A 57,671-nucleotide genomic window follows, 5' to 3' on the forward strand; every position below is an offset into this window, starting at 1 on the left:
CGAATGTCGTCGCCTGGAGTTATAAAAGTTCTCGATGTAGCCACCGATATCTGCCGTGGCGGCTTCACGAGAAGGATAATCCATCTGATGAATCCGCTCCACTTTTAAAGTATTAAAAAAGCTCTCAGTCATGGCATTGTCATAACAATTTCCCTTGCGACACATGCTTTGCCGGATGCGCATGCTCTGAAGGAGGCGTCTGTAACGAAAACAAGCATATTGAATGTCTCGATCAGAATGATGAACGAGCTCTGCGGGCAGCTGGTTTCTGCCGGCTGCTTTGAGCAGCGCCGCTACCGCTACATCCGAATTTAAACTATTCGATGTTGCCCAGCCGACAATTTCTCTGGAAAAGAAATCCAATACCACCGCTAGATACAACCAACCTTCCTTCGTCGGAATGTAAGTAATATCGCTTCCCCACTTCTGGTTAGGCGCCGTTGCTGAGAAATCTTGATTGATAATATTCTCCGCCACCGGCTCTTGATGATCTGATTGAGTAGTAACCGGCTTGAACCGCCGTTTATACCGGTTCGAAACAATCCCAGCTTCCCGCATCAATCGAGCCACTCTGTTCTCTCCACAGCGGATTCCTTGCCCTATTAGCTCCTTGGCAACTCGAGGTGACCCGTAGGTCTTGAAACTATCGGCATGAATCACTTTGATCCTATTCGTTAGCGCTGCGTTCTCAACCGCCCTTGGCGAATCTCCCCGTGTCAGCCATTCATGATAGCCAGAACGGCTCACCGCAAACGCTTTACACATCGCCGTTAACGGATATTCCTTCTGATGGCTCATAATCCACTCGTATCGTCGCTCGACGACCTCGCAAAATACGCCGTCGCTTTTTTTAAAATGTCACGCTCCAGCCGAAGCTGCCGCACCTCCCGCCTTAATCGCTTCAGCTCCTCTGCTTCTGGCTGCTTCCCTTCGGCAACCGGATCACCCGCCGCGCTTGCCAACCAGTTATACAACGTGTTGTCATTAATCCCCAGGTCCCGCGCAGCCTGAGCTACGCTCAGGCTCTCCTCCCGCACCAATCGCACCGCCTCGGCCTTAAACTCCTTACTGTATCTCTTTCTCATACGTTCTCCTTATCACAGGTTTATACCTGTCCGGAAAACTGGGGGAGGTTCAGACATTTCCAATGTTGTAACCGACCTAATACTGCAATTCTTGTTACTGGAACTGATTCTCTCCGTCATGGTTTCGATATTCTTGTCAATGACATGTCCTATGATTGTTCCAATCATAGCCCCGTTTACCACACCTTCCGTAACAATAACTGGAGCAGCGATTCCGGACATGCCGCCGGTTACAGGTGCCAATATAAGTGAACCTACTGCAGAGATTGGCTTCTGGTACGGGGTTACTTTCTAATAACATCGACCAGCTCTGCTCTTGGTTTGGTGATTTTTCACAAGGCAAGGGTACTGATGGAGAGAAGTTAATGCAGGATTGCCCTGGCGACTGCAGCCCACAATATTATGTGGCACTTGAGGATCGGGCCAGTAGCCTTGAGGCAACTTGTCAGATTGTGTGTGGCCATGCGCGGGATAGAGATGACGGGATTTACAATCTTAAGTCTGCTGTAATCTGGAATTGCGAGGTTTGATTTTTTCAATTCCGAATTCTTGTAGCTACACATCCCCTTTAAAAGATGTCATGCCTCCCCCTCATCCTCGCCTTCCGATATACAAACGAGATCTACTGTTAGATCATAGGGCTTCCATCAAAAAAAGCCGCTCAAGCCGGAATCTGTCAAAAAGCCAATTATTCGAATTCTGTTAGTAACAAAATTGTCAATTTACAATAGCTGCCGATTTAGTGAACTTCATGCATGGGTAGATATCTCCACACGCTTTACTATTAGCAGCAAAGTGCTCGGCACAGCAGTAGTTATTTCCCGTGACCATTACTGGAAAGATTTGAGTGGCGAGTCGATAAAAGTTATCTAGTTCGCGTGCACGAGTAAAGTGCTAGATAATGTTTTTGAAGTAGGTTTTGCACAGACTGCTTCTTTTATTGGCTTAGCCGCTGGCATCGGTTATCTTTAAAATTATCTACTCATATACAAGAATACGCTGCCAACTAGATCCCAGGTTATCACCTTATAGCCCTTCAAACATTAGTGCTTTGTGGTCTGAGCCTATAACAGTTTCAGTTTTTAGACTTATTGTATGCCAATCCAGAGTGTATAGAATGTGATCTATTGGTATACCTAATAAAGGCGCATGAGCAGGCCAGGTAGGTAGCATGCCAAAACCATGTCTGGAGTTATATAATTTCGATGTATGGATAAACTGCCGATAAGCAGGTGACCACATACTTGAGTTTAAATCGCCTACTAGGATAGTTGATTCACCGAGCTGCGCGAGAGCATCGCTGAGTTTAGCATATGCAATATTTCTGCCCTCAAAATATTGTTCATTTACTGGAGGCAGAACATGGACTCCGAATAAATTGAATGTCTTATTTTTTATCGTAAATTTTGCAATAATAGCGTCGGTTACTCCAACCTTGGCGATTCTCACGCTTTCTGGCTTGTGCTGGCTATAAATTGCTATTCCAAAATTATCGTCTTGAGGCTTACTCAATGAATGCGGAAAAAGATCGCTGATTAGATTAAGATGTTTCTCCCATTCTCGATCAATCTCCAGAACTACCAAAATGTCCGGCGCCTGTTTTTTAAATAGGCTGATTACTTGATCGTAGTTTTGATTTCGAGTGTAGACATTTGCCACCATGATCTTAATTTTATTCTCGGATTGAAGAGCGTTTTCAGAATGATTTCGATTAACTGCTGTATAATAAGGTAAGATTTCATAGAAATTAACCATTGCAACAGAAAATGCAAAGATACTGAGACGTAGATTTTTAGTGAGTAATAAAAATAATGAGAGAAATAATGAGATGCAAAGATATTGAATACGGAAGTGAGATAAAAGATCTATAATAAGAAAGTTGTTATTTAGCCAGCTACTACAGGAAGAAATCAAAAGTGCAGAGATTCCAAATGTAAAAATGTAGTTGATTAACTTATTGCTCACAGCCTCAAATACCTATTTGACTAATGCCTTTTAACTTCTGATCTAAAGTGACTTTTGATGACTTGTCCACCGAAGCCACGTAGGTAGAGAAGAAATTCGCTAAGATAGATCTGACTTAATTAAATATTTCCTAGCGATATTTAATGATCTTAGCCGGGCTACCAGCGACAATTGCATTGTCAGGAACATTCTCTCGCACAAGAGAATGGGCACCGATAATTGCATTTTTACCAATTGCGACCCCATCGAGTATTGTCGAATGCGCACCAATCCAAGCGTGGTCACCAATCGTCACCCCCCCTTTAATCTCCATCTGCTGCTCAATTAAAGGTTTGTCGTCTGAATCAAAACTATGGTTACCAGGTCCGATATACGTATAAGCAGCGATCAGCACACTCTTGCCAATCGTAATCTGACTTTGGCTGGCAATTCGGCATTGTGAAGAAATATTAACACCATCTCCAAGACTAATCTTTGCATTCTTAGATGTGATAATCGTCTGACGCCCAATTAAAACTCCATCGCCAAGCTCAATTCCTGCCTCGACTGCAGCTGAATCCTTGCGAACATCAAGCACTGCATAATCATCGACGAGCACTCCCTTACCGAAATTGATGCGCTGTGGATGACGAATCGTAACACCGCGACCAAGCGTGGGTTGCTTCGATCGCGCTGAAAGAAAAAGACTCAAAAATGCCCCGCGTAGAACATATCCCAAACTTCCCGGGAGATTAATTAAAAATAAATTATAAAGCTCAAATCCTAGGAAAAATAAAAAACTAGCATCTTGGCCGACAAGTAGATCGCGATACAAACGAAACTTACTAACTCGGGCTTGAGCAAGTCGACGCTGCTGGGGAGTCATTGCAATTTGCGATTGAGAATGTTCTGTCATACTCCACTTCCTTGTGGATAATCTGAGTAAAACTCCTTGCCTAAACCAGTTTGAGCTTTAACTTGCCTTGCACTAGTTGCCGGACATTTGATTGATACATTCTGAAATTCATCTATCAAGTTAAATAATTTATCACTAACATTTTCGACTGCAGTAACTTTAGCGGCATAGGCATTAGGAATAGCATTAACTAAAAGTTCCGCCTGCGCGGTCTCAAAATGCGTTGCTCGTGGAAGTGTCACAATCAAGGCTGGACAGCGCACGCGATGCAACTCTGGGCGTGAATCAAATGCTTTAGATAATTTTCTCAACGGTAATCCCAGCGGCAAGTGCGACTCGATCCAGTCAATCATGCGCGTTCCAAGGCTTGGACAAATTCGGGTTGTGGCATTAATTAGAATTACGCGGCGAACTAATTTTGGATAACGAATCGCTAGATCTTGCACGAGTGTGCCGCCTGCCCCAATGCCAATCGCAGTCATTTTACGCGTCGAAAAACCCTCAAAGTAGCTGCCTAATTTAGCAGCAAATTGATCGACAGAATTTAAATCTGGGAGTGCGGATGCAAGCTGATAAAGCTTAAATTCTTCGCTAAGTTTATGCCTTAAATCTTTAAGACTCAGAAAATCACCTAAATTATAGTCCTGCTCCGCAAAAAGATAAACTTCAGATGTCGCCAGAGATTCACCACTTCGTGGTGCAATTACCTCAAACTTAATTTCAGGATCTAGTCTGCTCATGTTAATTTCAAAGCTTATATACTGCTTCCATTAAGGTTTTCCCGAAAAAACTGTGCTGGCAAGCAGTATATCCGTTTCGCCGAGAGGCAAAACAAAACAAAAATATACCCCTTCTTATCTTTGCACTTTCCAAGGGAATTCCATATTGGGAGGGGTATACATCTAATTGAGTTTTGCTTCAAATAGCTCAAGCTCGGCAATCGACCAGTCAAGAGTCGGGTGCATTCCAAGTTGAGTAATACGAATGATTTTTACTGCTTGATAGGTTGGTAGATTAATTTCGACTTCGGTCTGTGAGCCAAAATATGGATAGCCTTTCGGACTTAAGCGCAGTGGCCCATTCCAAGGTGATTGCTCGATGACTGTCGCTAAATGCGCTAAGTCTTGACCAACTTCAAGCTTAATACCTTGGGGAAAATCGCCCGGGGTTTTTGGTGCAGAGAGAACGACGCGCTTTAAATTGCGTGCTTGTTCAAGCGTAATGGTCATAAAATCTCCGGGCGTTTGAGGACGACCAGTATTCCAACGAGTATTTGGGTCGTGATCAAGAATATTTTTTGCATTGCTCTGATTAATATTAGTTACAACCTCTGCAGTAAAATCCTCGCCCGGAATTAATTTTCTTAATTGCGCTCCAACTTCAAAGCCCTCTGCGGGGTTAACTTGATAACTTGAGAGCACATAGGCTGAAGGTCCTTCCTCAAGTGGGACCGTAGAAAACCTAGTATCACGAGTTTTAAGTTGTAGCTGACCCAAACCTAAGATTCCCTGCACCCTTAATATCAACAAACAACTCAGGCAGAATAAGAGTTGCAAACCAGCTTTAAAAGATAATTGAGCAGACAAGTTTAATACGACAAACAGTAATAAAATTGGCAAAAGCATTAACGTTGGCGTGGCTGCAGACATTCCCGGGATGACATTTGACATAACTTCAAATGGTGAAATGGTATTTAAATAAGCTAGCTCAGACAAATGGACTTGCAAACAAAGGATCGTTAGTAGCCAAAAGATAAAACCATGCCTAACTCGTGTTTGGTCACGGCTTGGAGAATCTTTACGGTTTAAGACAAAAATTAAAAAATATATACTAAAAATTAGCGCGAAAATCCCCGTATAACTAAGCGACCAATTTTGCGATTGCTCAGCTAGCAAGGGATTTGGCGCCAAGCTATCTCCGATTAAAGGTGTGGACTTAAAACTAAGCTTACTGATCGGAGCAAGTCGTGCATTGGCCGGATAGTCGATCTCTGGATAAGCTGGGAAAAGTAAAAAACCTAGAGCAATGCTCGTCACAAGTATCAGTGCTAGCAACTTTGAATTAGAACGGCTTTCCTTGTTTGAATAAAATAGATAGGCAATCGCCAGCAAGGTTCCAAGAACCGCAATTGAACCGGCACTAACTGACCAGATCATAACTAAAATCAGCGCATCAGTCAGTGTCTTTAACCCTGGTCTTTCACGCAGTCGTAAGAGCGCTACAAGATACAGTGGAAACCAAGCAATGCGCAGTAGATAGGGATCTTTCCCTGCTAAGCAGAGCATTGCGACAACTATGCACAGTGCCTGAATTATCGCAGTCTGAAATTTTTTCTGCTGCAAGTAGAAAAATGCAAATGTAGCTCCTGTTAAAATCAGCAGCTGATAGTAGAACCAAATCTGACTGGTGATTTCAATTGCGCCAAGCCCGAGCACTGGACAGAGGTACTCTTGCGCAACAAAATTAATGTCGCGGTAAAAAATATGAATTTGAGCAAACATCAGTTATTTTTATAAACAAGTAAAAGTTTTAGCACCAGCTATAGTCTGGCCAACCAAACCATGCGCGTCGAAATTCATGGGCCTACAATTAGAACCGAGCGCGAATCCACTCAAAAGCTGCGCGAAAACTTAACAACCACGGAGAGAGTTCATCAGACTTGAAACGTTCCTGCGGATAATACCCCCAATTCCAAGGAAAAAGTGAGCGTTCAAGATGCGGCATAATCACTAGGTGTCTGCCATCTTTCGAGCAAACACCCGCAGCGTTATAGTCCGCTCCATTAGGATTAAGTGGATAACTACTGGAGAGGTAGCGCACAGGAATATCATAGTCAGATTCGTTACCTGGCAACACAAAGCGTCCCTCACCATGGGCAACCCAAATCCCAAGTTTCGTGCCAATTAAAGGTTTAAGCATAATGCTTGCCGTATCTCTGATTTCAACCCCGAGAAAAGCGCTTTCAAACTTCCTTGAAGCATTTTGTTGCATCGTCAATCCAGGGAAATAGCGATCTCTTACCAAATCAAGAGCAGCTACAAGCTGACAACCATTACAAACTCCGATTGAAAGGGTATTGTCTCGGGCATAAAAACGTTCCAGAGCTTCGCGAGCACGAGCATTAAACAAACATGCGCCAGCCCAGCCTTTACCCGCACCAAGCACATCGCTATTAGCAAATCCTCCTGGGAAGGCAATCATCGAGATGTCTTCAAGTGTTTCACGTCCAGAGATCAAATCACTCATCGTCACATCGCGAACATCAAAGCCAGCGGCAAAAAGTCCCATTGCCATTTCACGATCCCCGTTGGTCCCCTGCTCGCGAATCACAGCAGCCACAACCCCACTACTGCTTGCCCGCAGTGGGTCAATCTGGTGAGCACTCTTTTTGCCTGTAAAACTCTTGGGGAAGCTAAAATTTAGTGGCAGTTTGTCGAAATTCTCCAAGCGCTCTGCTGCTTTACCGGGAGCTGTCTGCATTTGATCAAAAAGTGCGGAAGGTTTAAACCAAGCTTTACGTAGTTCGCTGAGTTGTGGCTGCCACGTAAAGCTTGTCGTGGAAAGTGTAATTGCTTTGTCACTTGATACTCGCGCTAAAGTAAATGCTTCGATTTTAGTGGTTGTAAATTGGGCAATAATATCCTTACTGTCTGTTTCACGGACCTGGATAATTACTGCTGGCTTTTCGCATAAATAAAAGTCAGGACTAAGCTTTACTTCAGTAGAAAATCCAAGCTCTCCAGCAAAAGCCATTTCAAGAAGAGTAGCAATCACACCACCACTTGAAACATCGTGCCCAGAAAGAATTTTTTCATCAACAATTAACTGCTGAATGAGCTCCAACCCGGATTTAAATTTTTTCGCATCAGCTACGGTCGGGCAAATATCTCCGATTAATGACCGGGTTTGCGCATAAGCGCTCCCACCAAGAGGGTTAGTACTCAAGCCACTTAAATTGAGATATATCAGCACCGTTTGACTACCGGCCTTGAGATCCGGGGTAACGCAAGCTGTTACGCGCTTGGTTGGTGCAACTGCTGTCACAATCACAGTTCCTGGAGAACGCACCTCCAAAGTCTTTTGCTGTTGATTTAATTCCTCAGCACCGTAAAGCGTTGTCATCGAAAGCGAATCTTTTCCCGTCGGCACGGGAATCCCAAGTTCAATGCAAAATTCTGACAAGGCTTTAACTGCTCGATAGAGTCGTGCATTCTCTCCTGGTCGCTTAGCCGGCCACATCCAGTTAGCAGAAAGCGCAACTCGAGCGAGCCCACCTTCCAGTGGAGCCCAGATCAAATTGGTCAGCGCTTCGGCAACGCTTAAAATTGCACCAGCTTGCGCATCAATCAAACCAGCTATCGGTGCATGGCCGATTGCTGTCGCCACGCCAGATTCACCAGTAAAATCCAAAGTTGAAATGGAAACGTTACTGAGTGGTAACTGCAACGCTCCAACACATTGCTGCCGGGCGACCCTTCCACCGACGCAGCGGTCTACTTTATTCGTTAACCAATCCTTACAAGCAACTGACTCGAGCGATAAAAGATCCAACACCGTTGTTGTAAAACTCTCAGCCGTATTGATTTCAGCTTGAAGTGCTTGCACTTGATAGCTGAGTTCTTGATCCTCGAGTTTAAGCTTAGGAGAACTGCCAAATAAAACTGCAGTCGGGAGGTTAAATGGAGTAGATGAGTCTGCTTCTTCAAAAACAATTTTTCCATCGCCAGTTAGTTCGCCCACAACGTAGCATGGAGCATTCTCACGCAGGCACACGGCCTGAACCAAGGGTAAATCTTTGGCAGCGACAATTAAACCCATGCGTTCTTGCGATTCATTACAAAGAATCTCGCGGACCGACAAAGTCTCGTCACCAATTGGCAAAGCGCGGATTTTAATTTTACCACCAGTAGCTTCAAGCAATTCAGAGAAGCAGTTAATGTGCCCGCCTGCGCCATGATCGTGAATCAACTTAATTGGGTTTTCAGGAAGTTCTGCCAAAGCGCGAATCGCGTTAAAAACGCGCTTCTGCATCTCGGGATTAGCCCGTTGAATGGCTGTGAGTTCTAAATCTTTAGCGTAATTTCCAGCATCAACTGAGCTTACCGATCCACCAGCAAGTCCAATGCGGTAGTTATCACCGCCAAGCACCACAACTTTATCGCCGATTTGAGGTTTTAATTTATGCGCCTGGTTTAAATTGGCATAGCCCGTCCCACCAGCAAGCATGACAGTGCGATCGTAGCCGTAAAATGCAAGATTTGATTGACCTTCAAAGGTCAACAGCGAACCACAAAGCATTGGTTGACCAAATTTATTACCGAAATCTGAAGCGCCAAGAGAAGCTTTAATTAAAATTTGAGAAGGAGTTTGATACTTCCAGGGGCGTTCAGCAAATGCTTGCTCCCAATTCTTTGCTCGTGAGCCTTTAAGCCGCGGGTAAGCAGTCATATAGACAGAAATCCCAGCGAGTGGAATTCCTGCTTGTCCACCCGCCATGCGGTCGCGAATCTCTCCGCCAGATCCAGTTGAGGCGCCGTAAAAGGGTTCAACGGTAGTTGGGAAATTATGCGTTTCGGCTTTAAGAGACAAAACTACCTCTGTCGGCTGAAGCTGATATGTTCCGGGGCGGTCAACAGCATTTGGAACAAATTGCGTGGTAGCAGCACCTTGAATGAAAGCAACGTTATCGGAGTATGCAGAAACCACATGCGCTCCAGACTGTTTAGTTGTCTCTTTAATCCAAGCAAATAGAGATTTTTCCTGAACTTGATTGTTAATTACAAAGCTGCCGTTAAAGATTTTGTGACGGCAGTGCTCTGAGTTGATTTGTCCAAAAGCAAAAATCTCTACATCGGTAAGTTCACGCTCTAGACTTGTTGCAGCTGATTTTAAAAAATCAAGTTCCTCACGAGAAAGCGCTAACCCATGTTCAAGGTTAAAAGCTTCAATGTCTTTAACGCCAAAAGTTAGAGCTGGTTTAGTGCTATTCTGTAGGGTTACTTCACTGAGTTCATGATATTCAGCTTGAAGCATTGCGTCGAAATCAACCGCTGTCTGAGCTTTGATTTTTTGGAAGCTCTCAATCCGAGAAATTCCCTGGATTCCCATATTGCGCAGCACATCAGTTACGTTTGTCGACCAAGGCGAAAGCATTTCCTTCCTCGGGCCGATAAAGCGGCCCGAAATTTTACCCGTGGGCACAAGGTCTGCTTCAAGAATCCATTTAAGTTTTTCTATATCTTTGGTTGAGAGTGGGTCAGCAGATTGAATTAAAAATGAAAACTCTTGATGATCAAATAGAGTAGAAGACATGGTCAACGCTTAGTAAATATTTGCCACGAGATTCGCCTCTCGGGCTTGAGTTTAGAATCATTATCTGTAACTGCCTGCCATTCTGGCGCGGCTTTAAGTATTTGAGCTAAAGGCTCTATACTGAGGCTAAGTATGGCATTAGCTGAGGTTTTTTGGGAAATTTCATTCCAGTTTCGGCCAGTTTGGGTCAACTCCTTAAACGCTCGAGCCATTTGTGGATCATTTTGAATGGTGAAAAAATCGCTACTGATCTTGAGCTGCACATTACCCGACCTAGCCGCACTCAAAAGTAGCGGTCCGGCTAACTTTGGATTTAAGATTACAACCGTGGGATTCAAATCTAAGAGCTGCTTGACTGCAGCTTCAAAAACGCGGTCTTTGAATAGGGGCTTTTGCCAAAGCGCATTAACATGCACAATTGAAAAACATAATAACACCCAAATCAGGCCAAGTAATGAAAGTTTTTCTGTAAGTTGACTAAGCTTAAGAATTGCAATCTTCAGCGGATTATCCCCAGCAAGAATTGGCCAAATTCGTGCAAGTATTGCACCCAAGATCAGCATACCCACACCAACTAAGCGCGGCTCAATTAAAGCAAGCCCGAGGGCTAGACTGACCACTAGATATTCAGTCTGATGTAGCTTTACATTAAAGCGTACTCGGCAAAGACTTAAGAGACAAAGTTGGATCAAGAAAAAAGCAAAGCTAAACGAGAGTAATGGATTTTGCCAGTCAGCTGATAAAAATTGCTCCAAGCTCAGCTCGAAGTGTCGCAGCTGAGCTTGGATTAGATTCAAACTTAAAATCTGACCGTCAACAGCAAGCGTAAAACTTAAGCAGACAGCTACGAGTATTGCAAATTTTTGCCCCGCTTTGATCGTTAAACTTAAAATATAAATGCTGATTAATAAGCTTGCTGGTAAACTTACTGCACTTGAACGCGCAAGCATCCATACGGAAAATACTAGAGCAGTAAAAATTATTTTTTGAGGCCTCTGCTGATACAGTTGCAGCAAAGTCATAGAGCAAATTGTAAAAAAAAGTAGAAATAATTCAGGGTTAAGATCTGCTTCAATAAAAAGTCCAAGCCCAGTGACTAAAGTAAGTCCAAGGGAAAAAGCTTCTGCAGCACTTAATCGTAGAAATAATTTAAAAACTAAATAGAAACTCAGTGTAATCAAGGAAAACTTTAGTAGCAGAAAAACAATTGGAGATTGTTCTAAGAAGACCTGGTCAATCACGGCCAGGCAAATACTTGGAAGCCAAATTGAGTTAGTGGTTAGGCCCGATCCGAATTCAGCATGCATCCAATTTAGCGCAGAAAAAATTCCAACTCTAAGCTGCTCAGCCCCAGTCAAGCGTGAGAAATAAAATTCAGCCGAGCTAATTTGTTGTGTGATATAAAGTGCTGCAACGAAAAGAAGGATGAAAAATAGTTGTAGGTTTTTCTTTTCCGGAAAAGGCTTCTCTCCGCTGCTCGATGAAAAGTGCTGCACTTATGCCCGCTCCTTACGAGAGATGCGATGTAGGTTGCGAATATTCTCTAATGCGCTAGTGCTACCACGATAAGCGATACCCGCGTTAAAGCCAATTTGCTTAGCAATAATTAACTGCTTCTTTGCTACTCCTAAGTCTTTGGGGGTCTTAGCCAGTAGAATGCGCACTACTCCCAAATTATTGCGAATCGCAGCATGTAGCGCTGGCACTTCTTCACCGCGAAGCTTAAATAAGGCGCCATTAAGCTCACGCTCAGCACAGCGTAGTAAGGCAATTTGCGCAGTATCAGCCAAGTATTCTTTCAGGTAATAGTTGGCTAAAATTAACTTCGCAAGCGAGCGCGGAGCCGTCTGCCAGCCACTAATATTAGTATAGCGAAATTGCAGCAAGCGGCTAAACAAATCCGAGCTATCGGTCTCTAGCGATAAGACCTCTGCTAATTCTGTAAAATATTGATCGGCAAGCGCCTTCGGGTGAGTTGAGATCGTAAGTATCTCTGGAATTGTCACGATTGCAAAATCGACATTGCCTAAAGTAACTTGAAGATTGCGACCCTGCTTGCTGATGCCAGGTAAATTTTGAGAACTGAAGATTTTCAACTCAGCAGGGAAATAAATACTCAGTTCTTTAACATTGCCACCTACTAACATTGTAGCAAACGAACTTTTCTCGAAAAAATCTTTCGCTGCTTGCAAGTTCTGGATACGGTTTTCGATAATTCCAAAGCGTGATTTGAAATTATGGGCTTCGGCAAGACTTTGAAAATTTCTGCGCATCGTGAATGCATGAAAACCAAAACGGTCGTCAGTAAAACGAGTTAAATAAGGTCCTGGCCTGTAAAGCACTGAGGGTAAAAACCCGCGGATGTATAAAATGCCTGCAGCCCAGAGCACGAACCCAACAAGAATCAAAGCCCGTGGAATACAAAGACCAAGGGCATTTAAATATAAAACTAAGATCAGCGTGAGAATTGGGAAAAAAACCATCTGTAAGTCATCTAAAGGATAACCTGCAGTTTTCAAGACCAGTGTAATACCTAGCACTAAGACTAAGAGCAGGGCATAGATTTTGGGCAATCCGGCATGATCTGATTGTTTCATGGATCTTAGAGGCCAATGCATGCTATGACTCCGTACTCAGGTAATCGTTCTCAGCAAACGAAGACTTGAAATCGAGCAATCTCTTTGGAGCACAAATTTGTAGTAACATGACTGACGTAAAGGGAAATTTGCATACTGGGACAAGAATTGGAAGGTCTCCTTTTTTAAATACTGAGCAGGCATTAACTCAGGATTTAAATGCTAATACTTCGGAACTAATTCATTTTATTAGTCATGAAATTGATAACCCAGTCACGGCAATTGTCTCCTTAGCTTCGGTTTTGCCGCGCACAGCGAGCGACCAAGAACGTATCTCGCATTTCTCGGATTTAATTGCTCAAGAAGCCTGGAAAATCAGTCGCTTAACTGAAAAGTTGACCTATCTACTCTCAACCAGAGCAACGGCGAAAGTACCCTGTAGTCTTATGACTACAGTTGAGCGCGTCAAACAAAAATTGTCCGCTGAAAAATTATTCACAAATTGGCAGATCTCAATACAAATTACGAGCAAAGCTTCGGAGGTAATGTTTGAGTTCCATCAGCTTGCACTTTTGGTGCGTGAATCAATTTTTATTATGCGTAATATTGGAGAGCTCCTCCAAACCGAGCAAAAGCAAATTCAAATCACTGCCGAAAGTGACAATAATGAAGTAATATTTTCCACAAAGGTTTCTACAAAAAAACAATTCGAGAGTGATTTGAGTTTACTTTTTGACTGCGCAGCAGCAGAGAGCTCTCAAACAAAAGAACTAAGTTTGGCACTAGCTGTAACCAACGCCATTGCTCAGCGATTTGGCTGCGAATTTGAAATCGAAGAAGAAACCACCAGCACTGGCTTCGATTACCACCTCACAACCTACCTGAAAAAAGCAACCGCGAGTAAAACCTTGCCAAGCCTTGGAGCTGAAACTCTGGCATCAACTTCAAGCCTTAGTATTCTTATCGTTGATGATGAACCAGTAGTTGCTACTGGCCTAAAGAAAATTATCGAACTTTCCTTTCGTGGCGCAGAGGTGAAACTCTGTAGCCCTGAGGACGCACAAGAACATCTTAAATCTGGGGCCGCTTGTGCTTTAGTCTTATGCGATCTGCATCTACCAGGATATTCTGGAGTTAACTTACGAACTGAACTAATTGAGCTCCGACCTGATTTGTCTAAACGAATCTTGATGATGACTGGCGACAAATCCAGCACTGAAGTGCAAATGCTTGAACCACTGGTAATGTATAAGCCATTTGATGCAGAAACATTAATTTTAAAAATTCGAGAAACTCTTGGTCTCTAATGTCGACGTTAAAAATTCGCATTTATCCTGACCCCGTGCTCCGCGTAAAATGCACGCCAGTTCCAACTATTACCGCCGAAATTAAAACGCTGCTCGATGATATGGCAGAAACGATGTATCAAGCTTCGGGCATTGGTCTTGCCGCCTCACAAGTCGGATCAACTCATCGAGTAATTGTTGTCGATCTGCGCGAAGAAACAGCAGAACATGCTGATTTTAAAAATCAGGAAGATGCCTCGGACGGAGCCAGTTTGGGTTTACTGCAATTAGTTAATCCTGAAATTATTAGTGCTTCAGGTAAAACCTCAATTGAAGAAGGCTGCTTGAGTATCCCGGGTATTCGCGAAGAAGTTCCTCGGGCTAAATCTATCGCCCTTAAGGCGCTCACAAAAGATGGTCAACCGTTTGAGCTTAACGCCACAGGCTTACTGGCGATCTGCTTACAGCATGAAATTGATCACTTAAATGGGGTCTTATTTATCGATCGCCTAGGCGCCGTTAAAAAGCAGTTAATTAAAGCTAAGCTGAAGAAACTTGAGCAAGCGAAATAGCATAAACGCAAGTAATGGCAGACAAAGTCTATAACATTATTTTTTTCGGAAGCCCTGAATTTGCTGTGCCAAGCTTATCCGCGCTTAGCGCGGATCGACGCTTCAATCTTTTAGCTTGTATCACTCAAACTGATAAACCTGCTGGACGAGGACAAAAGTTAAGCCCTCCCGCTGTGAAAGTTTTAGCGCAAAAATTGGGCCTGCCAGTCTTTCAACCCAAATCGCTAAAAAATATCCTGCAGAGCGAAACTGATTTCGGTCGTTTTTTACAAACTCATCAGCAAATCGATGCAGCCATTCTTGTCGCCTACGGTAAAATTATACCACCAGAATTACTACAATACCCAGGCTTCGGAGTGATTAATATTCATCCATCCGATCTCCCACGCTGGCGTGGTCCAGCTCCGATGCAACATACGATTCGCGCCGGAGATAAATCGACTGCAATCTCAATCATGCAGCTTGATACTGGAGTTGATACTGGACCTGTCTTTGCAAAAAAACATTTTACCGTGTCGCCAAATGAAACTTTTGGAGAATTGCACGATAGACTTGCTGTAGCAGGTGCTAAATTCTTACTAGAAGTTTTACCTGAAATCTTAACTGCGCAGCTTAAAGCAGAAGAGCAGCTAGATTCAAATGTAACTTTTGCTGAAAAATTTCCTAAAGATTATTTTAAAATCGACTGGAATCAGGCACCAGAAGTTGTAACTCAACAAATCCATGCACTTTCGCCAAGCCCTGGGGCACGTACAAATTATCAAGGCCAATTAATTAAAATTTATCGCACACGGCTAACAAATCTAAAGCTTAATACTTATCAGCCAGACTGCTTTAAGGCTGGAACAATTGTTTCGATTTCACGTGGGGAGCTGCTTGTCGCTACAGGCCAAAACGGTATAGTAGCACTCGAAGAACTACAGTTTGCCGGCAAAAAGATTTTGCCGATTAAAGACATCATTAACAGTAAAGTTTTTTCTAGAGGGGATTATTTTGAGTAATTTAATTATTGCGCCATCAATTCTCTCAGCCAACTGGGGGAAGTTTGCTGAAGAAGTACTTGCAGTTGAGCATGCAGGTGCAGATTGGATTCATATCGATGTGATGGATGGTCAATTTGTCCCGCCAATTACTTTCGGGGCAGAACTTGTAAAAACCCTTAGACGACTTACCAAGCTTCCACTTGATGTCCACTTGATGGTCTTAACTCCAGAGCAGCAAATTGAGCAATTTGTTAAGGCTGGGGCTGATTCAATTACAATTCATTTTGAAGCAACCAACGATCCAACTAAAACACTTAAACAAATCCGTTCACTTGGCTGCAAGGCCGGCCTGGCCTTAAAGCCACAAACAGACGTGTCCAAGGCACTCCCGCTACTAGCTGAAATCGATTTATTGTTAGTGATGAGTGTAAATCCAGGATACAGCGGTCAGGCATTTATTCCTGAAACATTAAGTAAAATCAGAGCTGCAAGAAAATTAATCCAGGAAAGTGGCCTAAACATTAAACTTCAAGTTGATGGCGGAGTTAAGGCTGATTCAGCGAAAGAGTGTGTGCAGGCTGGTGCAAATGTACTTGTTGCTGCCAGCTACATTTATCATTCCAGTTCATATAAAACAGCAATAAATTCATTAAGGTTATTGAATACTTAACTTCTGATTCTGTTTTAAAGGCGCTTAACTTAAAAGTTGTGCGCATAATGTATAGTTAAGAGTGAGAAAACGGGTAAGAGGTTTTTTTAATTCAGCTTCCTTGCATTGATTGGTCCTTAGAGTGATTATTTTATTTATCGATAATTATTCTTAGGGCCAATCAGCCTGGAAGAAAATGAAACGAGTCTTTAACGACACCGATCTCGCTGCAGTTCAGACCAGAGTTTGGGAAACCAACAAAAGTGAATTTGGCTTTATCGGTCTGCATGACGGATGGGATCTTAGCGAAGGTGGTGGAGCCGATTTGATTCGTGAAAGTCATAATCGGATTGAAATCCTTCCTCGACATCGTCGGTTGCACAGCTGGTCAAAGATTTTGATTCTCCCCGATCCAACATGGGAAGATGAGAACAATTTTACATTCGGCTGTACCGGTTGGATCACAGGTATTAAAGGGTATGTCATTCAAATTGACAGACCTGAAGAACCAGAAATGCCTTGGATCATGGCCATCGGAAGAATTCCCTATCAGACTTGGGATGAACTTCTGGCGTGCCTACCACAGGTAATCCAACGCGTCGCTTGGGAAGATCGTGAAGGTCGGCGCCAAGCAAAAAAGACTGCTTAGAACTTTTATTCGAGGGTTGTCCCCGCAACCCTCACTCTTTTCTTAAATTACTATCTTGCGAGTGATAAATTAGTGATTTTTCTTACAGAATAAGTTACAAAATATAACTTCATGTTAGTATGAGATTGACTCACGAAATATTACTTTTGACCGTTAGCTTTTTGGTTGGTTCAATTCCCACTGGAGTAATAGTTGGGTCGTTTTACGGCACTGACATTCGCAAAGCTGGCAGCGGGAACATCGGGGCGACAAATGCCCTACGCGTGTTGGGGAAAAAAGCAGCTGCCTTAACTTTCCTTGGTGACTTTCTTAAAGGTTTAATTCCCATCTTATTAATTAGTAAAACTTATCACTCGATAACTCCCAACCAAGCACTTGCAGCTCAAGCAACGATTTGCGTGATCATCGGACATTGCTTCTCTCCTTTCTTAAAGGGTCGCGGTGGGAAAGGTATTGCGACTTCATTTGGATGTTTCCTGCTACTCACTCCAATCCCCGCACTACTCTGCTTTGTAACTTTTATTCTCACGGTCTGGAAAACTAAATTCGTCTCCCTCGGCTCGCTGATTGCCAGCCTAGTGCTTTCCATTACAGTTGTGATGTTTTATGGAGGTAGTAATGCTCAGTGGGTGATTCGCGCCGCTCTGGGAGTAACACTACTAATCTTTATTAAACATCAAAAAAATATCCTGCGTTTAGTGCGCGGAGAAGAATCAAGACTTTCTAAAAAACATAGTTCTACGTTATAAACTTCAATATGATTATAGTTACTGGCGGAGCAGGATTTATTGGAAGCGCATTAATTGCCGAACTCAACGCTTGCGGGGAAGAGAATATTGTAGTTGTGGATGGAGAATTAAATGCGCTAAAAAATAAAAATCTAGCTGGTAAAAAATTTCGTAGCTATTTTCATAAAACAGAATTTCTCGATCTCGTCGACGGCACTTTAATGGGTAAAGCTAAGGCTATTTTCCACCTTGGCGCGTGTAGCTCAACAACCGAAACAAATCTCGAATACCTTAAGCAAAACAATACCGAATATACCAAGAAACTTACCAACTGGGCGCTCGAGCAAGGCACCCAGTTTATTTATGCTTCAAGTGCGGCAACTTATGGCGCAGGTGCTGATGGATTTGCTGATCAGCATTCCAAAATCGAACAACTCAAGCCTTTAAATGCTTATGCGCAGTCGAAGCAGAATTTTGACAGCTGGGCATTAAATCAAAACTTATTAGATCAAATCACGGGAATTAAGTTTTTTAATATTTTTGGCCCGAATGAATACCATAAAGGACCGATGCGCAGTGTCGTTTATAAATCATTTCATCAAATCCAGAATTCAGGTTGCGTGAAACTTTTCAAATCATATTTACCTGCGTACGCTGATGGCGAGCAGCAGCGCGATTTTCTTTACGTTAAAGACTGCGCAAAAGTAATGCTTTGGCTGCTAAATAATCCGCAAGTAAAGGGCATTTTCAATCTGGGCTCCGGTCAAGCGCAAAGCTGGAATCAACTTGCGCGGGCTGTATTTTCAGCTAGTCGCAAGCCTGAAAAGATCGAATATATCGAGATGCCTGAACACTTACGCCAGCAATATCAATACTTCACTGAAGCACCGATGCAAAAACTTCGTGCAGCAGGATACAGTGCCCCATTTACCCCACTAGAAACTGCAGTAGCAGATTATGTTCAGAACTATCTCGAGAAAAACGAAGCCTGTTTTTAGTTTCTGAATAGATTTGAAACTGACGAAATTATTTTTGATCTTAGGCTTGAACTTAAACTTCGCCTTCCCCCCTTATCATGATTGTTAGGGCAAAAGGGAAAGTTTAAGTTCAAGCCTAAGATTTTAATTTAAAAAGCTTATTGGTCAAGGATATAAGCAAACATTAATGGCGCAACAATTGTTGCATCCGACTCAATCACAAACTTCGGCGTATCCGTATCGAGCTTACTCCAAGTGATTTTCTCGTTTGGCACCGCGCCCGAGTACGATCCAAATGAAGTCGTGCTATCGGAAATCTGGCAGAAGTAGCCCCAGTATTTACACTGCTGTTGTAGATCTTTTTGGATTGTCGGCACAACGCAAATTGGAAAATCCCCCGCAATGCCGCCTCCGATTTGGAAAAATCCAATTGACTCTTGCTTACTATTTTCTCGGTACCAATCAATCAAAAAGACCATTTGCTCTAATCCACTTTTGATGAAGTTCAAATGCTGAACTTCACCTTTTACATGTCTAGCTGCAAGCATATTGCCCAAGGTAGAATCTTCGTAGCCTGGAACAATAATTGGAAGTTTTTTCTCGCAGGCTGCAACTAACCAAGAATTCTTGGGGTCAATTTGATAATGCTCCTTAATCATTCCACGTTCAATCAGTTGATACATAATCTCATGTGGGAAGTAACGTTTGTTGGTCTTACAAGCTTCTTGCCAAAGACTTAGGCATTGCTTTTCAATACGACGCATCGCTTCGTCCTCAGGGATACAAGTATCCGTGACGCGGTTATAGCCCTTATCGCGTAAAGCTGCTTCCTCTTGAGGAGTGAGATCGCGATAGTGGGGCACACGATAATAGTGCTCATGAGCGACCAAATTAAAAATATCTTCTTCAAGGTTTGCTGCAGTGCAAGAGATTGCATGCACTTTATTTTTACGAATCATCTCGGCAAGTGAAATCCCAAGCTCGGCCGTGCTCATTGCGCCGGCAAGTGTGACCAACATTTTGCCGCCTTTATCGACGTGCTTACCATAAGCCTCAGCTGCATCGACAAGAGTCGCGGCGTTAAAGTGGCGGTAATTTGTGCGGATAAAATCTTTGATCTTCATAGCTTAAATCTCCTAGACCCGGGGCTTACAAGTCACTAGCCGCATTAATTCATCGACCAGCAAAACTCCTGGCAAACTAGCTGATTGATTAGCACAGCTATGAAAAAATACAATACGGACCCAGAATTAGAAGCTAACCTTCAAGCCTGCAATCAGATTGATCCCTGGCAGCGGAGCAACATCCTTAATAAAAGATACATGATCTCGAGATTTCTGGTTTAATAGATTTGTGCCACGTAGATATAGCTCAACAATCTGCCCCAAGCCTTGAAACTTACGTGATAGGAATAGGTTTAATTGTGAATAATCAGGTGTCTCGGTTTCAAATGGCGCGTTTCGATTTTGGCGTAAGACATGTAAAAGTTCAAGACGAGAGTCAAACTCCTGTCCGAGTCGATAATTTATGCCAAATTTAAGACGTAGTGGCGTAATTCTTGGCAAAGGTTGGCCAGTATTTTTATCTCGCGCATAGACATAATCAGGCTGAAAATCTATCGACAAGTCCCGAGCTTCGTCTTGCAAAATATGATATGCCAATTGGGACTCAATGCCGTAAAATTGTGCAGCTGTCGACTGATAACGATAGATTGGCAATGCTCCATGATCATGTTCTTCTTCCTCTTCATGTTCAGCTTCTTCGTTATGCTCTGTCTCGCTCATCTCACCAGTTGGATTAAGTGCAATATAGTCAAAAAAGTGATTATAAAATGCACCAATTGTTCCAGTAAATCGACCACTATTCTTGCGTAAATGTAAATCCACTCCAAGCGAGCGCTCTGGGTCAAGATTCGCGTCGCCGATCTCATATGCAGCGGTTGCAATATGTGGGCCATCGGCAAAAAGCTCTTGTCCAGTTGGCGCTCGTTCCGTATGTGCCAACGAGAAAGCAGCAGCGTAATCAGAGTCGAAGCTATAAACGGCCCCGAGAGATTCGCTTAGTGTCGAAAAATCACGGTCGATCTCGTCGGTATCTAATGCATGAAAATCAGTACGGATACCACCCTGAAATTTCCAGTTCTGATTAAGTGTGTATTCCTCAAATGCAAATAACGAAGCAATTTCAGAAATCGTCGGCAGTTGAAAGGCTTCCGCGCCAATTGCAGCAAAGTCCGAACGTTGGAATTGAATACCAGCAACACCTTCAAACTGACTAATGCGATCGTGGGTGAACTCTAAGCGTCCGTCCAAACCGTCATTCTCAAATACCGTTCCAGTTTCCACACCTTCAAATTCAGTATGTTGATACTCACTTGCGCCAAGCTTCAAGCTAAGGTTTGCAATTCGTGGTAACGGATCGATAAGCTTAGCCCTTAAATCATAGCGCGTCCGGGTGGCATCAATGCTGACATCCTTCTCTCCATTGGGCACGCCGTAAACGCTTTCAAACTGTGAAACTGAAGCACCAACAAATCCTCGACCAAAAAGATAAGAACTACCAGCTGATAAATTATGCGTATCTACAGCACTGTATGGCAACGTTCCACGTGGTTCAGGAAATTCCAGCTCTGAGCTTTGGCGAGCATTTTGTGTGCGGGCAAATCCTGGAATTTTTATGTCATCTGTCTCCTTCGCTGAGCCATCAACATGAAAGGCTAAATTCTCAAACTTACCATCTACAACCGTAGCGCCTGATAAGCCTTCGTCGACGCTGCTAGTATTAAATTCTGCCTTTGCAGCAAGATTTTTCTTCGGTAGTTTTTCTGGGATGCGGTTATCAAAAACATTGACCGCTCCACCAACCGCACTGGTTCCATAAAGTAAGGCGGCTGGTCCGCGCACAACTTCTACACGGTCAACAACAAGGGGATCGACCGTTACCAAGTGATCTGAGCTAAGACTTGATAGATCTTGAGAACCTAGACCATTTTCCAGGATGCGAATTCGCTCTCCACCTATGCCACGAATAACTGGGCGGCTTGCTCCAGGGCCAAAATAAGAATTAGAAACGCCTGGTTCAGTAGCCAGCAGTTCGCCAATATTCCCCCCACCTCTAAGCTCAATTGTATGTTCATCCAAGGCAGAAATTGGTTGAGCAGATTCAAACAATGTCTGCGGTAAGGGTGTGGAATTGACAACAATTTCACCGGCACTATGCTGCCCATGGGGATCTGGGGTTGGAGTCTCTGTTTCTGCACTGACCTGTCTAGAAACACATAAGCAGGTAGCAGCAATTACCCAAAGTTTTCTCATTCTTGTGATTTTATTCATTCTGGACCTCACATTTGACAGCGGTTCCTATTAATAATAAATTATCAATAAGTCAATATGCCTTTTGCACGCTCTACAAAACAACGCGAGTTAGTCCTCAAAGCTCTTCAAGAGGCCAACCGTCCACTCTCTCCTCAGGAGGTCTTAGACCTGGCTAAGAAACATTTACCCGGCATTGGAATTGCCACTGTTTATCGAAATATTAAGAGCCTACTCGAAGATCAAATATTAAGTCTCGTGGACTTACCAGGCAATGCTCCGCGCTACGAGATCTGCGGCAAACATCATCACCATCATTTTCTCTGTCTTGATTGCGATAAGGTTTACGAGCTCGATGGCTGTCCCGGAGATATTAATCAGCTAGTGCCTCGTGGGTTTAAAATCCAGGACCACAACATTACATTTACAGGAAAGTGCAGGGACTGCGCGCGGTCAATTTGTTAGCAAATAACTAACTCAAGCGCTCTAAGCCATCAGGTGTAAAGTGCGATAATGTTCCGTTATTCCACAAAACCGTGACCGTAACACTCGGTCCTTCTTCGGATTCTTTTAAAGTGGCGCGCTGAGTTTCAACTCGGATTTGCGTTACCACTCCAATCGGACCAACGGTACCCTTACGAACGACCTTGTCATTTGTATTAAATTTCTGAGACATAGTAAGCTGTTACTAGCATGGATTTAGAAACTGGCAAAGAAAACTTGATAATCGGGGCAAATCTTGCCCGAAAACTCGCATTTCTCTGCATGCTCGCGATTAGCTGCGCTCTTTTTTTAGGGCGCCAAATCTCAAGATTATCCTCCCATCTTGATACCATAATTCCTGCTCTGGCAGTTATCGCCTTTGTCTGGATACTACTGCACGCAAAAAAAACTAGCTTTACAACCCTCAGACCCCGCCCAATCCCTCTTCTTGCTGGCGCAATACTACTCAGTTTTCTACTCACCAAGCTTGTTGGACTGCCGATTGAACGGATTCATATTGTAAAATATATGGCACTTGGCTTTAGCCTATTTTTTTGCCCGAGTGAGGTTTCTCAGCAGAAACGATTTTACTTTGCGCTTTTTTTAAGCTCATTTTTTGGAATTTTAGAAGAAAGTCTACAATATTTTATCCCGGAACGGGTTTTTGACGAGCGCGACATCTTAATCAATGTTTTATCGGCCTTGACTGGGGTCCTGTTTGCATGCGGATTTACTAGTAAAGCTCCGAGCTTAGTTAGCAAGCCATCAAGTATACAAGCTATAACCTCCTGATTTCGTTAATTTCTTCCCGATCCAGATAATTTTTGAACTTCCCGCTCTAAAGAAAACATCAAAATTACAGGAGCTTGTCTAAGTTCCTTCGGTTTAGCCTTTTGTTGTGGGTTTATATTTATGATCGGAAGAAACGATAAGTCAGCACGTTCTAATTTGTCCTGCACATTCTGCGATAAAACGCAGGATGAAGTAAAAAAATTAGTCGCAGGCCCTGGTGTCTACATCTGTGATGAATGTGTCGAACTTTGTAATGACATTCTTTCCGAAGATGGTGACGGAAATAAAACTCCTGGAACGCAAAGCCAAATCCCTACTCCCCAGGAAATCAAAGACTATCTCGACCGCTATATCATCGGTCAAGAATACGCAAAAAAAGCGCTCTCTGTGGCCGTACATAACCACTACATGCGAGTTGATCACAACAGTAAAGCTAAGTCCAAAGATGTCGATGTCCAGAAAAGTAACATCTTACTACTTGGTCCAACTGGGTCAGGGAAAACTCTTCTCGCCCAGACATTAGCAAAAATTATTGATGTGCCTTTTGCCATCGCCGATGCTACCTCTCTGACCGAAGCTGGCTATGTCGGAGAAGACGTAGAAAATATTATCTTGAGTTTGCTTCAAAACGCCGACTACGATGTTGCCCGTGCTCAGCGCGGGATCGTCTATATCGACGAAATCGATAAAATCTCACGCAAAACAGAAACTGCTTCAGTCACCCGAGACGTATCTGGTGAAGGCGTCCAGCAAGCTTTGCTGAAATTAATGGAAGGTACAGTTGCAAATGTTCCTCCTAAGGGCGGACGTAAACACCCGCAACAAGAATATCTGCAAGTTGATACATCAAATATTCTCTTCATCTGTGGAGGAGCATTTGCAGGCCTAGAATCAATCATTAAACGCCGACTGGGGAATAACCAAATCGGATTTAGCGGCAACGAAACAAAGCCGACAAACCCGACTGTAACTTTTGTCGATGTTGAACCCCGTGACTTAAACACTTACGGCTTAATCCCAGAATTTATCGGTAGACTTCCAATTGTTGCTGCACTTGAAGAGCTAACTGAAGCGGATCTCGTGCGGGTATTGGCTGAACCACAGAACGCTCTAGTCAAGCAATATCAAAAACTTTTTGAGTTAAATCATGTGCACTTACGCTTCACCGAAGCAGCAGTTCGTGAAATTGCGAAAAAAGCACTAGAGAAGAAAATTGGAGCACGTGGACTACGCTCGATCATCGAACAGGCTATGCTGGAAACAATGTTTATCGTGCCCGGAGATAAGCGCATTGTTGAAGTTGTAGTCTCTGAGGGCGTGATTACTCAGAAAGAAAAACCGCTGCTTGTTTACGAAAAACAAGCCCAATCAGCGTGAAAATCAATTAATTTAATTATGAAACGTAGGGTAAATTGCTGGAATTCCCGCGCCTGCTCTGCGCCAGAATTGCAGCGATTTACCTGCGATCGTTTTCGATGATGACCTCGACGCGGCGGTTTCTCGCTCGACCAGCATCTGTGTTATTCGTTGCAATTGGAGCCCCTTCCCCGTAACCATAGGCCCGGATTGAGCCGCCTGGCACACCTTCATGGGCTAAGGCCCTGGCCACTGTGTCGGCACGGTCCATCGAAAGGCGTTTATTATATTGCACTGAGCCAATTGAATCGGTGTGGCCTTCTACGGCAATTTCGCGACCAACTGTATTTTTAAGGATATCTCCGATTTCTGCTACCGTGTGTCGTGCCTCAGCTGTCAAATCAGCACGATTAAATTCAAATAAAACGTCCGGTAAATTAATCACTACACCACGCTTGGATTCGCGCACATCTGCACCAGCTCCACGTAGTTCGCGGATCAAACGCGCGTTTTCTTCGATCTGCCCACGTTGATAAGCCAGGCGTTCTTGAGTTAACTCTGTTTGCTCTTCTTGAGCATCGAGCGCATTTCCGGCAAGTGCCCCAGACAAGGCGCCAATGCCAGCGCCAATTGCCACTCCACGCCCGGCATCACCGGTCGGAGCGCCCACAATTGCTCCTAAGCCAGCGCCAAGTGCCGCACCGCCAAGCGCGCCATAGCCAGTCTTATCTCCAGGTTTAGTGCAACCGACGAGTAAAGCTAGTATAACAAGTGAAATGATTTTTTTCATAAACTCAACCAAATAAATTCAATTCCTTAAATTTTATTTCCACTAGACCCGCCTTTGCTGAAGCTACGGCGTGGTAGAGTGTTTTCTCGAACTTACCTGAAGGTAAGATTCTGAAGACAACTCTAATTTGCAGCGCTATCAATTTTTTTCAGTTCATTCAAAGCGACTTGATTTGAAGGCTCAATGTCAACTGCCTGCGAAAATTGCGCTACAGCATCTTCAGTGCGTCCGATTTCAGAATAAATCTTTCCAAGTTCGATATGGTACTCAGCATTTGTTCCGCAAAGTCTGACAGCCCGACGCATATAAAAAAGCTTGTCTGCCTTTGAATTCGAGCTCTGAGCCCGCTTCATTTCTTGCTGAGCTTGCGTGCAATCGTCCCCGGTTGTCTCTAAACTTGCAACCGGAGAGGTTTTTGGCGCTGGCGCAGAAGCAACTGCTGCTGGTTCTAGCGCTGTAACTTTTTCGGCTACTACTTCAGTCTTTTTTGCCGGAGGCATAGTGTTTGCGGCTGGTAAGGTAGTTGTCGCCAACATGTCAGTAGTCGTAACAGTTTCTGCTTTTGTATTCAGCGTCGGTGCCGGTGTAGCAGCTACAATTGGTGCAGGAGTAACACGTTTTACACCCGGCTCAACGTAAGTAGTGCCGACCGGGTCAGCAGTTACAGTTTGATAATTCTCCGACTCAACGCTTCGCACTTCACCTAAACTCGCACGCCCTTGTGAAAGTCCTTGAGAAAGTTTTCTGCTGCTGACATTAAACGAATTGGGAGCGATGCGCCCGGTTACCTTTGCCACGCTGGGACGATTAGCTGCAAATGCTTGCGGCTGAGTGTTATAAGTTGGAGCAAGTGTTGGCTGTGGCGCAAAATTTGTATTCCCTAAACTAACACCATCACCAGCTTGATTGCGCATTTGATTGAGAGTGCGTGTTTGACTGGCAATTTCGGTTTTTTGCTGAGCAAGCTGAGCCTGAGTCTCTTCTGTCTTTTCTTCTTGAATATCGAGTGCGCGACCAATTGCTGCTCCTGCCAATGCCCCTGTAGCAGCTCCGACTGCAAGCCCGCCAGCTGGACTACCCACCTGCGCGCCAATTACCGTCCCCACACCTCCTCCTACTACGGCACCAGTTGCTGTGCCGAGCGAAGTTGAACTCATATCCTTAGTATTAAACTCAGGTGGCTCAATACCCAAGTAACTACAACCTGATACACATAAAAAAATCACAACAAGACACAACTGCTTCATAAACAACTCTCTAAAAAATTACCTGGGATTAATGCTAATTAGTATTTACGATAGTAATCGTCGTATTGCTGCTGACGGCGCAGCTCATCAATTTCACGACGTTGGCGGCGTAGTTCTTCTTCTTGACGACGACGCTCTTCTTCCATTTCTTGCGACTGAACATCTTGACGGTCAATCATTTCACCAACGCCGGCACCTGTTAATGCTCCAGCTGCTGTTCCGATCGCAAGACCTTGAGCAGTGTGGCCCGTGGCACTACCAATAATTGCCCCAAGCCCCGCACCTAAAGCGCCACCGCCAAGTGCTCCTTGACCGGCATAGCTATTTTTTGCGCAGGAAGTTGTTAGAAAAAGAAAAGACAGTGCTAAAAGAGTAAAAATACTTCGCATAATAAATCTCCAAAAATATCCGCGCGATAACGATCTGTTTGAGAAGATCTAGCGCATGCCAGTTTGACGAGCAAAAATATCGATTATTTCAGTGATTTTGTAAATAATTTAAGTCACTTAGCTAAACTGCAGGAGTTAAGCTAAGGCAGTAAATAGAAGATTCCTTAATCGAATTAAGCAATTAGCTCAGATTCTTTGGTTTTTGGAGTAAAGAGCATTTTTAGACTAATCGTCAGCACTCCAAGAAAAATACAACTATCGGCAACGTTAAAAGCTGGCCAGTGATAGTCTCCGTAGAAAACATCGATAAAATCAATCACAGCGCCATAGCGAGCCCGGTCAATGATATTTCCTATCGCCCCAGAGAAAATTAGCACCAAGGCATAGCGGCCGAGCTTATCCTGCTTGAAATCCTGCAAAAACATTTTAATTACAATCGAAAGAGCTACGAGCAAAACAGCTGAAAGCACTAACTGACGAAATCGCGGAGAGTAGTCACTAAAAACACCAAAAGCTGCGCCGGGGTTACGCACATGAGTCAAGTTTAGGAAATCAGGAATGAGGTTTATAGTTTCGTGAATTTGGAATGAGTCAACGATCAGCTGCTTGGTTGTCTGATCAATAATCAGAAATACAAAAAAAAACATGACGTAATTTAATGTTTGATAGCTGCGGTTAAATACGTTCAACAAGAACATGAATTGGGTGACCTTCAATTTCTAATTCATTCCAAGATGGTTGTAGTTGTTGAGCGCTCAGCTCTACGGCCAATGTCTCTGCCTTAATATATTCGGCGTGATCGCTTAAGCTTGCTGTAAGATCAGGAAAAGCAGTCGTATAGTTAATGCGAATTCGATCGCTGACGTTAAAGTTACTGTCTTTTCTTACCTTCTGTACGCGATTTACAAATTCTCGCGCCAATCCTTCACGTAACAGCGCCGGACTAAGTTCCGTATCAAGTAAGATGCTAATCTGGCCAGAAGATCCGAGTCCAGTAACTCCTGCGCGCGCCTTACGTTTAATCACTAATTCAGCTTGACCAAGCTCCACTCCAGCTAGTGCAAGTTTTCCGCCAGATTCGACACTGCGAATTTGCTCTGAAGTTAAATTCTGGCAACCACTACGTAACTCCTGCATGCCCTTTGACCCAAGTTTTGGCCCAAGTGTTTTTCCTAAAAGCACAGTGTTTAAATTCGCTGATAAATCAACATATTGAGATTCATCAGTCGAATATGAAACAGCCTTAACGTTAAGTTCTTCACGAATATAAATTTCTAGTGGTTTCAGTTCTGCAATTGCTTGAGCACTCGGGTGAATGACTAAGAGCGATTTGAGAGGTTGCCGCACCTTAATACCAAGGTCATTACGTAAGCTTCGACCAAGTAAGATCACCTCTTCAAAAAGCGACATCCCGGACTCAAGCTTAAGGTCAATTTTACTAAGCTCAACATCAAGTGTCGGGAAACAAGCTAAGTGAACACTTTGCGCTGAATTAATCTGATTTGCCTTGGTTAGCCGTTGATAAATCTCTTCAGCAATAAATGGGGCAAGGGGTGCGAGCACCCTGACAAAGCCAGTTAACACAGTATGCAGCGTAGCATAGGCTTGAGTCTTATCCTCTTCAGTTGCCTTGCCTTCAGACCAAAAACGCCGACGATTCAGGCGAATGTACCAGTTTGTGAGTTGATCAACAAAATCAAGAATCGGCTGCACGGCCGCGGATAAGTGATATGAGCTCAGCGCTCGATCCACACCTTGGACTAACGATGCAAACTTAGAAAGAATCCAGCGATCAAGTAAATTTTCAGAAGCAAGTTGTGGTGTCTGGGCTGGCTGCCAATTGTCTGCTGCGGCATAGGTTGCATAGAAATTATAGGCATTCCAAAGTGGTAAAATCGTCTGGCGCACGACTTGCTTCACCCCCTGTTTACTAAAGCGCAAATCTTCGCCGCGAGTTGCTGCCGAGCTTAACAAGTAAAGTCGCATCGCGTCTGCACCAAACTCCTCCATCACTTCTTCGGGTGGCGGGTAATTTTTTAGCGACTTCGACATTTTTTTCCCGTCTTCTGCCAGAATAATGCCGTTAACAATCACATTTTTAAATGCGGGCTTATCAAATAGCGCAGTTGATAGTACTAATAGGGTGTAAAACCACCCACGGGTTTGATCTAAACCTTCAGCAATAAAATCAGCAGGGAAATTTGCCTCAAAACGTTCACGGTTCTCAAACGGATAGTGTTCCTGACCATAGGGCATTGAGCCGCTTTCGAACCAACAGTCGAGGACTTCAGGCACACGTTGCATCAGACCCTTTCCTGATGGCGCAGTAAAAGTAATCTCGTCTAAATGCTGGCTATGTAGATCGTTAACTTTCTTTCCACTTAGCTTTTCTAACTCTGCAACTGAGCCAATACAGAGCATCTCTCCAGTCTCGGCACAACGCCAAATTGGTAGCGGTGTTCCCCAATAACGATTACGAGAAATTGCCCAATCCCTTGCCCCTTCAAGCCACTTACCGAAACGCCCATCCCGAATATGCTCAGGAACCCAGTGGATTTGCGCGTTATTCTTTAAGAGTTTCTCTCTTAAGGCTTCAACTTTAACAAACCAACTGGAAATAGATTTGTAGATTAGCGGCGTGTCTGTGCGCCAGCAAAAAGGATAAGAGTGTTGGATTGTCTCATGCCGAACTAGCTTGCCTTGCTCCTTGAGTGAATGGATAATTTTTGCATCGGCTGCTTTGATATTGAGGCCGGCAAAATCTACAACAGCAGCAGTAAAATTTCCTTCCTCATCAACAGGATCGACCACAGGAATACTATTCGCAAGAAACAATTTAAGGTCATCTTCACCAAAAGATGCACAGTGAACTATTCCCGTTCCATCGCTATCTGTTACAAACTCTCCACTGTAGGTTTTAAATGCGCCTTTACTACGCACTGTTTCAAAGTAGGGGAAAAACTGTCGATAAGAAATTCCAATGACTTTGTCTCCAGTAAAACTTGCCAATATCGTGCTTTGATTTTCAGATTTTTTAAGCTCTGGAAAATAAACTTCAGCGCGATTTTCAGCGATAATCACAACTTCCTTCAGACTCTCATTTTTAACAGCGCAGTATTGGACACCCGGTCCAAAAGCAAGTGCGAGGTTACTTGGTAGCGTCCAAGGGGTGGTTGTCCAAGCGTAAGTTGTAAGACGGTAGTCTTGTGGTAAAATTTTCTGAAGAAACTCAGGTAATTCTCCAATAAATTCTGCGCGTACAGTTACAGCAGGATCTTGCACGTCTTTATAATTTAAATTCGCTTCGAAATTACTTAAGGGAGTGTTAATTGCCCAAGAGTAAGGCACGCACTTTAAGCCTTCATAGATCAAACCCTGATCCCAGAGTTTACGAAATATCGCCCAGATTGACTCCATGAAATCACGGTCCATGGTGTGATAAGGTCGTGAAAAATCAACCCAACGACCCGAGCGTTCAATAAATGCTCGCCATTCATTGGTGTAGCGCAACACAATCTTGCGACACTCTTCATTAAATTTTCCAATGCCAAACTCTTTAATAGCTTTTGCACCATGCAGGTTGAGCATTTTTTGAATTTCAAACTCAACGGGAACACCATGGCAATCCCAGCCTAGTCTCCGGTCAACATGAAATCCCTTCATCGTAAAAAATCGACCCACTACGTCCTTGATCGTTCCCGCCAAGAGATGTCCATAGTGTGGGAGTCCTGTGGCAAAAGGCGGGCCATCATAAAATACATATGATTGCTGCTGCGCCTTTTTTTCCATTGACTTTTGAAAAATTTGATTGCGATTCCAAAATTCTAGAATTTCACGTTCGATCTTCGGAAAAGAGATTGACGGATCGTCGCCTTGCTGATCTTGGGTTTCTTCAAAAGTTTTTTTATGATCTGAACTCATAGAATTAAAATCGCTACTTGTTTTAAGTTATTGTTCTCAAGCAACGTTGAGACTGCTCAGCCCAAGCTGGGTCTGCACTTAAAAGCTTTAAATCAAAGCGGATAATGTTACCGGACTTCTGAGTTGCCCACAAGATTCCCCCCTTTGCAGTAAGAAATTCGAGTGGTTCTAAAAAAGTAGCACTATCGAGTGTAAAGTTACCGTCGTTACGGAAACAAAAAAAGCGCAAACGCTGATCTTTGGTTGCAGCTCCAAAAAATAAAATTTGCTGCTCAATGCCTGTAAAGCCCACTAAAAAGTCAGCACTAACTTTAAACGGTGGTAATTGCTTAATTCCACGAATCTTATACGGATAGACTTGTCCATCGCTTGCCGAAACAAATAAATATGCACCATTAGACTCAAGCCACATGTCATCAATGCGCGTTCCCAATGAGGGAGTCTGTATTTTTCTAACTGATTGCGGTAAATCTACGGCAGCATCCGGATCTCTTAAGCCCAGATCATAATCTGTACGAATTAAACGAAAAACAGAAATTTGACCGTCACGCTCACCAGCAAAAAAGATTCTGCCTAAGGGGTGCACAATAATTTTTTCAATTGCCGAGCTCGCTCCAAGATAGGTCTCGAGGGCGCTAGCTTGCTTCCAAGACCAGGCATAAATTGTTCCATCGGCCTGACCAAAAATTAGATATTCTTGCAGCGGGTCCCAGGAGATTGCCGTAACACCTCCACGCAAATCGCTGCGCTTGGCCTTAACTTCAAGTGTGGTCAAATCAAGAACAGTGATCGAAGAAAATTCTGCAATCGCTAACAAAGTTTCATCTTGACTGAGCGCAAGTAGAGTCTGCAAGCCCTGAGCATGGTAGATCTGTCTACGATCGAGCTGATTCGACTTCGCTAGATACTGTAGCTCTAAAATTGCCCCGTCCGAGGTTGAAGCATAAGCCCGCTGTCCGCTGGAGGTCGCAATAAAGTTTTGCACCTGCCCGCGCTCGAGCTTAAATGCTTGGAATCCAACCAAGCCTGTTGTTGCGTCGGCATAAATCTCTGTTTTTGGCCGAATCGCCTGTGCTTGAGTGATTTGCGTACTGGCTAGGGGGCGCTCTTCTTTGCTTAACGCTGGTAAGCAACCTGAAACTACAAGAATGCAGGTGGTAAGGCAAAGATAGTCTAAAATTCTTAATTCCCTAATTTGATCAATTAAGGCTAATCCGTTTAAAGATTGACCGAAGATTGCATTCTTACGGAGATTCATTTAAAAAACCCTTCAAATTAAAGCATGAGCAATAAAAATTAATAACATCTTTGCGACTAATTTTAGACCTATAGCAATCTTTTAAGACCGCCGTAAATACTGTCAAATTTATGATACTAAATAATCAATACTTAAGTCAGATCTATACCAATCTGCGTCTCGACGCTAATCAGCCTCAGCATCTCTATATTGAGGTCGGTCGTGATTTGCGAGCAAAATTTACAACATTACTAAAACTGCTCGAAGTTTTCAAAGCTGAGAAAGTTGTAATCCGGTCGACTGATCGGAGTGAGCTTAAGTATCTTGGACTGAATTTAGCTAAAATTGGCTATAAACTTTCACTTGCACTAGAAACAATTCAGACTGAAATTAGTGACCAAGAGATTCAACTTTTCGACAAACGTGAACATCAGCTGCTACTTTTAGGAAATTTCCCTGCAGGCACAAGCCAGATTTTAGATTTAGCTGACGTGATCATCCACTACGCTGTAGCTGAGTCTGCTGATAAATTATTAGAGCTTACTCCTAAAAGAAACGCGTTTTCTATTTCATTAATTGCTACAAAGGATTTTTCTGGATTTGTAAATCTTTCTAGAAGTCTTCCAACATTTTTGAAAATTCCAGAACCGCTTAGCGAAAATTTACTGGCAAGCACTCCTCAAAACACTGGCCGCGACCCGTTCTCGGTTTTAACATTCGAAGATTTAAGCTCGACTTCTTCCTATGCTGACCAAGGTAGCGATCGTCGTGGACGCGGAGACCGCCCCAGACGTGACGATGACCGTCGGCCGCGAAGAGACGGACAAGCTGAACGTGGTAACGGTAGATCTGCGCGTAACCAAGAACAAAGGCCACGGACACAGGACCGCCGTGACTCTGAGCCTCGCTCCAATTATCGAAATCATGAGCGCAATAATCAGCGCTCAAACTCTGATACGACAACTCGCCCAGAACAAACCCGCAGCAGTCGTGGACTTCCACGGCGAGGGCATCCAAATGATAATGTACGGATTTATATTGGCCAGGGAAGTGCAGCAGGAATGACTGCTGAAGTTTTTTCAAATTTAGCCCTTGAATTTGCAGAAGTCCCTGACGGGACGTTTGATTCGATTGTGTTTCGCGACCACTATGGCTTTGCTGACCTGAATCGACTTGATGCAGAGCATCTGATCAACACCATGCACGGCATTGAATATAACGGTGAGGAATTACCGATTGAATTCGCGCTGACATTGCCGCGTAGGTTGAATCGTGAGTCCTACCAAACTAATTCTGATCAATAAGTGCCTGGTGTGTTCTGATCCTTCTTCCACGGCTACAGCGCCACCACCACCTTCAATCGCAGCATCTGCTGAGTTTATATGAGTCACAGTTTTGCAAGTTAAAGCGTTTCCCATAACTATTTTGGATATGTTGCAAACGCAGCTGAACCATCAAGAACATATCCTTCTGGTAGATATAAGCTATGTATGAGTTTATTATCTATGGGTTTATTATTAAAAGGGAAACGCTATTTACTGGTTGTGTCTGCGACACAACTTATATACCAGTTTGCAAAATCGTCAGTTTTATCCAAAATCTTTTTGCAAACTGGTATATAATAACTCTCTGAGTAGGGAGGCTCGGATTAAGTTCGAGGTTCAGCCAAGCTCGAGGAACGAGCCCTAATATATTTTACAGGGCAAGAAGCGCACTTTATTGCAATAAACGAGCATCGCAGAAATCTCCCGTGACGACTTGTCCGCCGCAGTCGGCTAAGCCGCGTAGGCGGAAGAAATTGGCGAAGATCGGACTTCAGCAGAGCCTCCCTAGAGCCCGGGCTTAGTCATCGCAAGCAGATTTAATGTCTTATCAATTTCATCAACCGGAAGAACCTGCTGGCGCACTGCAATCTCGCGCACAGACATCCCAGTTTTAAAGGCCTCTTTAGCAAGTTGAGCCGCCTTATCATAGCCAATCTTTGGAGCAAGCGCTGTGCAGGTTGCAATACTTGCTTCAGCTAATTCGTAAAGTCTTTTTTCGTTTGCAGTAATCCCAGACACACACTTATCTGAAAAATTCTTAGCTCCGCTGGCCAGTAATTCAATCGATTCAAGTAGATTATGAGCCATGACTGGCATCATCACGTTTAACTCAAAGGTGCTGCCACTATGGCCAGCAAGCATAATGCAGGCATCATTGCCAATTACTTGCGCACAAACCATTAAAAGCGATTCGGCAATAACTGGATTTACCTTGCCCGGCATGATTGAAGAACCTGGCTGAACTTCGGGTAAAGCAATCTCTTGCAACCCGCAACGCGGCCCACAAGCAAGCCAGCGAATATCATTGGCTATTTTTGCAAGGCTAACTGCGATTGTTCGAAGCTGCCCGCTCATTTCTACCACGCCATCTTTGGCACTTTGTGCTTCAAAATGATTCTTCGCCTCAAAAAAACTAAGTCCCGTTGCTTTAGAGATCTCGGCAATTGTACGCTTAGGGAATTCTGGATGGGTATTTAAGCCTGTGCCGACAGCTGTCCCTCCCTGCGCAAGCTCAAGCAAGCTAACCAGTGAGCGTTCGAGTCTTTCCAGTGAGTGCGTAACTTGACTCTCGTAACCACTGAATTCTTGGCCGAGCGTAATTGGAGTTGCATCTTGCAAGTGCGTTCTTCCAGTTTTCACGAAACCAGAAAATTCTTTTGACTTGGCGTTAAGTACATCACGTAAACCTTTGAGCGCCGGAATCAGCTTCTCCGTAATTGTTACAGCCGCAGCAACGTGCAGTGCAGTCGGAATCACGTCATTTGAGGATTGACTCATATTGACATGGTCATTGGGATGAATTTTTAGCTCGGCTCCAGCGAGTTGCATTGCGCGATGTGCAATCACTTCATTGGCATTCATGTTGGTCGAAGTGCCAGATCCGGTTTGGAAAATATCAAGCACAAATTGACGATCAAGGGCGCCAGAGATAACTTCTTCGCAAGCTTTGAGAATTGCATTTTTATGCTGATCTTCTAAAAGTCCAAGACTGGCATTGGCCAGTGCTGCTGATTTCTTAATCAGCCCTAGAGCGCGAATAAAAGAGCGGGAAAAGCGCAGCCCACTGATTGGAAAATTCTCAAGTGCGCGCTGAGTTTGTGCCGCATAAAGTGCATCAACAGGGACTTTCATTTCCCCCATTGAATCCTTTTCAATGCGAAATTTTTGACTTGTGTTCCCAGCTACTGTTTCAGACATATGAAAATCCTGTGATTCCAATCGATAAAAGTGCGATCGATCTACTAATCTCGTTTGCGAAACGCAACAATCACCCCAGTTTGGCCGATAATAAATGGTATGCTTAAAACTGTAAAAAATTACCGCGCAAGCAACTCGGGATTCTCGTTGTTTGAACTACTAGTGGTCTGCGCTTTTATGACTGGACTTGCTGGGATTGCTACCCTCAAAGCAAGTCAAATACTTACACCCTCGCTTCGGCATTACACTAAAGACTTACTAATTAAAATTAATTATCATGCGGCACTTACCGAACTCAAGCGCACTCCGCTTGAAATCAAATCATTCAAACAAAAATCTTTGCAACTTAATTACCACAACAAAAGCTTTACCTTAGCGATTCCAAAACAAGTCACACTGAAGAGCTTTAATTTTGGAAACTTAAAAAATCCCGCGAGTTGGGTGATTCGCCCCAACGGCACGGCTACACCAGGGCGCGTTGAATTCAGAATGAACTCGTCAACTTGCTCACTGATTCAGTCCTTACGCGGTCAGCGTAGAATTTTTTGCTTGGACTAGATTTAAGATATGTCACTTCTCGATATTCTCGTTGCAACATTTATTCTATTAATTAGCTTCTTTGCTTTAGCTAAAACTGAGGCTGTTAGTTTTAGAAGTGAACAAACTGCGGGAGCGTCCCTTGCTGCAGCAGAGCAATATTCGGATCTTTTCGCCTATCTACAAGTCACGCAAGAGCTGGCTGGTACATTTCGTAATGCAATTGAATATCAGTGTAGCAGTACTTCGCCCGAAAGTAGTTTATCCTATCAGTACCTGCAGTGCTTAATTCGGCAGGGGGACTCAATTCAGCAAGTCACTCTATGGAAAGAAATCGATTAGCAGACGCAGCTGGCCTAAGTTTAATGGAGCTACTGGTCGTAACGGCCCTTACTGGAATAATTCTTGTCGCACCACTCTCACTCCTTAAAGGTTTCTCTCGGCGCAGCGTAGTTAGTCAGCAGCAGACAATTAACCGGCAAACTGAGCGCAGCGTAGAGTTTCATCTACGTCGGGCAATTCAAGCAGCAAATCAATTAAGGCTTGAAGGTAATTTAAGCTTCAGCGCAGACTCTGCAGGCAATGCAAAGTTAAAAATTGTTGCGCTTGATGCTCAAGGCACCCTCACCCAGATAGCCCTCGCTCAGGTAGATAACAAGGAACATTATTGTGGGCCAAAAACCCTAGCAGAGCGCTCTGGTAAGGCAATTGAGTTTTATCGTGGCCTTGCAGTAGATGAATTTGGAAATTATCAACTCAAAGCTAGCAGAGTTGTCGATCGACACACTGCCTGTCCAGGGAAAGCACTCTATCGCATTAACTTACGACAACTTGGCTTAGCAACTGTCACAGCTCGCCCCTTAATACTCATTCCAATTACTGAAAGTTATGAGCTCTCTCTTAACGCTCATGAAACTCTTTACTACTGGTCAGAGTTAACAGGCGAAAAACAACCCTTAGTGCAAGGCGTAAAAAATTTGCAAATTACAAAGATCCACGACGAGTTATTACTGTTTACAGTTACCACAGCCTTAAGGCAGGCAAATTTCCTTTTTCATCTTCGTCAAAGTCTCACGACGGCAGATCTACTTAGTCTTTACTTTTGAGTGAATCGCTATGCAGAATCTAAAACGAAATCAACAAACCGGCTCAGTTCTAATTTGCGCATTAATTATTATTGCGCTCTCAACACAAATAGTTTTCCTTATCGCTACGCAGAGTCAGCTCCAGCTTAGTTTTTCGAGTGCCTATAAAAACTATATTCAAGAGTTAATTGATCTGAACAGTGACTTCACAAAAGAATTAAGAAAAGTTGATCTGGGCACAATTCCAAGTGCCCTAAAAAAGCTAGACCCCGGCACAGAACTATACTTACTTAATCAGCACTTAGTGATCAAAAAAGCTACTGATGATTTATTCAAAACGCCAAATTGGCATCGCCTCGAGAACTATCTTCAGCGTCGTGGAACTACTCAGTCTTGTAGCGTACTCAGTAATCATAACCCAGACTGCAAATTCTGTTCGAAATTTACGTGTCGTGAAGAAGGTTTAAACCTCGAGCAAGATACGTATTTTAAAGGCAATCTCCAAACATCAAATCTCTCCATTGCGGGCACTATAAAATTAGTAATTAACGGTGAACTGCAGCTTGAGAACTTAGATCTCACTCAAGCCTTGTCAGTAGAAATTATTGTCCTTGGAGAAATTAAAATTGGCAGCATCAAGGTCAATCCCAACCCTCAGCAAATACTGATTCATTCGGCATTGGGAAAAATTACAGTTACAAATTTTAGCGATGATTTACTTGCCTGTAGTGAGCAAGTAAAGTTTCGGCTTGAAGCAAACCAAGGGCAGGTGCTGAACGGTACCAATTTCAAGCAACGCCAACTTGGTTGCGAAATCACAAAAGATGCTAAATTTTGGCCTAATTTGCAGGTGATTGGCGTATTAAGTGATTAATACAGTTTGGCACCGGGCAGCTATTACTAGTGCTAACCAACTGAGCCTTCCATTTCAAGCTCAATCAGTCGATTTAGTTCTACCGCGTATTCCAGTGGAAGCTCTTTAGCAATTGGTTCAATAAAGCCGCGCACGATCATCGAGCGTGCTTGTTCTTCAGAAAGTCCACGACTTTGTAGATAAAACATCTGCTCTTCGGAGATTTTAGAAACGCTTGCTTCGTGGCCAACTTCTGCAGTTGGCTCGTAGACCTCGATGTATGGGTAAGTATCAGTGCGACATTGATCTCCAATTAAGAGCGCATCGCATTCAACTGAGACTTTGGCTCCAGTTGCGCCTTCATAAACCTTAGCAAGGCCACGATAAGAAGAGCGTCCCTGGTCTTTGGAAATTGATTTAGAAATAATTTCCGATGTTGTGTTCGGTGCAACGTGCACAACCTTAGCACCCGCATCGAGATGTTGAACTTGAGTTGCCATGGCAACACTGAGAACTTCTCCGTGGGCACGCTCACCAACTAGATAAATTGCAGGATATTTCATCGTCAGCTTGGAACCAAGGTTACCATCAACCCACTCCATCACCGCATCTTCGTGAGCAACGGCACGCTTAGTTACAAGGTTGTAGACATTTGTTGCCCAGTTTTGGATTGTTGAATAACGGAAGCGACCACCTTTCTTCACAATCACTTCGACCACTGCAGAGTGGAGAGAATCTGAGCTATAGGTTGGAGCTGTGCAGCCTTCTATATAATGCGCATAAGCACCTTCATCGATAATAATTAAGGTGCGCTCAAACTGCCCCATTTTTTCTGCATTGATTCTAAAATATGCTTGCAAAGGAAGATCGAGCTTTACGCCAGGAGGCACATAAATAAAACTTCCGCCTGACCAAGCAGCAGAATTTAGTGCCGCAAATTTATTATCATCTGGGGGCACGATCGTCGCCCAATATTCTCTAAAAAGTTCTGGATGTTGCTTGAGTGCAGAATCTGTATCAAGAAAAATTACGCCCTGCTCTTCCCATTCCTTTTTGAGTGAGTGGTAAACAACTTCACTTTCGTATTGTGCACCCACACCAGCAAGGACTGTGCGTTCTGCTTCAGGAATTCCAAGCTTATCGAAAGTGCGTTTAATATCTGCAGGAACGTCATCCCAAGTGCGGCCCTGCTTTTCAACCGGTTTAAGGTAGTAATATGTATCTTCGAAATTAAGTTCTTTGAGATATTCAATCCCGCCCCAGTTAGGCATTGGCTTAGAAAAAAAGATATCAAGGGCTTTATGTCTGAATTCACGCATCCAGTCGGGTTCGCCTTTGTGATCGCAAATTTGATCTATAATCTCATGATCGATACCCTTGCGTGCTTTAAATATGGCATTTTCAGGATCTTTAAATCCATACTTATAATCTTCTTTAATATCTGAGGCGGCTATCGACATTACAAAATTTCCTAATGATTTAAATTAGTTCCAATCTAGAGTAAGTTATTATAGATTAATTTGGCGAAGAATGAAAGTTTCTTTAGTTCTTTAGAGTAATTCACGATTCTATGCGGCAAATAGAGAACTGCTCTAAATGTCAAATGATCACTATAACTTAGGAAAGCAGCAAAGCTACTAGGTGCTAATATAGTGTAAAATTTCAAAGTTTTCTTGCTATAAATCTTTAGTCTAAGTCTATTGCGAGACGTTATTATAGTTAAATCCATATCCGTTGACTAAAGTTTCATTAACCGAGAAAATTTTTGGCAACGGGTATAGTGTAGGAAGAATTAAGATGGCTGGAAAAGGAACGATTTTTGTAGTTGATGATGATAATCATGCACGCTCACTGGTTGAGATGATTCTAAAAAGCAAAGGCTACAATGCCGTCTGCTGCATCAACGGCCAAGATGCTTTAGATAAATTGAAAACCACTATCCCCAATTTGGTTCTTCTCGATATCATGATGCCCGGATTAAATGGCTATGATGTGCTTAAAGCCATGAAAGAAAATCCTAAAACAGAAAATATTCCCGTAATCATGCTCACTGCCAAGGGACAAGGCGATGAAATCATGGAAGGATATCAACATGGGGCAGATTATTATATCCCTAAACCATTCACTACCGAGCAATTAATCTATGGAATCAGTCTCTATCTCCCGTGAGATCTAAGGTCAGGTAAGACTAATGCAAGGTATTTTTATCACACTTGAAGGGATTGAAGGTTCAGGAAAATCGACCCTAGCGCAAGCGCTCGCTGATAAGATTAATGCTCGTGGCAAAACAACTTTACTGACACATGAACCTGGGGCAACAAAGCTTGGCCAGGCACTGCGACGTATGTTACTCGATCACGACACTAGCACAGAGCAAAAAAACCTCGCACCGCTTGCGGAATTACTGCTCTTTGAAGCTGACCGCGCACAGCATCTTCATGAAGTAATTCAACCGGCACTAGCGCGCGGCGAAATTGTAATTTGCGACCGCTTTATTCACTCAACCCTTGCCTATCAAGGATTTGGTCGGGGCATTTCAACTGAAATCATTAATCAGTTAAATCAAATCGCCACGACAAAGCTTAGCCCAGATTATACTTTTATTTTGGATTTAGCTGTGGAAGAAGGCTTACGCCGGGCAAAGAAACGCGGCGAAGGTCTTGATCGTTTTGAGTCGGAACGTCAAGCTTTTCATGAAAAAGTGCGCCAGGGATTTTTAGCAATTGCCAAGAATTCTTCGACAGCAAGCTCAACCAAATTCTCAATCCTTGATGCCAATCAATCTCCCTTACAAATCTGCAATCAAGCATTTGCAGTTATTGAAACTGCGCTGTAGTATTAATTCCGATCAACATGGCGCAGAGAAAATCAAATGCAAACGAAGCTGTTTTTTTTACCCCAGACGACTCTGGCGCAACGCTTGCGAGAACTGCTGGGCATAAAATTTTTGGGCATCGTGAGACCGTTCTACAGCTAGAGAAACAAGTTGCGGAGCAACGCACACCACATGCACTTTTATTTTCTGGGCCTCTTGGTGTTGGGAAACGTGCCGTCGCCCAGCATCTGGCAAGAAAATTACTCAGAGCTGAAAATTTAGAACATCATCCTGATTTCTTTGTGGTTAGCTTAGAAGAAGGGAAAAAGGATATTCCTGCTGAGACAATTCGCGCCCTAATTAGCGAACTACAACTTAAGCCATTTCATGCAGCAAATAACCCGGCGGCCTGTCGGGTTGCAATTATCGATCAAGCCCAACGCATGTCAAACGCTGCCATAAGTGCCTTGCTCAAAACTTTAGAAGAGCCAACTGCCCATACACACATTATTTTGATTTCTGACAGCGCACACCGATTAATTGAAACAATCATCTCACGCTGCCAATTGTTTCATTTTGGTCTACTCGCGAAGGCCGATCTCGAGAACTTACTCAAAAGCCTGCTGCCTGAGGAAAAACAAATCAGTAAAGCACTACTGCAATTACTTGAAGGTTCAGTTGCGCCGCTTAATCTAGGTGGCTTAGTTAATCTACGCAGCCTCCAGCTGGAAAACCCCAAAAATATCAGCAAACACTTAATCGACCTAGAAGCAGCTGTTTCGGATATCGCATTACAAATTGACCAATTCTTTAAAGCTAATTTCAGTCCAACTAGCTGTTTACGCATCAGCACCTACCTAGCGCAAAGCAAGGAGCGCTTGACGCTGGCTTGGCCATTACTGCGGGCGAAATTGCGTGAACAATTCTTAAGCCATGATGCTCGGCCGATTTCTGAAGTTAGTTATCAGCTAGTTCAAACTCAGCAGTTGATTGAAGACCGTAACGCTCAAGCTGAACTCCAACTCAACGAATTCTTTCTAAATACTCGCACTCTTTTGAATTAATTTATCTATGCTATGAATCTATGATGACCAGCAATTACTACGTAACCACACCGATATATTACGCAAACGGCCATCCGCATCTGGGCAATACCTATACGACCACACTAGCCGACATGCTCACGCGCTTTTATAAGTTCATGGGCAAGGAAACTTTTTTTCTGACCGGCACTGATGAACACGGTGATAAAGTCCATCAAGCCGCAGTTAAAGCTGGTAAAACCCCACAAGCATTCACTGATGACGTGAGCAATCTTTTCATCAGCACCTGGAAAGAACTCGGTTTTGAGTATGATCGCTTTATCCGCACAACCGACGAAGATCACAAGGAACTTGTAAAAACAATCTTGCAGCAAATCTATGACCAAGGTGACATTTATTTTGGTGAATACGGGGGCTTATACTGCGTAGGCTGTGAGCGTTTTTTAACCGAGAAGGAATTAATTGATGGCAAATGTCCTGACCATCAAACTGCGCCACAATTCGTTGAAGAGAAAAATTACTTCTTTAAAATGTCAAAATATCAAGACCGCTTAATCAAGCACTTGACCGAAGTTCAACCTGATTTCATTCGACCGGAAAGATATCGTAATGAGGTCTTAGCGCTCTTACGTGAGCCGCTCGAAGATCTTTGTATCTCACGACCGAAATCACGTTTAACCTGGGGCATTGAATTACCCTTTGACCCAAACTACGTAACCTATGTTTGGTTTGATGCGCTGATTAATTATTTAACTGGAGTTAATTATCCAGGCGGCAAAAATTACCAGAAATTCTGGAAGAATTGTGAGCATTTAATTGCTAAAGATATCGTCAAGCCGCACGGCGTTTTTTGGCCGCTGATGCTAATGGCCGCAAATATTCCCTTGTATGAGCATCTGACAGTTCACGGCTATTGGATTACTCCAACCGGAAAAATGTCAAAAACCGTAGGCAACGTCGTCAATCCACTTGAGATCAAAACTGAATTTGGTATGGACGTATTTCGCTACTACATTTTTCGCGAAATGGTTTTTGGACTAGACGGTACATTTAGTCGCGAATCTTTAGAAACACGCTACAACGCTGACCTGGCAAATAATCTTGGAAACTTAGTGAGCCGTTCACTTGCAATGTGCACGCAGTATCGTGAGTCGAAAGTTCCAACAGCCACAAAAAACAGTGCCGCATTGGGCAATTTACCTGAACGCGCTGAGGCGATGGTCAAAGAAAGCATTGCGCTTTTTGAGGACCGTGAACTTCACCGTGCACTGGAACGCATTTGGGCATTTATTGATGAGGTAAATATTTTTATCGACCGCACTAAACCTTGGGGACTAGCCAAGGAAGAAAAATTAGCCCAAACACCAAATACCGAAACTTTAGATGCAGTGCTTTATAGTCAACTTGAATCGATTCGTATTATTGCTGCAATGATTTCCTTCAGCATGCCTGAAACATCTAAAAAGATTTTTAAAATGCTAGGGTTTGATGAAAAATCAGCAGCAAAGGAAGCTACAGTAAAATCCGCCTTAGAGTGGGGGCGTTTACAGAGTAGCTCCCGCCTTGGAGAAATCACCGCACTTTTCCCCAGAATTGAAAAAAAGAAAATAGTTATGGAACAGACAACAGCAGCAAGTCAGACAACAAAAGAGGTAAAATCCGAGCAAACTACTGAGACAGGTCTCATCGAGTTTGATGATTTTGCCAAAGTTTCACTACGTGTTGGTCAAATTCTTGAAGCCTCGCGCATCGAGAAATCAGATAAGCTTCTTAAATTAAAAGTTGACTTAGGGGAGCAGTCAGGGCCACGCCAAATTTTAGCTGGCATTGGTAAGCACTATGATCCCGAGGCACTTGTCGGTCGTAAAGTCTGCGCCGTAACTAACCTCAAGCCGCGCAAGATGCTTGGCCACGAAAGTCAAGGCATGCTTCTTGCCGCAAGTGACGAAGCAGGACGTCTTGAGCTCGTAAGTCCAGGCACAAGTCTCTTGCCAGGTTCTCGCATTTCATAGGTCTCATGAATTATTACAAGTTGCCGTACCTAATCTTTACGCTTGCCAGTATTGCGATCGGCTTTTTTTTCGCACATAAAATTTCAAATAGCAGCGCAAGCCGTCACCAAAAATCTCCACAAATAATCGGTAACGATTTGTTCTTATTAATTTTTGCAATTCTTGGCGGCACTTTGCTACGTATTTACGGTGTTGATTTTGGACTACCACGTGCTTATCACCCAGACGAACTGCAGAAAGCTACACTGCTAAGTAAAATGGTAAAAAACCAAACAATTGACCCCAATTACGCAGCACTCCCCCCACTACTGCTTTATCTTAGTTGGTTTGTTGCCCAACCACTTGAATGGTTGAACTACCCCGAGGGAAATTCAGTTGTCCGCTACCTACTCTCAGGTCGAATCGTGAATGTAATTACCGGCTCACTCTCAATCTATCTTATTTATTGCATCGGTAGACGCCTCTCTTCTAGTTTCACTGGAGTCTTAGCTGCCTTATTTTTAGCTTTTTCGCCGCTACATGTAACCAATAGTCGTTACATGAAAGAAGATGCGCTCTTTGTGTTTTTTACACTGGCCTGCGTGCTTGCGGTATTAAAGGCGATTCAAGCGGGGAAATTAAGGTACTTATATTTTGCTGGCTTTCTTGCCGGAGTTTCTTTTGGGGCAAAATATACTGGTCTTGTTACGATTGCCTGCGTGCTTGCAGTGCCCTGGTTAAAATCAGAACGTTTAACATTTAAGCCTGATTTAACTCTCCTCAAGCATTCGCTTGCTGCCACACTCTTGATGCCTGTCGGCTTTTTGGCAACCATGCCTTACGTATTTTTGTCGTTAGACCGTTTTACTTTTCTTTATTACGGCATTCGCACCGAGTCTTTGCATGCCATGCGTGGGCACCTTGGATTAGTGATTGACGCTTGGTCTCAGTTTTGGATGTATCATCTCTCAACTGGCTTAATTCCAGGAGTGTCTTTATTAGTCTTAACTTTTGCACTTTTACAAACTGGTATCACGCTTAGAGATTTAGAAACAAAATTCCTACTGATCGTTGGCGGAATGCTGATTTTTTATATCCCTCCCGAGTGGGCAGTCTCGAAGCCACCACCACAGCCTGACCGTTATGTCTTAGCATGTGTACCATTTATTGCCTTACTTGCCGCTGAATTTATTCGGCGGTTAAATCTTGAAATCTTTAATTTCAAGCTGATCTCAGCAAATCAAGAAAAGTTTAGAACGGGACTGCTCTCACTTACTTTGCTTTTTCCACTTTTAAGCACCTTGAAATACACTTCAGAAATTTATAATGACACGCGCAAGCAAGCAAGTAACTGGCTTGCCGGAAATATGCCTCCACAAACGAAAGTTATTGTTGCAGGGGGGACTGTTTATCTGCCACCTATTCCTAGCAACATCATCGATGTGACAATCAGGGATTTTGCGAAGGCAACTAAACGTGATCGAAAGCCGATGATTGAAAAGTTAAAATCCTCTGAGTATCAATATTTAATTGTCTCTGATTTCGATGCTAAACGTTTCGATCCTTATAAACCGAAGCGCAAGAGCCGTTTTGCTATTGGACTGCGCGCAGAGGTTGATAAAACTTTTCGCATCGTGAAGCAATTTCGCTCGAAATACGGAAGCTACGGATTTCATCATCCAGTAGTCACAATCTACCAGCTAAAAAGCTAAAGTGATTTGAATTTTCCTTCGCACGCGCAAAATAAACTTTAAGGCCCTTTCTGGCCTTAAGCAGAAACTCCCAGGAATTTGATTATTTTTCTCTTCAGGCGTATATTTTCCCGCTGAGTAGAAGACTACGCAACACGAATTGTCCTTGAGTCCCTTAATTTAGATCGAGTCTTTGCTAGAGCAAAAATGTTTTAGCAAAGACTCTAGTAAAGGGTCGAGGACAAGAAAATGCAGGTTATTATCAACACGACATCAATCCCAGGGAATGTTTCGGACCTCCCTGATCAAGTCACAGTGCTTGGCCGATCCCCTGAGGGCGGAGGGAATCAAATCCTTTCCACAAGCGCAGGCGGTCCATTGGCGGGACTTCTCTTCAAGTCGGAGGCAGAAGCTGTGCAATATGCCGGATCAAGGCCGTCATTGGCCGATCGAACTGGCCTCCTCGAGACATGGCAACTCTGGACTATCTCTCAAGGTGAAGCTTTTGAGATCATGCGCGCCCAAGGGCGAAGTCACGCAGCCCTTTGGAGTGCTGAGATCAAAGACACTGCTGCTAAGCCAGTCAAGGCAGCAAAGCCCGTAAAGGTCAAAAAGCCACGCCGTAATTTCAAGCAGTGGTGGGCAGATCTCAAGGACGGGAAAAAGAAAGGTCCGGAACTTGTTGGTAACTCGGAGCCTACATCTGAGCCTAGCGCAGCAAGTGCGTCAGCCAACAACCCAGAAACAGCGATCGCAACGCGCGAAGTCAATGAGACTTTGACGCTGATTCCACTTCCCGTACAGGTTACGGCATGAAACGCCTTAGGGCTTGGAAAGATTAATCTCTCCAAGCCCTAAGCAAATTTTTTATTAACGTTTTAGAATGTGTAGTCTTTCTCTCTTATTTTAGTGCAAATCCTAGAGAAATCCAGGCCGTAATCAAGAGAATGCCTCCAATTGGCGTAATTGCTCCAAGCCAGGGAGTATTTGTCAAAACTAAAATGTAAAGTGATCCTGAAAAAATTAGCACCCCGAGCAAAAGTAATAAATATATTCTTTCACCAGACTGAAGATCAATAAATTCATTCTTTACGAGTAACGGTATAAACAGTAACCCTAAACTGTGAATAAACTGATAAAACACAGCTTTTTCATAGACAGCTAAGCGATCAGCTATAACCATTCCACGTAGCGCATGAGCTCCAAATGCCCCCGCGCCAACAGCTAATGCCAAAAGAAGTGCTGAAATTTTCAGTTGTGATTTCATAAAAATAACTGCCAATAGCTGAGATCAATCCATTTTTTGAACTTACACCCGACTTGCTCGAAGTGGGCAACCTTGCGATAGCCAAGGCGCTTGTGCAGTATAACACTTGCTTCGTTCGGAAAAGCAATTCCAGCAACCTGGATTGCATCTTCAAGTGGCGCTACGCGAATTAATATATCCATCAGGCTTAAAAAAAGATATTGATACTAAACTATTAGACTCAAAAATTACTAGCTCCACGCCGAGATTGATTCTCTCAGCTCATTACGCTATAGAATCAAGCCAAATTGACCTGATCTCCAGCAAGAAGGGTACAAACATGATAAGTAAATCCCCCCAATCGCAATCCCAGACAAACTATAGCCTTTGCCTCGACGTAGGAAATACCAATCTCTATGGTGGGGTTTTTGCAGGCGAGGAGTTAATTACTTCCTTTCGCCGCGACACGACAACTGGCTCTGCAGCAGATGAATTCGGAGTATTTTTCCGCACAGTTTTACGAGAAAATGGCATCGATCCAAGTCTGGTGACAAAAGTTGGAATTTCTTCGGTTGTCCCTTCGCAAGTGCACTCGCTACGTGGAGCAGCAGTTAAATATTTTAACTGTGAACCCTTTATACTCAGAGCTGGAGTTAAGACCGGACTAAAAATTTTAATGAAAAATCCACCTGATGTTGGGGCAGATCGCATTGCCAATTCCATTTCTGCTGTCAAGCGTTACCCCCAACAAAATATCATTATTGTTGATTTCGGAACTGCAACTACCTACTGCGCAATTTCAAAAAATGCAGAATATCTCGGTGGAGCAATTATTCCTGGCATAAAAATTTCCATGGAAAGCCTTGAATCAAGAACTGCACGACTGCCGCGCGTTGAGATTGTAAAACCAGAAAATGCGCTCGGACGTTCAACTGTCGAATCAATTCAAGCTGGACTTTACTATTCGGCAGTTGGTTGCACCCGTGAAATTTGCCAAAATCTGATTCGAGAAACATTTAAAAATGAAAAAACAATTATTATCGGCACAGGCGGATTCTCACGCATGTTTGAGGATGCGGGACTTTTTGACACAATTTTAGCAGATTTAGTGCTCGATGGCGTGAGAATCGCCATGGAATTAAATACTCAGAGCTTCGGTAACTAATATGTCTAGCAGCGATATCCCGAGCAATCATCCACGCGCACTTTCACTAGCTCTACGTAAACGCATCGAGGACCACGTTGAAACTGGCTTGGTTGCTAAAGCTGGACCGATTGCGCATGGCCGTGGAGAAGCTTTTGATTATCTGATTGGAGAGCAAACTCTACCCTGCGTCTTAAACGACATCGAAACTGCCGCAGCCCTGCTACTTAAGGCAAAGCATCCAGTAATTAGTGTCAACGGCAATGCTGCCGTGTTGGTTCCAACGGAGCTTGTTGCTTTAGCAGCAGCGATTCCCGCGAAACTTGAAGTTAACGTTTTTTACGGGCGCACGTTTGAAAGAGAGAAAATGTTGGCTGCGCATTTAATGCAACACGGCGCCAAAGAAGTACTTGGCATTCACACCGAAGCTAAGGTACCCAATCTTCATTCTGCCCGCCAGCATGTTGACATCAACGGGATCGCTCAAGCTGATGTTGTGCTTGTTCCACTTGAAGATGGTGACCGCACTAAGGCGCTCATTGATTGGGGTAAAAAAGTTATCTCAATTGATTTAAATCCTTTTTCCCGCACTGCTCGTGATTCGACAATAAATATTTGCGATAATATCGTGCGCTGCGTGCCCGAACTAACCAAGGCGATTCAACTGCTAAAAGCAGACTCTGCCAAGGCGGAAAAGCTCATTGCTGGTTACGATAAAACTCAATCGACAAAAAATATTATCCAGGCAATCCAAGTTAGATTAAACTTCTTTCAATAAAAGGTTGAAAAAATTTTCCTTATTTCTCGATCATATCAAGATTTTAAGCTGTTGCTAAAATCCTAATTCGAAAGAAGTCTATTAGAAAAATTTATTGATTCTTAACTTTTCTTCCCAATTAAGATCTATCGAGTCAAGATCATGCTGATCTGGTTTTTAACTCCCTGATCAACTGCTGCTTAAATGGATGTTGCTTCGTTTCAAATTCACTTAGAGCAGAAAAATGAAGTTTTTTATACTTCACCAAGCGCGCAACAATACCACGTTCACTACGCGAAAATTTGACTGCCAAGTCAGCAATACTTTGACCTGCGCTGAAGTCAGCTAAAAGCATTTCATCGTCCTCTCGACTCCAAGCCTTGCCCAGATTTGAAGGAAAAATCTTGCGACGGACTTCTTCCTGATTTTTTTTCTCCAAAGCACTTGCCGCATGCATTAAGGCCCGAACAACGCTCGGGTCATGGCAAGGATTACTCTTGGGTAATGGAGCTTGAGTTTTAGGTTCAAGCCCTTGAGCTAGTACGCGAATAATATTGAGCGCCTCTTTAAGTTCACTCTCTGACATAAATCTCCTAACTAATTGATAATTAATACAGTAATGATCTAAAATCTTTGATCTTTTTTGGGGGAATAACCTGAGTCCGGGATAAGATTTCGTTAGCTTATCCCGAACCCAGGTTACTAGGTCTATTTTAAGAATTGACCCTCTACTGTATATATCGTCCGTTTTGAGATGTTTGTTGCGTATGGCAACGCATTTTTACAAGCTCAGCTTTAAAAGCACAGTTACAATAGCAATCATACCATGAGTTTAATCGATACCCATTGTCACCTCAGCTATTATGCAGCTGAAGAAATTCCCGGCCTCCTTGAACGGGCAAATCAGTGCGGTATTACCCGCGCGATCTCTATTGGCGCTGGTGAAGGGGCAGAGTCGGCTAAGCAAGCTATCAAGTTAGCTGAAACGTATCAGAATGTCTGGGCCAGTGTGGGAATTCACCCTCATGACGCCGGGCAATATACAACAGTCGAAACAATTGAAACACTTGCCCAACACCCACGCGTGGTTGCTATTGGTGAGACTGGACTAGATTTTTTCCGTGACTGGGCACCTCAAGCAAACCAGGAAAAACTTTTTATTGCGCAGATTGAATTAGCCAAGAAAGTTAATAAGCCGCTGATCATTCATTGCCGTGATGCGGCAGCTCAAACCCTAAAAATTTTGCTTGAAAATCAAGCTGACCACGTTGGCGGCGTTTTTCATTGCTACAGCGAAGATGCTCAGTTTGCAGCAGAGTTAAGAAAAATAAATTTCATGGTCTCCTTTACAGGTAGCTTAACGTTTAAAAAAGCTACTGCCCTGCGCGAAGCTGCACGTGAGATTCCTCTCGATCAAATCATGCTCGAGACAGATACTCCCTACATGGCACCTGAGCCTTTTCGCGGCGCTCAAAGTGAACCCATGCACGTATTAAAGATTGCCGAAATGCTTGCTCAAGTTAAAGCTATTACTCTTGAAGAAGTTGCAGAAATAAGCACAAAAAATGCTCTGCGGTTATTCAGACTTTGCTAAAGACGAGCAATTTCAGCTAAGATAGCAAACAGTTATTATTAGTAGGTACATAATGTTTAACACATCTCCAGATGAAAGTTTTGGAACGACAACTTTAGAGGCTGCAATTGGCTGGTGTCGGAAGTATTCACTATTTTCCTATCCATTTGTTACCGCCTGCTGCGGCATGGAATTTATGGCCGTGAGTTGCTCCCATTACGATACCGATCGTTTTGGCGCAGCACTTCCGCGCTTTACCCCACGCCAATCAGATTTACTTTGGGTAGTTGGCACGATCACTCACAAACAAGCCCCTGTGCTTTTAAGAGTTTATGAGCAGATGGCTGAACCTAAGTGGGTGATTGCGTTTGGAGCCTGTGCTTCTTCGGGTGGGTTTTATGATAATTATGCTACAGTTGCAGGCGTTGATAAATTAATCCCAGTAGATATGTACATTCCAGGTTGTCCACCTCGACCAGAAGCAGTGCTCGATGCACTGATGAAGTTACAGCGTGATATTCATCGCTCAAAACAAGCTTTATTGGGGAATCAAGAAACACCTCGCGCAGACTTAGTCAGCGAGTATATAGCTACGAAGTCCTAGAGCGTTTCACCTTTTGGTGTAGCAATAAACAGAGACTAAATCGGCGCCATGTTTAATTTTTTCGCGCCTCCGGGAGCGCTTTATAAGCGCTCCTTAGAGCAACTCACGATTCGCTACATTGAATCGTGAATGCTCTAAAGTAAGCAATTTTTACTCTTTCCAATAGCGATCTTCGAGATAACGGCGAAACCAACCATTAATTGAAGATAAAACCATTAAGCAAAATGGATAAACCATAAAGCGTGTCATTTCTTCGCTGATGGTTTGTACTAGCTGCGTATCTTTAAGGTGTGGAACTGCATAGATGTCCAGCAATACGCTGCAAATAAAAGCAAGTAAGCAAAACATGGCTTGATTAAAGTAGAATGCCGGTGATTGCTGTTCTGCGTGCTTACGTAACTTACGGTAGCTTGACTCAATTCCAAGAATCAACAGGACCACAACCGGTAGAAACCATAAAATGTAGAGAAAGAATGTCATTGCTTTTTGTTTGAATATCGCTGTTTATCTAGCTCTTGTTTTAAGTAGCGTGCCACATCTTCATGCCCTTTTTGAAAAGCCGCATGAACTGGCGACCACTTAACTGCATTACCTTCATCAATTTTCGCACCACGCGCTAGAAGCTTTTTTACCAGTCCCAAATCACCTTCTTCGGCCGCAGCAGTTAAAGGAGTTACATAGCCACGATCTCGCTTATTCACGTCAGCGCCTTTACTGAGTAACATATCAACGAAGGGGCCGTTACGATAACGGATGGCTTCAATCAAAAGTGATTTGCCGTCTTGAGTCAAGGTATTTGGCTCAACCCCACCAGCTAAGAGCAATTTAGTCATTGATCCATTTTGAATTTTTAATGTTAAGAGCAACGTGTCCGAAGTGAGCACGCTTTTCGGCAAAAGTGGAACGATTAATTCAACTAGTTTAGGGTCGCCACGTCGAATGACGTTCTCTAAAAAACCTCGATCGTTAACGCCATCTTTAGCGGAAAATTTATATCCACGTGAAACGAGAATTTGCGCTAAAGCTAAATGTCCCTTAGAGACAGCGCGCTTGAGCACTGATTCCCCATTTGGTAACTGCGATGCTGCTCCCGGAGGAGGCAATAATTTTAAGGCAGTCTCGCTGTCTCCCTTATCAAGCGCATTCATTAGTGAAACGTTAATTCCTGTGCCCCCGAGATTTGGCGAGGCCTTTGATTGCAGGAGTAGATCCACGACAGCAGTATGCGCTCTACTTGAGGCTAGAGTTAAGGCTGTGGCTTGATCGTCGCGAATAATATTGGGATCCACCCCTGCCTTAAGTAAGACGTCAACCGCGGAAACAGACCCTGATTCCGCAGCAAACATTAGCGCAGTTGATTTAGCAGCATCTTGCACATGCGGATTTGCGCCACTGGTAAGTAGTAGTTTAATCACTTCTGCTCTCCCACTACTTGCCGCAAAGTGTAAGGGAGTCTTCCCATCAGATGTTTTTAAATTTGCGCTTACGCCGCTAGCAAGGAGTGCTTCAGTAATCCGCAGCTGCCCCTTATTTGCGGCAACATGAATCGCAGAAATTCCCCCCTTACCTTGCTCACCTGGAGGCGCTCCAACGTCAAGCAACAAACCTACTGTATCTTCAAATCCGCCCTGGACTGCAAGCAAAAGTGGTGCTGCCTGATCTTTACAGTGGGTTTTCACAGTAGCGCCGCGGTCTAATAAAATTTTAATAATTTTCGTACGGCCGAGTTCTGCAGCAGCACAAATTGGTGATTGCCCAAGTGCATCTTCCTCGCCTGGGAAAACGCCGGCATCAATCACACTTGTAACTAATTTCTCATCGCCGGACTTAACTGCAACCAGTAATGTTTCAATATCTCCAGCTGTGCTAGGTTTTTCAGATGTGACCTCTGCAAGTTCAGATGCACTTGGTTTTAGAAAATTGCCGCCTTGGCCAGATCCAATTATATAGCCTACAATACAGACTATAAATAATATAACGGCGATAATTTGTGGCATGAGACTTTATTCCTTAATTCGACTATGCTTAAGCTTAGCATTAGTACTACTTAATGAAGAAGGGTAACTTTTATGCAGTCAGCCCCAGAAGCCATAATATATTGTGAAGGAGCGTACCAAAACACCTATGGGAAGACAGCCCATGGACTGATGCGCCGTTCAAAGCGCTTTTCAATTCGAGCAGTTATCGACAGCACAGCAAGCCCAGCAGATGCCGGTGAATTACTTGATGGCATAAAAAATAGCATCCCAGTCGTAAATTCATTGTCGCAAGCACAGCAATATTTATCTACAAACGTTGAGCGTTATTTAGTGATTGGCCTTGCAACTGATGGAGGAGTGCTGCCGGCAACGGCTCATCCAGTAATTCGATCGGCAATCACTGCGGGGATGCATGTAATTTGTGGTTTGCACGATTATCTCCAAGAGCAGCAGGAATTTTTAGAACTTGCCTTAAAGCATGATGTAAAATTAGTTGATGTGCGTAAACCCCCACATCCTAAAAATCTACATTTCTTTTCTGGAAAAATTTCAGAAGTGCAATCAAAAAAAGTTGCCGTACTTGGCACTGATTCTGCGATTGGCAAGCGCACTACAGCCTGGAAAATAGTTGAAGGCTTGGAGGCCTCAGGCCGAAAAGCTGAATTAATCGGCACTGGGCAAACTGCCTGGCTACAAGGTGCGAAATTTAGCATCGTCCTTGATGCACTTCCCAATGACTTTGTCACTGGAGAACTCGAGCACGCTGCTTGGCTAGCTTGGAACGAAATGAAACCAGATTATTTAGTCGTGGAAGGTCAGGGTAGTTTACTACATCCAGCTTTCCCAGGAGGATTTGAAATTCTTGCTGCAATTAAACCTGACTTTATTATTCTTCAACACGCACCAAAACGCACTGAGTACGATGGGTTCCCCTATCGACTACACTCACTAAAACAGCAGATTGATGCGCTTGAAGCCATTGCTGAAAAAAAAGTTACTGCAATTACGATTAACCACGAAAAGATGACAAAGGCAGAAGTTGAAGCTTGGGCCAAAACCACAGAAAATGAGCTAAAAATCCCCTGTATCGACATGCTCTGGATGAATCCTCAATCAATTCTTAAACTTCTATGACAAAGATCTCATGCGCATCAAGAATATAGAACTACGCCACCACCGATTTGAACTCAAAGAACCTTACGAAATTGCCTATCAGTATATTACGCACGCCGATAATCTTTTCATGCAAATCACAACGGATAGGGGGCTCCACGCCTACGGGGTCGCGGCCCCAGAACCTGAAATCACAGGCGACAGTGTGGAAACAGTCACTGCTGATTTTGAGAAAATTATTCAGCCGCAATTAATCGGACATGAATTTAATAATCCACTTGAGTTTTTAACCGTGTTGGATCAAGTTTTAATCCAACGTCCTGCAAGCTTAGCGCTAATCGATATGGCGCTTTACGACCTAGCCTCGAAACTTAGCCATCAACCACTGGTAAAATTTCTCGGCGAATATCATAAAAGCGTAGAAACTTCGATGACAATTGGCATTTTACCAACTGAGGAAGTTCTGAAAAAAGCGGCGGAGCATGTCCAACAAGGTTTTACAGCACTAAAAATTAAGGGCGGGAAAAATGTCTTGCAAGATATTGAAACTGTCACAAAAATTAAGGAGATCTATCAAAATCGAATAAAAATTATTTTTGACGCCAATCAAGGTTATTCTCGAGAAGATGCAGCAAAATTTTTCGCTGGCACGCAAACGCTGGAGCTTTATGCAGTTGAGCAACCGCTGGTAAAAGACGATTACCTTGGACTAGGGATGCTGCAACATACGCAACATACACCAATTATGGTTGATGAATCGTTGCAGACCGAAGCAAATTTACAAACCGTAGTCGACACACAATGTGCAAAAATAATTAACCTCAAACTTATGAAAGTTGGTGGGATTGCTGTTGCTAAGCGTTTGAATGACGCAATCAAAGCACACAAATTAGCTTCGCTAGTTGGTTGTATGGATGAGTGCGGGCTTGCAATAGCTGCGGCCTTACATTTTGCTTTAGCTGAACCTAATATTCCAATGGTTGACCTCGACAGCCATTTCGGATTTTTACATGATATTACATCAGATGCTGTTATTTTTAATCAGGGTCATTTGTCTGTGACCGACCGCCCGGGAATCGGCTTTGACTTTTAAGTATTTTCAGAATCTTACATTGAGTAGAGCGAAATGTAAGTTCTAGAAAATACTTATCCTGAGCGAGCGCTCGCGCGAGTCGAAGGATCTCCTCCATTTGATCTTTCAGAATCTTACATTGAGTAGAGCGAAATGTAAGTTCTAGAAAATACTTATCCTGAGTGAGCGCCCGCGCGAGTCGAAGGGTCTCCTCCATTTGATCTTTCAGAATCTTACATTGAGCTCAAACTTAAGTGCGGGTTGCGTCGAAAAAAGTCATCAATCGCAGCCTCTTTTTCTGTTTCAGCTTTTAAATCTGCCAAATTAACCCATTTCGAATCAGTGGCCTCGGTCGGGTCAATTATTAATTCTTGACCTTTTGAAAGCTCAGCATAAAAAATCATGACTACTCGTGATGTTTTCTCGTTAAAGCGAAAATGAAATTGTTGATCTTGGCCAAAACCGAGAAACTTAGGGTGCTTCAACTCAACCCCTAGTTCTTCCTTCATTTCACGAAGAAATGATTCCTCTAGTGACGTTTCATCAAATTCAGGCCGCCCCCCAGGTAATCGCCAAACTTTAAAACTGGGGCACTTAGTCAGCAGGAATTTCCCTTCACGCTGGATTAATCCACTACAGACAACTTTTGGGCCTCGATGTTGATGATATGATGTTAAAGTCATGAGTTATCTAGTTCCGTCTAGATTACTTTACAAAAATAATTACCCCGCGCCAGAAGTAAAACATTTACTCACCACACTATTTCGCGAAACAACCTAGTGCGCAACGAGAGAATTAATTTTACCTTGAGCGTAATCATTCACAAAACATAGCGTAAATGGCCTGCTCGGGTCATGCGCAGCTGATGGATTTTTACCAAGTAATAAAGAATAAGCTTCAAGATACTGATCTTCGGATAAATGCTTTTTCCCAGGAGCTGCACGTAAAAAATTCTTACAGTCCGAAGATAGATAAATAACAATTCCCTTGCCGATACCTAAATAGTATCCACCAATATCCTTAGATTTAAACGTATAAACGCCAGCCGGAATGCAGTTGACCTGCTTAGTAAGTTCAATCGAGTCACCTGAACGCAATAATTTCTTGATTCTCTTGATTCTTTTCATGCTCACCTCATTAAGTTAGTGGTTAACAGCCTCTATCTTTATTTTCGGCCGTTTCCTTGAGGGTGTTGCCTAAAGTGAGAAATATTTTTGGGATTTAATGCTTAAGTTTTAGCCGACTCATCAGTATCGCAGGTTCAAAGCTGTAAGTTTAGCTAGGAAAGAGAGTTTTCAAGCTCCTAGCGGGCTCGCCGTGAGCCTGCAGAACGGAGGGGGAGGGATTCTCTGTGTTTGTTGGCTACGCCTACGGCTGCGCTGTTCGAATCCCACTAGAAACACTTCGTGTTTCTTTTACTGCGTAAAACTCCTGGCGGAGAGGGAGGGATTCGCTGTGTTTATTAGCTACGCCGGCGGCTTCGCGTTCGAATCCCACCAGAAACACTTTGTGTTTCTTTTACTGCGTAAAACTCCTGGCAGGCTTGCCGTGAGCCTGCAGAACGGAGAGGGAGGGATTCGAACCCTCGGTACGGTTTGACCCGTACACATGCTTTCCAAGCATGCACCATCGGCCACTCGGACACCTCTCCATGAGTTCTAAAACATGTTTCTAACCCGTTTTATTCAATGTTGCAAAATTTAATGGGAATTCAAATAATTAGAGGGAGGGATTCGCTGGGTTTGATTTTCGCGATGACTGAAGTCATCGCGGGCATCGGTACGGTTTGACCCGTACACATGCTTTCCAAGCATGCACCATCGGCCACTCGGACACCTCTCCCGACTTCGCCAAAGCTACGTCGGGCAAGCCCAAAGCAGTCTTAGCTTTATTTCACAATTCTTCTAACCTCTTCTCTGTTTAAAGAAAAGTTCCAGTAATTGCTGAGATTCTTCGGCCATTAATTCCGGGAAAACATGAACACTTCTACCGATTCCAGGATGATTGCTGAGATCAAATAACGACCCAACTGCCCCAGCTTTTTTGTCATACGCGCCAAAATAAAGATTCTTGATCCGACTTTGCAATATTGCACCAATGCACATCACGCACGGTTCTAGAGTCACATATAGATCAGCATCGTTTAAACGCCAGTTACTAAATGATTTTCCAGCTTCACGAATTGCCAATAACTCAGCATGGCTCGAAGCATCGTGATTTATTTCAACTTGATTGTACGAGCGCGCTATTATTTTGTCTTGCTGCACTATTACAGCACCAACAGGAACTTCGCCATTTGCATAGGCAAGCTTTGCTTGCTCAAGTGCAGCCTCCATGTATATGTTATGTGCTTTACTATTCATCGACTGAAACAATAACAGAAATGAAAAGATCCTTGCTAGCTTTCGAGATTTTAGTGCTTTTTGTCATACCACCGCTACTGATCTTCTACGAAATTATTCCCCGCAAGCCTTTTCCTTATATTATTATCGCAACGCTCTATGCACTGGCGATCCTCAATCGGCAAGCCAAACTCACTTCTACAATGTTCTGGGGACAAAACTACTCTCGGCAAAGTTTGTTCAAATCATTACGACAATGCTTAGTCGCTACTCTATTTATTGCAGGTTTTGTTTTGATTTTTTATCCGGAGATGTTCTTAAGTTTTCCACTAGAAAGACCCAAGATATGGCTTTTAGTCACCTTACTTTATCCTCTGCTTT

56 protein-coding genes, 2 tRNA genes and 1 pseudogene (1 of these 59 running past the window's edge) are annotated in these 57,671 nt (G+C 43.4%); 29 read left to right on the forward strand and 30 right to left on the reverse strand.

All coding sequences use genetic code 11. The features are described 5' to 3' along the window. Nucleotides 1-852 (reverse strand): annotated as a pseudogene (locus JNK13_06040) (IS3 family transposase). Further along, on the reverse strand, nucleotides 795-1,085 hold the full coding sequence (locus JNK13_06045; GenBank protein ID MBL7662297.1) for a transposase: 291 nt from the start codon (nucleotides 1,083-1,085) through the stop codon (nucleotides 795-797). The pseudogene JNK13_06040 and the gene JNK13_06045 overlap by 58 nt, the downstream one beginning before the upstream one ends. A gap of 248 nt (nucleotides 1,086-1,333) precedes the next feature. On the opposite strand from JNK13_06045, the gene JNK13_06050 reads away from it, so the two are divergent. Then, entirely contained in the window at nucleotides 1,334-1,615 is a 282-nt protein-coding gene (locus tag JNK13_06050; GenBank protein ID MBL7662298.1) for a hypothetical protein, read from the forward strand. 496 nt (nucleotides 1,616-2,111) lie between these two features. Here JNK13_06050 and JNK13_06055 read toward each other — a convergent pair whose 3' ends face one another. The 7 genes from JNK13_06055 to JNK13_06085 all read right to left on the reverse strand — a co-directional run bounded on the left by JNK13_06055 (nucleotide 2,112) and on the right by JNK13_06085 (nucleotide 12,854). Next, entirely contained in the window at nucleotides 2,112-3,050 is a 939-nt protein-coding gene (locus JNK13_06055; GenBank protein ID MBL7662299.1) for an endonuclease/exonuclease/phosphatase family protein, read from the reverse strand. 130 nt (nucleotides 3,051-3,180) lie between these two features. Next, nucleotides 3,181-3,945, reverse strand: coding sequence for an acyltransferase (locus JNK13_06060; protein MBL7662300.1), 765 nt, complete (start codon nucleotides 3,943-3,945; stop codon nucleotides 3,181-3,183). Next, complete coding sequence (locus JNK13_06065; GenBank protein MBL7662301.1) at nucleotides 3,942-4,685, reverse strand: alpha/beta hydrolase; 744 nt, start codon at nucleotides 4,683-4,685, stop codon at nucleotides 3,942-3,944. The genes JNK13_06060 and JNK13_06065 overlap by 4 nt, the downstream gene beginning before the upstream one ends. Nucleotides 4,686-4,847: 162 nt before the next feature. Beyond that, a complete protein-coding gene (locus tag JNK13_06070) occupies nucleotides 4,848-6,446 on the reverse strand; it encodes a discoidin domain-containing protein (protein MBL7662302.1) in 1,599 nt (532 codons plus the stop codon). An 88-nt stretch (nucleotides 6,447-6,534) separates the two neighbouring features. Continuing rightward, nucleotides 6,535-10,257 carry a phosphoribosylformylglycinamidine synthase gene (purL, locus tag JNK13_06075; protein ID MBL7662303.1) on the reverse strand — a complete coding sequence of 1,241 codons (3,723 nt, stop codon included), beginning with the start codon at nucleotides 10,255-10,257 and terminating at the stop codon, nucleotides 6,535-6,537. Between the two features lie 2 nt (nucleotides 10,258-10,259). Further along, nucleotides 10,260-11,753: a hypothetical protein gene (locus tag JNK13_06080; GenBank protein MBL7662304.1), complete on the reverse strand. Its 1,494-nt coding sequence runs from the start codon at nucleotides 11,751-11,753 to the stop codon at nucleotides 10,260-10,262. Beyond that, a complete protein-coding gene (locus JNK13_06085; GenBank protein ID MBL7662305.1) occupies nucleotides 11,754-12,854 on the reverse strand; it encodes a hypothetical protein in 1,101 nt (366 codons plus the stop codon). 107 nt (nucleotides 12,855-12,961) lie between these two features. Here JNK13_06085 and JNK13_06090 point away from each other — a divergent pair, with 107 nt between their 5' ends. The 7 genes from JNK13_06090 (at nucleotide 12,962) to rfaD (ending at nucleotide 18,698) form a co-directional block, all read left to right on the forward strand. Next, nucleotides 12,962-14,140 (forward strand): hybrid sensor histidine kinase/response regulator, encoded by a 1,179-nt coding sequence (locus JNK13_06090; protein MBL7662306.1) that lies wholly within the window; start codon nucleotides 12,962-12,964, stop codon nucleotides 14,138-14,140. Beyond that, nucleotides 14,140-14,691, forward strand: a complete 552-nt coding sequence (gene def / locus JNK13_06095) for a peptide deformylase (GenBank protein MBL7662307.1) — start codon at nucleotides 14,140-14,142, stop codon at nucleotides 14,689-14,691. The genes JNK13_06090 and def overlap by 1 nt, the downstream gene beginning before the upstream one ends. Nucleotides 14,692-14,705: 14 nt before the next feature. Beyond that, a complete protein-coding gene (locus JNK13_06100) occupies nucleotides 14,706-15,692 on the forward strand; it encodes a methionyl-tRNA formyltransferase (protein MBL7662308.1) in 987 nt (328 codons plus the stop codon). Next, the gene (gene rpe, locus JNK13_06105) at nucleotides 15,685-16,344 is read left to right on the forward strand and encodes a ribulose-phosphate 3-epimerase (GenBank protein ID MBL7662309.1); all 660 of its coding nucleotides are present in this window, start codon (nucleotides 15,685-15,687) and stop codon (nucleotides 16,342-16,344) included. The genes JNK13_06100 and rpe overlap by 8 nt, the downstream gene beginning before the upstream one ends. Before the next feature lie 175 nt (nucleotides 16,345-16,519). Next, complete coding sequence (locus JNK13_06110; protein MBL7662310.1) at nucleotides 16,520-16,972, forward strand: hypothetical protein; 453 nt, start codon at nucleotides 16,520-16,522, stop codon at nucleotides 16,970-16,972. 146 nt (nucleotides 16,973-17,118) lie between these two features. After that, nucleotides 17,119-17,721, forward strand: a complete 603-nt coding sequence (gene plsY, locus JNK13_06115) for a glycerol-3-phosphate 1-O-acyltransferase PlsY (protein MBL7662311.1) — start codon at nucleotides 17,119-17,121, stop codon at nucleotides 17,719-17,721. Nucleotides 17,722-17,729: 8 nt separating this feature from the next. Beyond that, nucleotides 17,730-18,698 (forward strand): ADP-glyceromanno-heptose 6-epimerase, encoded by a 969-nt coding sequence (rfaD, locus tag JNK13_06120; protein ID MBL7662312.1) that lies wholly within the window; start codon nucleotides 17,730-17,732, stop codon nucleotides 18,696-18,698. Between the two features lie 137 nt (nucleotides 18,699-18,835). On the opposite strand, the gene JNK13_06125 is transcribed toward rfaD, so the two are convergent. Together JNK13_06125 and JNK13_06130 are read right to left on the reverse strand one after the other, a co-directional pair. Continuing rightward, a complete protein-coding gene (locus JNK13_06125; GenBank protein MBL7662313.1) occupies nucleotides 18,836-19,801 on the reverse strand; it encodes a deoxyhypusine synthase family protein in 966 nt (321 codons plus the stop codon). Between the two features lie 126 nt (nucleotides 19,802-19,927). Next, nucleotides 19,928-22,009, reverse strand: coding sequence for a TonB-dependent receptor (locus tag JNK13_06130; GenBank protein ID MBL7662314.1), 2,082 nt, complete (start codon nucleotides 22,007-22,009; stop codon nucleotides 19,928-19,930). Nucleotides 22,010-22,066: 57 nt separating this feature from the next. Between JNK13_06130 and JNK13_06135 the strand changes: the two genes are divergently transcribed. After that, the gene (locus JNK13_06135; GenBank protein ID MBL7662315.1) at nucleotides 22,067-22,453 is read left to right on the forward strand and encodes a transcriptional repressor; all 387 of its coding nucleotides are present in this window, start codon (nucleotides 22,067-22,069) and stop codon (nucleotides 22,451-22,453) included. A gap of 7 nt (nucleotides 22,454-22,460) precedes the next feature. Here JNK13_06135 and JNK13_06140 read toward each other — a convergent pair whose 3' ends face one another. Beyond that, nucleotides 22,461-22,664 (reverse strand): hypothetical protein, encoded by a 204-nt coding sequence (locus tag JNK13_06140; GenBank protein ID MBL7662316.1) that lies wholly within the window; start codon nucleotides 22,662-22,664, stop codon nucleotides 22,461-22,463. Nucleotides 22,665-22,681: 17 nt separating this feature from the next. Here JNK13_06140 and JNK13_06145 point away from each other — a divergent pair, with 17 nt between their 5' ends. Together JNK13_06145 and clpX are read left to right on the forward strand one after the other, a co-directional pair. Further along, nucleotides 22,682-23,263, forward strand: a complete 582-nt coding sequence (locus JNK13_06145) for a VanZ family protein (GenBank protein ID MBL7662317.1) — start codon at nucleotides 22,682-22,684, stop codon at nucleotides 23,261-23,263. Nucleotides 23,264-23,383: 120 nt separating this feature from the next. Then, nucleotides 23,384-24,640: an ATP-dependent Clp protease ATP-binding subunit ClpX gene (clpX, locus tag JNK13_06150; protein MBL7662318.1), complete on the forward strand. Its 1,257-nt coding sequence runs from the start codon at nucleotides 23,384-23,386 to the stop codon at nucleotides 24,638-24,640. A 79-nt stretch (nucleotides 24,641-24,719) separates the two neighbouring features. On the opposite strand, the gene JNK13_06155 is transcribed toward clpX, so the two are convergent. The 6 genes from JNK13_06155 to JNK13_06180 form a co-directional block, all read right to left on the reverse strand. Next, complete coding sequence (locus JNK13_06155; protein MBL7662319.1) at nucleotides 24,720-25,409, reverse strand: OmpA family protein; 690 nt, start codon at nucleotides 25,407-25,409, stop codon at nucleotides 24,720-24,722. A 122-nt stretch (nucleotides 25,410-25,531) separates the two neighbouring features. Further along, on the reverse strand, nucleotides 25,532-26,656 hold the full coding sequence (locus JNK13_06160; GenBank protein MBL7662320.1) for a tetratricopeptide repeat protein: 1,125 nt from the start codon (nucleotides 26,654-26,656) through the stop codon (nucleotides 25,532-25,534). Between the two features lie 38 nt (nucleotides 26,657-26,694). Beyond that, nucleotides 26,695-27,045 carry a hypothetical protein gene (locus JNK13_06165; protein ID MBL7662321.1) on the reverse strand — a complete coding sequence of 117 codons (351 nt, stop codon included), beginning with the start codon at nucleotides 27,043-27,045 and terminating at the stop codon, nucleotides 26,695-26,697. A gap of 173 nt (nucleotides 27,046-27,218) precedes the next feature. Continuing rightward, on the reverse strand, nucleotides 27,219-27,743 hold the full coding sequence (lspA, locus tag JNK13_06170) for a signal peptidase II (protein MBL7662322.1): 525 nt from the start codon (nucleotides 27,741-27,743) through the stop codon (nucleotides 27,219-27,221). Further along, on the reverse strand, nucleotides 27,721-30,966 hold the full coding sequence (locus JNK13_06175) for an isoleucine--tRNA ligase (protein ID MBL7662323.1): 3,246 nt from the start codon (nucleotides 30,964-30,966) through the stop codon (nucleotides 27,721-27,723). The genes lspA and JNK13_06175 overlap by 23 nt, the downstream gene beginning before the upstream one ends. Before the next feature lie 22 nt (nucleotides 30,967-30,988). Continuing rightward, nucleotides 30,989-32,224, reverse strand: coding sequence for a WD40 repeat domain-containing protein (locus tag JNK13_06180; GenBank protein MBL7662324.1), 1,236 nt, complete (start codon nucleotides 32,222-32,224; stop codon nucleotides 30,989-30,991). 110 nt (nucleotides 32,225-32,334) lie between these two features. Here JNK13_06180 and JNK13_06185 point away from each other — a divergent pair, with 110 nt between their 5' ends. Beyond that, nucleotides 32,335-33,507, forward strand: a complete 1,173-nt coding sequence (locus tag JNK13_06185; GenBank protein MBL7662325.1) for a hypothetical protein — start codon at nucleotides 32,335-32,337, stop codon at nucleotides 33,505-33,507. A gap of 525 nt (nucleotides 33,508-34,032) precedes the next feature. Here the strand turns inward: JNK13_06185 and JNK13_06190 are convergent. Then, nucleotides 34,033-35,445, reverse strand: a complete 1,413-nt coding sequence (locus JNK13_06190; protein ID MBL7662326.1) for a class II fumarate hydratase — start codon at nucleotides 35,443-35,445, stop codon at nucleotides 34,033-34,035. 99 nt (nucleotides 35,446-35,544) lie between these two features. On the opposite strand from JNK13_06190, the gene JNK13_06195 reads away from it, so the two are divergent. Genes JNK13_06195 through JNK13_06210 form a run of 4 tightly spaced genes read left to right on the forward strand, consistent with a single transcriptional unit; the run spans nucleotide 35,545 to nucleotide 37,941 of the window. Continuing rightward, nucleotides 35,545-36,003 (forward strand): hypothetical protein, encoded by a 459-nt coding sequence (locus tag JNK13_06195; GenBank protein MBL7662327.1) that lies wholly within the window; start codon nucleotides 35,545-35,547, stop codon nucleotides 36,001-36,003. 9 nt (nucleotides 36,004-36,012) lie between these two features. Beyond that, nucleotides 36,013-36,324, forward strand: coding sequence for a hypothetical protein (locus JNK13_06200; GenBank protein ID MBL7662328.1), 312 nt, complete (start codon nucleotides 36,013-36,015; stop codon nucleotides 36,322-36,324). Then, nucleotides 36,306-37,088, forward strand: a complete 783-nt coding sequence (locus tag JNK13_06205; protein MBL7662329.1) for a hypothetical protein — start codon at nucleotides 36,306-36,308, stop codon at nucleotides 37,086-37,088. The genes JNK13_06200 and JNK13_06205 overlap by 19 nt, the downstream gene beginning before the upstream one ends. 10 nt (nucleotides 37,089-37,098) lie before the next feature. Beyond that, nucleotides 37,099-37,941 carry a hypothetical protein gene (locus JNK13_06210; protein MBL7662330.1) on the forward strand — a complete coding sequence of 281 codons (843 nt, stop codon included), beginning with the start codon at nucleotides 37,099-37,101 and terminating at the stop codon, nucleotides 37,939-37,941. Between the two features lie 32 nt (nucleotides 37,942-37,973). Here the strand turns inward: JNK13_06210 and sufB are convergent, their stop codons facing one another. Continuing rightward, complete coding sequence (gene sufB, locus JNK13_06215; protein ID MBL7662331.1) at nucleotides 37,974-39,380, reverse strand: Fe-S cluster assembly protein SufB; 1,407 nt, start codon at nucleotides 39,378-39,380, stop codon at nucleotides 37,974-37,976. A 337-nt stretch (nucleotides 39,381-39,717) separates the two neighbouring features. Between sufB and JNK13_06220 the strand changes: the two genes are divergently transcribed. The 6 genes from JNK13_06220 (at nucleotide 39,718) to JNK13_06245 (ending at nucleotide 46,276) form a co-directional block, all read left to right on the forward strand. Continuing rightward, entirely contained in the window at nucleotides 39,718-40,089 is a 372-nt protein-coding gene (locus JNK13_06220; GenBank protein MBL7662332.1) for a response regulator, read from the forward strand. Nucleotides 40,090-40,120: 31 nt separating this feature from the next. Beyond that, on the forward strand, nucleotides 40,121-40,756 hold the full coding sequence (gene tmk / locus JNK13_06225) for a dTMP kinase (protein MBL7662333.1): 636 nt from the start codon (nucleotides 40,121-40,123) through the stop codon (nucleotides 40,754-40,756). A gap of 17 nt (nucleotides 40,757-40,773) precedes the next feature. After that, on the forward strand, nucleotides 40,774-41,799 hold the full coding sequence (locus JNK13_06230; GenBank protein MBL7662334.1) for an AAA family ATPase: 1,026 nt from the start codon (nucleotides 40,774-40,776) through the stop codon (nucleotides 41,797-41,799). A gap of 23 nt (nucleotides 41,800-41,822) precedes the next feature. Continuing rightward, nucleotides 41,823-43,790 carry a methionine--tRNA ligase gene (gene metG / locus JNK13_06235; protein ID MBL7662335.1) on the forward strand — a complete coding sequence of 656 codons (1,968 nt, stop codon included), beginning with the start codon at nucleotides 41,823-41,825 and terminating at the stop codon, nucleotides 43,788-43,790. A 5-nt stretch (nucleotides 43,791-43,795) separates the two neighbouring features. Continuing rightward, entirely contained in the window at nucleotides 43,796-45,481 is a 1,686-nt protein-coding gene (locus JNK13_06240; protein MBL7662336.1) for a glycosyltransferase family 39 protein, read from the forward strand. 228 nt (nucleotides 45,482-45,709) lie between these two features. Next, nucleotides 45,710-46,276, forward strand: a complete 567-nt coding sequence (locus JNK13_06245) for a hypothetical protein (GenBank protein MBL7662337.1) — start codon at nucleotides 45,710-45,712, stop codon at nucleotides 46,274-46,276. Between the two features lie 85 nt (nucleotides 46,277-46,361). Here JNK13_06245 and JNK13_06250 read toward each other — a convergent pair whose 3' ends face one another. Together JNK13_06250 and JNK13_06255 are read right to left on the reverse strand one after the other, a co-directional pair. Further along, on the reverse strand, nucleotides 46,362-46,727 hold the full coding sequence (locus JNK13_06250) for a DUF423 domain-containing protein (GenBank protein MBL7662338.1): 366 nt from the start codon (nucleotides 46,725-46,727) through the stop codon (nucleotides 46,362-46,364). After that, nucleotides 46,724-46,909 carry a GNAT family N-acetyltransferase gene (locus JNK13_06255; GenBank protein MBL7662339.1) on the reverse strand — a complete coding sequence of 62 codons (186 nt, stop codon included), beginning with the start codon at nucleotides 46,907-46,909 and terminating at the stop codon, nucleotides 46,724-46,726. The genes JNK13_06250 and JNK13_06255 overlap by 4 nt, the downstream gene beginning before the upstream one ends. Nucleotides 46,910-47,046: 137 nt before the next feature. Between JNK13_06255 and JNK13_06260 the strand changes: the two genes are divergently transcribed. Continuing rightward, complete coding sequence (locus JNK13_06260) at nucleotides 47,047-47,871, forward strand: type III pantothenate kinase (GenBank protein MBL7662340.1); 825 nt, start codon at nucleotides 47,047-47,049, stop codon at nucleotides 47,869-47,871. Nucleotide 47,872: 1 nt separating this feature from the next. Next, complete coding sequence (locus JNK13_06265) at nucleotides 47,873-48,628, forward strand: phosphopantothenate/pantothenate synthetase (GenBank protein MBL7662341.1); 756 nt, start codon at nucleotides 47,873-47,875, stop codon at nucleotides 48,626-48,628. 139 nt (nucleotides 48,629-48,767) lie between these two features. Here the strand turns inward: JNK13_06265 and JNK13_06270 are convergent, their stop codons facing one another. Next, the gene (locus tag JNK13_06270) at nucleotides 48,768-49,193 is read right to left on the reverse strand and encodes a hypothetical protein (protein ID MBL7662342.1); all 426 of its coding nucleotides are present in this window, start codon (nucleotides 49,191-49,193) and stop codon (nucleotides 48,768-48,770) included. Nucleotides 49,194-49,433: 240 nt separating this feature from the next. Between JNK13_06270 and JNK13_06275 the strand changes: the two genes are divergently transcribed. Together JNK13_06275 and nuoB are read left to right on the forward strand one after the other, a co-directional pair. Then, the gene (locus tag JNK13_06275; GenBank protein ID MBL7662343.1) at nucleotides 49,434-50,201 is read left to right on the forward strand and encodes a TatD family hydrolase; all 768 of its coding nucleotides are present in this window, start codon (nucleotides 49,434-49,436) and stop codon (nucleotides 50,199-50,201) included. A gap of 52 nt (nucleotides 50,202-50,253) precedes the next feature. Beyond that, on the forward strand, nucleotides 50,254-50,784 hold the full coding sequence (nuoB, locus tag JNK13_06280; protein ID MBL7662344.1) for an NADH-quinone oxidoreductase subunit NuoB: 531 nt from the start codon (nucleotides 50,254-50,256) through the stop codon (nucleotides 50,782-50,784). A gap of 150 nt (nucleotides 50,785-50,934) precedes the next feature. On the opposite strand, the gene JNK13_06285 is transcribed toward nuoB, so the two are convergent. Together JNK13_06285 and JNK13_06290 are read right to left on the reverse strand one after the other, a co-directional pair. Further along, a complete protein-coding gene (locus tag JNK13_06285) occupies nucleotides 50,935-51,264 on the reverse strand; it encodes a hypothetical protein (protein ID MBL7662345.1) in 330 nt (109 codons plus the stop codon). Continuing rightward, entirely contained in the window at nucleotides 51,261-52,781 is a 1,521-nt protein-coding gene (locus JNK13_06290) for an ankyrin repeat domain-containing protein (GenBank protein ID MBL7662346.1), read from the reverse strand. Before JNK13_06290 ends, JNK13_06285 begins: the two co-directional genes overlap by 4 nt. A gap of 72 nt (nucleotides 52,782-52,853) precedes the next feature. Between JNK13_06290 and JNK13_06295 the strand changes: the two genes are divergently transcribed. Both JNK13_06295 and JNK13_06300 read left to right on the forward strand, forming a co-directional pair. Then, complete coding sequence (locus JNK13_06295) at nucleotides 52,854-53,897, forward strand: DUF1611 domain-containing protein (protein ID MBL7662347.1); 1,044 nt, start codon at nucleotides 52,854-52,856, stop codon at nucleotides 53,895-53,897. A 10-nt stretch (nucleotides 53,898-53,907) separates the two neighbouring features. Further along, nucleotides 53,908-54,969 (forward strand): dipeptide epimerase, encoded by a 1,062-nt coding sequence (locus JNK13_06300; GenBank protein ID MBL7662348.1) that lies wholly within the window; start codon nucleotides 53,908-53,910, stop codon nucleotides 54,967-54,969. Between the two features lie 212 nt (nucleotides 54,970-55,181). Here JNK13_06300 and JNK13_06305 read toward each other — a convergent pair whose 3' ends face one another. From JNK13_06305 to JNK13_06325, 5 genes are all read right to left on the reverse strand, one after another. Further along, nucleotides 55,182-55,631: an NUDIX hydrolase gene (locus JNK13_06305; protein ID MBL7662349.1), complete on the reverse strand. Its 450-nt coding sequence runs from the start codon at nucleotides 55,629-55,631 to the stop codon at nucleotides 55,182-55,184. A gap of 93 nt (nucleotides 55,632-55,724) precedes the next feature. Continuing rightward, nucleotides 55,725-56,075, reverse strand: a complete 351-nt coding sequence (locus tag JNK13_06310; GenBank protein ID MBL7662350.1) for a hypothetical protein — start codon at nucleotides 56,073-56,075, stop codon at nucleotides 55,725-55,727. A 435-nt stretch (nucleotides 56,076-56,510) separates the two neighbouring features. Continuing rightward, a tRNA-Ser gene (locus JNK13_06315) sits at nucleotides 56,511-56,599 on the reverse strand. A 69-nt stretch (nucleotides 56,600-56,668) separates the two neighbouring features. Further along, a tRNA-Ser gene (locus JNK13_06320) sits at nucleotides 56,669-56,790 on the reverse strand. A 62-nt stretch (nucleotides 56,791-56,852) separates the two neighbouring features. Then, the gene (locus JNK13_06325) at nucleotides 56,853-57,311 is read right to left on the reverse strand and encodes a nucleoside deaminase (protein MBL7662351.1); all 459 of its coding nucleotides are present in this window, start codon (nucleotides 57,309-57,311) and stop codon (nucleotides 56,853-56,855) included. A gap of 20 nt (nucleotides 57,312-57,331) precedes the next feature. Here JNK13_06325 and JNK13_06330 point away from each other — a divergent pair, with 20 nt between their 5' ends. Then, nucleotides 57,332-57,671, forward strand: the 5' portion of a protein-coding gene (locus JNK13_06330; protein MBL7662352.1) for a CPBP family intramembrane metalloprotease. The gene runs 293 nt beyond the window's last position; the window shows 340 of its 633 coding nt (coding positions 1-340); it begins with the start codon at nucleotides 57,332-57,334; its stop codon lies off the right edge, out of view.

It is taken from the genome of bacterium (assembly GCA_016786595.1).
GTDB lineage: Bacteria > Bdellovibrionota_C > UBA2361 > SZUA-149 > JAEUWB01 > JAEUWB01.

Coding starts and splice junctions, on each gene's coding strand:
- JNK13_06250 (MBL7662338.1), bottom strand. CDS start 46,727: ATGAAATCACAACTGAAAATTTCAGCACTTCTTTTGGCATTAGCTGTT.
- JNK13_06255 (MBL7662339.1), bottom strand. CDS start 46,909: ATGGATATATTAATTCGCGTAGCGCCACTTGAAGATGCAATCCAGGTT.
- JNK13_06195 (MBL7662327.1), top strand. CDS start 35,545: ATGCTTAAAACTGTAAAAAATTACCGCGCAAGCAACTCGGGATTCTCG.
- JNK13_06065 (MBL7662301.1), bottom strand. CDS start 4,685: ATGAGCAGACTAGATCCTGAAATTAAGTTTGAGGTAATTGCACCACGA.
- JNK13_06305 (MBL7662349.1), bottom strand. CDS start 55,631: ATGACTTTAACATCATATCATCAACATCGAGGCCCAAAAGTTGTCTGT.
- purL (MBL7662303.1), bottom strand. CDS start 10,257: ATGTCTTCTACTCTATTTGATCATCAAGAGTTTTCATTTTTAATTCAA.
- JNK13_06300 (MBL7662348.1), top strand. CDS start 53,908: ATGCGCATCAAGAATATAGAACTACGCCACCACCGATTTGAACTCAAA.
- JNK13_06140 (MBL7662316.1), bottom strand. CDS start 22,664: ATGTCTCAGAAATTTAATACAAATGACAAGGTCGTTCGTAAGGGTACC.
- JNK13_06110 (MBL7662310.1), top strand. CDS start 16,520: ATGAAACGAGTCTTTAACGACACCGATCTCGCTGCAGTTCAGACCAGA.
- JNK13_06325 (MBL7662351.1), bottom strand. CDS start 57,311: ATGAATAGTAAAGCACATAACATATACATGGAGGCTGCACTTGAGCAA.
- JNK13_06260 (MBL7662340.1), top strand. CDS start 47,047: ATGATAAGTAAATCCCCCCAATCGCAATCCCAGACAAACTATAGCCTT.
- JNK13_06275 (MBL7662343.1), top strand. CDS start 49,434: ATGAGTTTAATCGATACCCATTGTCACCTCAGCTATTATGCAGCTGAA.
- JNK13_06125 (MBL7662313.1), bottom strand. CDS start 19,801: ATGAAGATCAAAGATTTTATCCGCACAAATTACCGCCACTTTAACGCC.
- JNK13_06135 (MBL7662315.1), top strand. CDS start 22,067: ATGCCTTTTGCACGCTCTACAAAACAACGCGAGTTAGTCCTCAAAGCT.
- JNK13_06210 (MBL7662330.1), top strand. CDS start 37,099: ATGCAGAATCTAAAACGAAATCAACAAACCGGCTCAGTTCTAATTTGC.
- JNK13_06130 (MBL7662314.1), bottom strand. CDS start 22,009: ATGAATAAAATCACAAGAATGAGAAAACTTTGGGTAATTGCTGCTACC.
- JNK13_06230 (MBL7662334.1), top strand. CDS start 40,774: ATGGCGCAGAGAAAATCAAATGCAAACGAAGCTGTTTTTTTTACCCCA.
- JNK13_06200 (MBL7662328.1), top strand. CDS start 36,013: ATGTCACTTCTCGATATTCTCGTTGCAACATTTATTCTATTAATTAGC.
- def (MBL7662307.1), top strand. CDS start 14,140: ATGTCGACGTTAAAAATTCGCATTTATCCTGACCCCGTGCTCCGCGTA.
- sufB (MBL7662331.1), bottom strand. CDS start 39,380: ATGTCGATAGCCGCCTCAGATATTAAAGAAGATTATAAGTATGGATTT.
- JNK13_06155 (MBL7662319.1), bottom strand. CDS start 25,409: ATGAAAAAAATCATTTCACTTGTTATACTAGCTTTACTCGTCGGTTGC.
- JNK13_06145 (MBL7662317.1), top strand. CDS start 22,682: ATGGATTTAGAAACTGGCAAAGAAAACTTGATAATCGGGGCAAATCTT.
- JNK13_06240 (MBL7662336.1), top strand. CDS start 43,796: ATGAATTATTACAAGTTGCCGTACCTAATCTTTACGCTTGCCAGTATT.
- JNK13_06295 (MBL7662347.1), top strand. CDS start 52,854: ATGCAGTCAGCCCCAGAAGCCATAATATATTGTGAAGGAGCGTACCAA.
- JNK13_06175 (MBL7662323.1), bottom strand. CDS start 30,966: ATGAGTTCAGATCATAAAAAAACTTTTGAAGAAACCCAAGATCAGCAA.
- JNK13_06285 (MBL7662345.1), bottom strand. CDS start 51,264: ATGACATTCTTTCTCTACATTTTATGGTTTCTACCGGTTGTGGTCCTG.
- clpX (MBL7662318.1), top strand. CDS start 23,384: ATGATCGGAAGAAACGATAAGTCAGCACGTTCTAATTTGTCCTGCACA.
- nuoB (MBL7662344.1), top strand. CDS start 50,254: ATGTTTAACACATCTCCAGATGAAAGTTTTGGAACGACAACTTTAGAG.
- JNK13_06165 (MBL7662321.1), bottom strand. CDS start 27,045: ATGCGAAGTATTTTTACTCTTTTAGCACTGTCTTTTCTTTTTCTAACA.
- metG (MBL7662335.1), top strand. CDS start 41,823: ATGACCAGCAATTACTACGTAACCACACCGATATATTACGCAAACGGC.
- JNK13_06070 (MBL7662302.1), bottom strand. CDS start 6,446: ATGTTTGCTCAAATTCATATTTTTTACCGCGACATTAATTTTGTTGCG.
- JNK13_06100 (MBL7662308.1), top strand. CDS start 14,706: ATGGCAGACAAAGTCTATAACATTATTTTTTTCGGAAGCCCTGAATTT.
- JNK13_06085 (MBL7662305.1), bottom strand. CDS start 12,854: ATGAAACAATCAGATCATGCCGGATTGCCCAAAATCTATGCCCTGCTC.
- JNK13_06060 (MBL7662300.1), bottom strand. CDS start 3,945: ATGACAGAACATTCTCAATCGCAAATTGCAATGACTCCCCAGCAGCGT.
- JNK13_06220 (MBL7662332.1), top strand. CDS start 39,718: ATGGCTGGAAAAGGAACGATTTTTGTAGTTGATGATGATAATCATGCA.
- JNK13_06310 (MBL7662350.1), bottom strand. CDS start 56,075: ATGAAAAGAATCAAGAGAATCAAGAAATTATTGCGTTCAGGTGACTCG.
- JNK13_06290 (MBL7662346.1), bottom strand. CDS start 52,781: ATGCCACAAATTATCGCCGTTATATTATTTATAGTCTGTATTGTAGGC.
- JNK13_06245 (MBL7662337.1), top strand. CDS start 45,710: ATGCAGGTTATTATCAACACGACATCAATCCCAGGGAATGTTTCGGAC.
- rfaD (MBL7662312.1), top strand. CDS start 17,730: ATGATTATAGTTACTGGCGGAGCAGGATTTATTGGAAGCGCATTAATT.
- JNK13_06190 (MBL7662326.1), bottom strand. CDS start 35,445: ATGTCTGAAACAGTAGCTGGGAACACAAGTCAAAAATTTCGCATTGAA.
- JNK13_06045 (MBL7662297.1), bottom strand. CDS start 1,085: ATGAGAAAGAGATACAGTAAGGAGTTTAAGGCCGAGGCGGTGCGATTG.
- JNK13_06205 (MBL7662329.1), top strand. CDS start 36,306: ATGGAAAGAAATCGATTAGCAGACGCAGCTGGCCTAAGTTTAATGGAG.
- JNK13_06160 (MBL7662320.1), bottom strand. CDS start 26,656: ATGAAGCAGTTGTGTCTTGTTGTGATTTTTTTATGTGTATCAGGTTGT.
- JNK13_06265 (MBL7662341.1), top strand. CDS start 47,873: ATGTCTAGCAGCGATATCCCGAGCAATCATCCACGCGCACTTTCACTA.
- JNK13_06180 (MBL7662324.1), bottom strand. CDS start 32,224: ATGAATCTCCGTAAGAATGCAATCTTCGGTCAATCTTTAAACGGATTA.
- lspA (MBL7662322.1), bottom strand. CDS start 27,743: ATGTTCTTGTTGAACGTATTTAACCGCAGCTATCAAACATTAAATTAC.
- JNK13_06270 (MBL7662342.1), bottom strand. CDS start 49,193: ATGTCAGAGAGTGAACTTAAAGAGGCGCTCAATATTATTCGCGTACTA.
- JNK13_06185 (MBL7662325.1), top strand. CDS start 32,335: ATGATACTAAATAATCAATACTTAAGTCAGATCTATACCAATCTGCGT.
- JNK13_06090 (MBL7662306.1), top strand. CDS start 12,962: ATGACTGACGTAAAGGGAAATTTGCATACTGGGACAAGAATTGGAAGG.